Source organism: Paenibacillus sp. Y916 (assembly GCF_056786435.1).
In genome coordinates this window covers 1-57,671 of the sequence record NZ_JBXCJA010000002.1, presented here as the reverse complement: position 1 = coordinate 57,671, position 57,671 = coordinate 1, and the positions used below count along the sequence as shown (strand labels likewise).

Here is a 57,671-nt window from a genome sequence, read left to right as displayed (position 1 = left end):
CAAGGGCTTTTTGAACAGGCTCTTTTATAGGGATTCCCAATATTAAAAAGGTACCTGTTCACAGTAGCCTGAGTCATTTTAGATCCAAGGTCACTGCGGAACTCTTTTATGAGATTCTATTCGATCTCATTGCACAAGCCTTGGAATTGAAGGACTTTTTGTTACCAATGCTAAGCGGCATCGATTCCAGACCCGTATGGGCCAATGTGAATGGCCGTTGAGTAAGGTCAACCTCTATTTTGTAACCCTTACATTTCCAACTTTGGAATACCTAATTGCGAATTGTATTGTCTCGCGTGAGCTATATTTATACTATTTGAACAGGCTCTTTAAGATTCGATCGGAAATTAGAAACCTATTTTAATAACTATGACGGAACAATTAACGAACAAACTCACCTTGATCCTATTGTTTCTCCAATTGTTGCAAAAAGTGAGGGGATTACGATTAAATCGCTTGGGTTGAATGCCTTCGGATAGGCGCTGGCTCCATTGTGCTCTGCGCTGCGCTGAGCGCAAGTCTCATAGTTCACCATTCTCAGACGGGCGTTGACGTATTTTTGATGAAGCGCATCGTTCACGAGTACAATTATTTCTATGTTTCGAATGATGTGGCTGTTCCAATACGAAGACCCGTGATCCGGCGATGACAAGCCTTTATTCGGTAGAAAAGCTGTTCCAGATCGTTACGATTTATCGAGCTGCATCATTGCTGTCGAAGAATTCAAGAAGAGCATCTGCCATCTTCTCGGGTGCCTCCATTGCTGCGTAGTGGCCGACGCCATCGAGGGAGACCGACCGGACTTGGCCTGACGCAACCTGGCTCATCGTTGCGAAGGTAAACTCACCGCCTCCGGCTCCGATCGCCAACACAGGCATGCTCAGTTTGTGGGCGGCGACGAGAGCTGCAATGTCTTCGCCCTCCTGAAGCATAGACTGGTAGAGGCCAATCGCTCCGCGCCAGCCGTCGGGACGGGAGTAGGTGCGTACGAACTCTTCGATGTCTGCTTCGGTGATTGCTCCTGGTGTCGTGCTCATGGTTGGGAATACAAATTGTCCAAGGAACTCACGCTCGCGGCCGGTGAGCAGCATCTCGGGGATGTTCGGAGCGGCAAGAACGCCGATGTACCAGGTGCCCCCGTGTGTGACGTCGGCCAGCATCTCTAGGCCGAACCCAGGCAGACCCATCTCGATCGCGGTGAAGCTGAGCATGTCCTCCGGGTGGGTAGCCGCGAGGCGGAGGACGATTGCCCCGCTTATGTCTTGGCCTGTGAGGTGAACTGGGCCAACATTGAGCTCTTCGATGAGAAGGTGCAGGTCTTCGGCAGAGGTCTTGCTGTCGTAAGTACCAGGCCCATTGTCTGAGTCACCGAAACCACGAAGGTCTACAGCGAAGACACGGTGATTCTCGGCTAGAAGTGGAATTAGTTTTCGAAAAGTCCACCAAGTTTCAGGAAAGCCATGGACCAGTAGGACTGGAGAGCCAGTAGTCCCTGCTGATACGTAGTGAAGCTTTGTTCCGTTAACTTTTGCGTGGTGATGCGAGATACCGGTCAGTGTAGCACCTATTTTATTTATTGTCATTCAAAAATCCTCCTCCATTTTAATTCGACAACCCAGTTGTCTACATACACGATAGACAACCGGGTTGTCTTTGTCAAGCGCGATACTGAACACTCAGCTTCAAAACTTCTGGTTAAGGAATAGAGCTTCAACGATAAATGCTAACTTGATTAGAGAACTGATAGACGACAATACACTGAAACGATATATCAGGAATTCCATGAAGGAACAAGCCTCGTATTAACAGATAGCGAAAGAATTTGAGCGAGGTGATTTGGAATTTTGGAATATGGTATTTTTGACGATCTTCGTTAGCTATGTTATTATAATTTTACTATGACTAATACAGGCGCTACTCTCACAATGCTTTTAATTGGCGGCTTTCGTTCACTGGTGGAAGCCGCGCAAGTTGACCTTGCTGCTCGTGGCTACGAGGATGTTCGTCCCGTTCACGACTTAGCAATTCGGGCCATTGCCTCGGGTGCCGACAGCGCTTCAGAGCTAGGCCGGCGCCTAGCGGTCTCAAAACAAGCAGCGGCGAAAACCATTGGGGTACTTCAAAAACGCGGATACGTTGTGCGTGAAGTAGATCCAGTAGACGCTCGCCGCAAACGCCTTCGTGTCACCACACGCGGGTTAGACATGCTGCGAGAAGCTGAAGAGATCTTTGATGAGTTACGTAATAAATGGGCTCGGCAGATTGGAATCACCAAACTCGAGGAAATAGAGAAACACCTAGCGGAGTTGATTGGCACTGATCCCAATCGCCTCGATAACTCAGGATGGCTTGCACGAGACCTCGGCGAGTAGGTATAGCGTGTTAAACTTTTTACTCAGGACTTAGACTGGGAGTGGAAAGCTCGAACTAATTTATAAGAATTTCGTCGTCTTCCAAGAGGACTTAAGGGTCATTGCCCTATACGACACACGTTGAGTGCTATGTGTCGGTAGTGAGAAAGTATTGATATAACGCCACATTTACCCAACGTTTAAACGGACAAGGCTCAAGCGGAGATACCGCTTGGGCTTTTCATTTTCTTGGATTGAAATACTTGCAGAAACCTTCCACGGAAGTTATCATAGCAACACTTGATGACTGGGAGGCGTTTACAAATGAAAAGCAAAGACTCATTAATCGGTTTGGAAGTGGATGACGCTACATCGGAGCAGCTTCTGACGATTGCCCGATCTCACTGGAAATTGAGCCCTGAACACAGCCATTCGGCAACGTCAACAAGTCGACGTGCTGATATCAGGGCAGAAATTGAGACCTTACGAACTGTACGGCATGTTTTTATCGAACAATTGAAGGTAACCTCGAAATGTAAGCAAGTTTCGTAAGACTAAAGTTGTAACTAAAACAGGTATTGAATAAGCTTCTCTTCTACGGTAAGATCAACGAACCTTTACCTTAGGAGGGAACACCTTATTGGGACAACAACAACTGCCTGAATGGGCTAAGTCATCGTTTGATGGACGCTTTAATGAGTTGGCAACTCTCGCTGGGAAACAACAAGAAATTGAACCGTTGCGCCTGAAGCAGGTTGAACTAGAGGATCAGTTAAAGCAGGAAGTAGTTCCACGATTATACCAACTTCTACTCGAATGGGAGGCGACGTTAAACCGTCGGAATGCCTTAGAAAAGGAATTTATGTTTCTGGCTGGGATCTAATTAAGGAAGTCCATATGGAAGCTGACAGAAAAAGTATTAAGAATATCGTCTTCTGGTTTACAGAAGACGATTATTTTATAAAATCTGCTATACCAGTGAGCGAGTTACGGGGAACCGTATCGTAAATAAGGTAAAGCTCATTCCGCTAACGGGACACGTTAGTTTAATAAGCTAATAATTAGAAATAGAACTTCCAACCTTTTCATAAACGTTGTTGCAGCTCGACTCGATTATTTATCATTACGATAAAATATGTCCAATTCCCTGATCGGAGAGTTCTTGATTGGAATGGAGCGGATACCTGGGAAGTTGAGACTTTCAATCAATTGACTTGGTTGAATTGTAGCTCCAACGCCTTCTTTGACCAATTGAAGCGATGAAGTAGCAGATCCCGTCTCCATGATGGTATGGATAGTTATTTCGTGTTCCTTGCACCAATCATCAATTAAATCACGTCCATAAAAGCCTTTAGGGTACATAACTAGAGGAATCTTAGTTAAATCTTCAGTAAAAAAGGGGATGTAGTTCAGTCGGGGATCAGCTTGAATTGCTAAACCCACTCCAATATCAACTTCGTTGTCCAACACTTTATTCAAGATATCGATCGATGAGTAAGAATGTTAATCGATAATCCAGATCCGATGGTAATACAGCTACACGTAAGTGACCGGAGTCCAAATTTGCAAGATCAGCAATAGCATTTGAGCACGAACAAAGTCTGTTGGTGTATTCACAGGTATATCTAGGAAATATTCCAATTGCCATTTTTGAGTCTTTTGAGCCTGACGACTCGTAGGATTGTATATGATAAAATACAAGTAACGCATGCTAGATCAAATTAGGAGATGTTGCATATGAGTATAAGTGTTAGGCAAGAAGGATTAGAAGACTATAAACTGACAGAAAAAGTCGTAAAGAGTGCATTTGTTAATATGGAGCTTAGCGATCAAACAGAACATGAATTGGTGTCTCGAATTAGAAAAGACGACGTATTTATCCCCGAATTATCTCTAGTAGCCATTAGTAATGATACTAAAGAAATCGTTGGACATATTCTTGTATCTAAAATAAAAATTGTTGATGATGATCAAAGTGTAGAATCACTTGCTCTTGCCCCAGTTGCAGTCTTACCTAACTACCAAAATAAAGGTATAGGAAAGATGTTGATTCTTGAAGCATTACGAAGAGCAAAAGAACTTGGATATCCATCTATTGTTGTACTGGGACATGCAGATTATTATCCGAAGTTTGGCTTCAAAAAGGCTTCATTATGGGGAATAAAAGCACCTTTTGAAGTGCCAGAAGAAGCATTTATGGCATTAGAGTTGCAAGAGAATACACTCGCTCATGTTTCAGGAGTTGTTGAATATCCAAGCGTTTTCTCTGAATAAGTTCTTATAATAGATTAAACCCTCCAATCTCGTGAAAACCTAGATTTTATAGGCTGATTAGGAGGGTTTCGCTTATTCACGCTCTTTCAAAATAATGTTCGGTGTGTGTCTAGCATCTAATGTCATTTTTGAATTTTTGTCATTCTGATCATATGTTATAAGAGCCTTCTACAATGCCCAACCACGCGCCCGATTCCAAGTTCCTTCATCTTGTGAATGAGTAGAACCACATGGCTGTAATTTGAAATAGGGAAATGATATACTTTTCGATGTAAACTATGAAATGAATAAGGTTGCCCTAGTGGTAGCCTTTTATTACGCTAATATATTGGAGGAATCTTAATGAGTCAACGTTATCGAATTACAAGAGAGTTTCAGGAGAATGGTGCTTCGGCGCAAACGATATCTTTGGAGGAGTGCAAACAGTATTTCACGTCCAAACCTGATTTTACTTATTCACCCGTATTTACTGTCATAGGCGCTACTAGCATGTCCATCAATGGAGATTTCTTCATGTGGAGCTACAACGATACTCAGATCCCATTCAGGCATTATGATGGAGATATATACGTATCCGGCACCAATAAAGCAGTCATCCCCATGGTGAGTGAAGTTGCGAGTGAATTAGGCGCAGATGTGCTGGAAGAGTGACAATGACAGATATAATAAGTCTGTCGGCAGTCGCAGGTTATCCGAGTATAACTGTTCCAACAGGTACGTTATTTACTTTGGGCAATGGACTAGAAGTTCTGTGTCATAAAGACAATAGGAGGAATACTTATGTTTTCTAATGAAAATATAGGGGTTGGAATAGAGTTCGTTTACGATTATAAAGATAACAAAGTTTACAGAGATCGTTTTAATCAACTAGCAACGTTAGTTTTCGGTATCCATTTTGAAGATTGGTATGAGAAAGGATTCTGGGATGATCGTTATATTTGCTATTCGTTCTTTAAAGATGACGCAATCATTGCCAATGTGTCTGTTAGCCAAATGGATGTAGTGATCCATGGGTTGAACAAAAAGGCGATTCAAATCGGAACAGTGATGACCCATCCAGATTTCAGAGGGAAAGGGCTTTCTGCAGCATTAATGAGGCATGTTCTAGATATTTACGAGCAAGATTGTGATATCTTCTTCTTGTTCGCTAATAGCACTGCGATTGACTTTTATCCAAGGTTTGGATTTGAATCTTTTGGTGAATCACAATTCAATCTTAAGGTTCATCCCACTCCAAATGCGAGTACCACCTTACGTAAGTTGAATTGTTCCAATGAAGAGGACTTGGCATTGATCAAACGAATGGTGTTGTCCCGCAGGCCGATATCAGAACAATTTGGTGTGAGTAATAACCAAGGACTCTTTATGTTCTACGCCATAAAAGTATTTCCTGAATCCATATATTACTCGCAAGAGGACAAAGCCATTATCGTATATCAACAAGAAGGTCAGACGCTACATCTATATGATGTAGTTAGTGAAGGTGACGTTAATTTAGATAGACTACTTTCTCGTATCGCTGATGAGCAAACAGCCAATATTCAATTTCATTTCACACCAGACCAATTCACTGAGAAAGCGCAGTATGAGCCGATGGACACGAATAACGATATGCTTTTTATTAAAGCGAACTTTGATTTAGACAAGAATACAAAATTCTGTGTGCCTGTATTAGCACATGCGTAGCGTTTGATCCAAAATAAATGAAAGCCTAACCAACCAGTGGCAGGATGGAGAGATCAAGGGCAGGGAAGAGAATGAACTTGACGGCATCATTTTAGCAGCGGTAACTAAACTCCAAGAAGAATGTAAGGATGGGTTTGTCAAGACGGGTAGTGTAGTGGAGAAAGTATTCGAGAATGCACGTCAGTTTGTTGGAGCCTCATTTATAGAGTATAGGATTTGGACTTTAATTAGTGATGGTATTCTGACATTCAAAGGGCTTCCGGGCGCAATGCATCAGTATTCAGTTCGGATACAAGGTAGATTAGACGCCTAGCGAATATACTATTGAGAATCCTAAATATAACTCTGAGAATTCTCGGAATTTTCCTTGTATTTCCACCCCATTATCCATTATAGTTAATGAAACTTTCAATTGAGGTGAAATGGGATGGTTCTCCACTGTGTTCGAAGTAACTAGTTCTCGGGCTGGGTAAAACGCGTACCAGCTGTTAAGGGGGAAGTCTGTCCTTTTGACCTATGAGAACGATTACTTTAGATGAAGTGTCAGGCACATCTTTTTTGTAAGCCAGGACACAGGGACCTAAAGTCTCTATCGATCCTGGCTTTTTCATTTTAACTATTTGAAAGGTGGATATTAGATATGAGCAAATTTGATTATAAGAAATTCTACGATGAAGTCGGACCATTAAACGGTTGGGATTTCAGTAAAGTAAAGGTTGCAGCCGAAGGAGTTCAGTGGGATTTCTATAATGAAGTAACCCAAAGATGTAAACAGCCTGATCAATTGCTCGATATAGGTACAGGTGGAGGGGAAACGCTATTATCCATAGCTCATACGGTGTCACATATAGTGGGAATTGATCTCTCTTTAGGAATGATCCAAACTGCCAATCAACATTTAGAAAGTTCCAATAAAACAAATGTACGATTTGTACAAATGGATGCTGAGAACCTCGATTTTCCTCAGAACTTTTTCAATGTGGTATCGTGTAGACACGCACCATTTCATGCTAAAGAAGTAGCAAAAGTGTTAATGACAGACGGAATATTCCTTACTCAACAAGTAAGTGAAAATGATAAGCTGAATATTGCACAAGCATTCGGAAGAGGACAGCATACCAATTTGGATGGAACATTACAAAATAGATATATTGAGGAATTGAAAGTAGCCGGATTTACTGATATTCAGTCTTTTGAATATGATGCAACAGAATATTTTGAAACATATGAAGATTTAGTCTTCTTGCTGAAACACACACCGATTATTCCGAACTTTGGGAAGTATAATGATGATTTTGAAACACTCCAACAATTTATAGCTGATAATCAAACTGAAAAAGGGATTAAGACAAATTCAAAACGATTTATGATTATTTCAAAAAAGAGCAGAGATTAAACTGGATTTTCTCAACAATAAAAAAATTCAAATTTTAATTACACTCCTGTATCCTGTTATCATTTTCTGGATGTTAAGCATAAGTCAAACGTTAGATTCATGGCTTATCCCTATCATTGTTACGATTTTATTCTGTTTACTGTGGGGTAATCTACGCTATTTATTTATCTCTACCATTTTAATGTGGATCTTAGCGGTACCGACGTGGTGGTTATTAATAGAGCGTACCAAGGAAGGTCAGGGGGCCGCAATCTTCATTTCATCATGGCCGTTTATTATACTGGCATTCATAGGCGTGGTTCTGATACCCGAAATTCTAATGGTTACTATCAAAAATTTCATTATAAAGAAAAATCAGAAGAAATCTTAGCGAAAGGAGTATATAACGATGGAAAACTTGCATTACAGATTAAATTTTGGAGAGTTATGTGCAAAATTCAATCTAGGGCAGTTAACGACTGAACCAGAACAAGTATTTGGCGGTTTCCTTCATAGAATGTATCATTTGAATACAGACAAGGATCAGTATGCAGTGAAAGCATTAAATCCACAAATTATGCAACGTGAAACGGCCATGAACAACTATATTTTTTCTGAAAAGGTTGCAAACATGGCGTACGAAAATGGCATTAACGCACTTCCGGCAATGGTGTCGAATGGAAGCTGTATGCATGAAGTGGATGGTCAATATTATTTGTTGTTCCCATGGGTTCAAGGGAAGACATTACCCTCTGGGAGTATTGATATGGATTGCTGTAAAATGATGGGGGAAATCCTTGCAAAGATGCACAAAATTGATTTCTCTCAACTTATGCTGGATAAGCAAGATGAAAAATTGGATACATTAACAGTCGATTGGAATGATTATGCTCACAAAGGAAAACATGATAGCTTGGAGTGGTCATCCTTGCTATTAGATAACCTGGATAAGTTCTATCATTGGGAGGGTCTAGCTAATTCCTCTGGGGAATCATTGATGAACAATAGTGTTATTAGCCATAGGGATTTAGACCAAAAGAATGTGTTATGGGACGAGAATCAACTCCCCATTATTATTGACTGGGAAGCAGCAGGAACTACCAATCCAACACAAGAACTGATTGATGTGGCATTGAATTGGTCAGGATTTGAAGAGGGTAGTGTAAGTAAAGATGCTTTCTGTACTCTAATTCGTTCCTATAGGAATCATGGGGGTGAGATTCCAGATCAATTACATGATGTGCTGAACTATGGTTTTAGTGGAAAACTAGCATGGTTAGCTTATAATATCAGACGCTCTCTTAGACTGGAATGTACGGATGATACGGAACAAGAACTTGGAACGAGTGAAGTAATTAAAACAATACATGCTATTCATAACTATGCTGATTTCATTCCTGTTTGTATAGATTGGTTATCAGAAATTGATGCAGATGAAGCAGCGAGTCAATGATGAGTGAGAGATAGAAGAAGATAGCAAATATCAAAAGAAGTATATGTCTGTATGGAAATGATAGTTATATAATAATACAGCGGCAGTCCAGGACTTATTGTTACGTCCAGGCTGCCGCTGTATTATTGCATATAACCACGTTAAAAGCACGTATGTCATGAGTGCTGCGAACAGTTGATTAAATGCGGCATTCTTTGTCGTGCCAAAAAGAACAGGAATATTTAAGTTTTGCTTAATCCATCTAAAAAACACTTCGATGCCCCAATGTGCCTTGTACATGTCAGCGATTTGTTCAGGATACATGCATGAGATTGGTGACAACACGAATCTCATTTTGATTGTTATCTTGGAACATCACCACACGGTGACGAAGTTCTGACTGACACTGCGATGATCCTAAGTAGCAAGTGATATCTTTCGTTACATTCGAGTCTTTAACGGATTGGTGTTATAACGAATGAGGCTTTGCAAGCATGACATTTTCTTTGATACGAGTAACAAAATACTGTTGTTCTCTAGCATACCTGGATGGAACTTTTAAAAATAGATATATTGAGGAATTGAACGTAGCTGGGTTTACTGATATCCAGTCTTTTGAGTATGATGCTCAAAACGATTTATGATTATTTCAAAAAAGAGCAGAGGTCAATTGACATGACACCTTTTGGTGTCCTATAATTTAAAGACAATAAAAGATGTATTATTACGTAATTATGATTGATAAACGATGACATCTCAGGAAATATTAATGAAAAGGTGGAGGGGTGATTTTGAACGAAAAGAATCAGGTGAGAGATGTTTATGACGCTGTTGCCGATCCAACAAGGCGACAATTACTTCAAATATTGGCAGATGTTGAAGAATTACCTCTACATGAGATAACGGCTCATTTTCAGATAGGTCGTACAGCAGTTTCTAAGCATTTGGCTATTCTTAAAGATGCTGATCTCGTCATTGCTCGAATTGTTGGTAGAGAAACGAAGTATCGATTGAATGCCACTCCGCTACAAGAAATTCAAGATTGGGTATCTATTTACGAAGGATTCTGGAAAGAAAGGTTAGCATAACTGTAAACGTGATTTCTTCATACTCTAGAAATTGATAATAAAAGATAATAATGAGGTAGGATAAAATGATTGCAAAAACAGAAGAAGATTTTATTGGTTTGAAGGAAATTGGCAAAATTGTCGCTTCTATTAGGGACGAATTGGTACAAAGAACAACTCCTGGCATAACTACCAAAGAACTTGATGAAATAGCTGGAGAGATGTTAGAGAAAGCAGGGGCAGTCTCAGCTCCAAAAGGTGAATATGATTTTCCTGGCTATACTTGCATTAGTGTTAATGAAGAAGTGGCACATGGTATTCCGAGTCAACGGGTTGTTCATGAAGGGGATCTAGTAAATATAGATGTTTCTGGCTCCAAGAACGGTTATTTCGCAGATACAGGAATCTCGTTTGTAGTAGGCGAAGGAGAAGAAATATTAACGAAAATATGCGACGTTGCTAAACTGGCATTTGAAGCAGGTCTTCAGAAAGCAAAACCCGGTTCCAAAAAAAGTAGAATCGGAAAAGTAGTATTCCAAACAGCGAGACAGCATGGATTAACTGTTATCAAAAACCTTACAGGACATGGCGTTGGACGTGCAATACACGAAGCACCTGACCATATTTATAACTATAATGATACATCGGATGATGAATTATTAAAGGAAGGCATGGTTATCGCATTCGAACCATTTATCTCAACCTTGGAAGAAGAAGTATTCCAAAAAGAAGACGGCTGGACCTATGCTACAAAAAAAAGCTATGTAGCTCAATTGGAACATACGATTATCCTTACTAAAGATGGTCCGATTATTGTCACACTTTAATTCAAACATATTCGTGAGTTAAATAAACAAGAATTGATGGCAATATACCAATTCTTTGAGGACAGTAATTAAATTTGAATGATTGAAACAAGCGATATTTTAATACAGAGCTAGATGGCAGTTAGTGAAGAAAACTCATTTGCAATAATAAATTGCAGATGAGTTTTTTTTGTAGAGTATCGTAAAAAGAGAGGAGTGAAGACTTATCAGCATCTTTAGAGCTTTCTTGTTCGGTCCGAGCAAATTTGGCATTTCAGTTAGACGTGGTGTTGTGAGAGGCGTTCTGAATAGCCGTGATCTGGTCGGTCCTCTACAAGGTAAAACTCTCTCTGATTTAATCCGGGAGATCAGAACTGGGAACACTTATGTTAACGTGCATAACGTAGAGCATCCAGACGGTGAAATTCGAGGACAAATCAACAAGTAATTGAAAGTATCGACATAAAAAAGAACATAAACTGAGCCGAGTCCTTGCCTATGCTGAATAAAGTAATCGGCAAGCAGGGAGCATGAGCATGTATAAAAGTTAGCGTATGGAACAGCATATACATAATAAGCAAATTGATAGATAGGTTGGTGAACTTTATTCATGCGAAAAAAAATGAGTTTGTTTCTGCTGCTGATCTCTATTTTGATGGTAGCTTCTGGATGTCAAAAGTCGAATTTAGCACAGAAAGAACAAGATTTAGTCCGAGTAAAATCCATAGACAGTGTAAATACAAAGAAAGTTATCCTATTGGTGGTCGATTCTTTAATGGCTCAAGCTATTGATAAAGGCATAGCACAAAACGAACTTCCTACCTTACAATTATTGGTGAGTCATGGCCAATATTATAAGGATGTAGTCAGTTCTTTTCCCACCATGTCTGTGACGATTGATAGTTCTTTGGTTACAGGAACATATCCAGATGGTCATCGTGTACCTGGTTTGACATGGTATTCGACGAAAGAAAAGAAACTCATTAATTATGGAACCGGACCGATGGAGATTATCAAACATGGAGTTGACCCGGTATTAGTTGATGCGTTAGTTAACTTGAATGGTAGCCACTTAAACCGACAACTACCTACTATTTACGAAGACTTAAGCAGACTTGGGATGAAATCTGGTAGTATTAACGGGTTGATCTACAGGGGCACCGTTGATCATACGTTATCCATTCCTCCCTGGATTCAAGGTCCAACATCTTTACCACAATCAATTCCTGTAAAAGGACCGGATTATTTAGCGTTGGGTGCATTGTCTGATCCACTTAAAGGGATTGAAAAACTGCCTGATGGGTTAACCCATCGCATGGGATTAAATAACCAATATGCCATTGAAACTGCCAATTATTTAATAAAGGAAAATAAATTACCTGATTTTTTATATGTTTATTTACCTGATTTAGATCAAAAGATTCATAAGAATGGCCCTTCGGAGCTTGACGGAGTAAAGGAAGTCGATAGACAGCTTCAATCTTTATTGCAAAGCTTTGGTTCACTGGAAGAAGCTTTGAACAAAGCAATTTTTGTTATCGTTGGAGATAGTGGAATGACCCCAATATTGTCTGCCGAAGATAACCCGGTTATCGAATTGCCTTCCATTTTAAAAGACTATAACGTGTTGCGTCAGGGTGAATCAGTAACGGACGAAACAGAAATCGTGCTTGCCGTTAATGAAACCATGGCTTATGTCTATCATCTTAAAGCGGACAAGCTTAGAGACATTGCCTATTTATTAAAAGCTGATCCACGCATCGATATCATTTCATGGAAAGAAAAGGAGTGGATTTACGCTATTCAAGGTGAAACCTCCAAAGAGCTCAGATTTAAAGCCAATGGAAAGTTGATAGATCCTTATCAACAAAATTGGGTGGTCGAACAAGATGTAGAGGTGTTGGATTTGAAAATAAACGCTCAGCATCATACATTGAACTATGGTCAATATCCGGATGCACTGCAACGGTTATCAGGAGCTTTACATTCTCACCCTGGACAATTTTTGGTAGTTACCGCAAAGGCTGGTTATGAATTAGCAGACAGAAGCTCACCAACGCACAAAGGCGGTGGAGGTCATGGAGCTCTTGGTCAAATGGAATCCCTGGTTCCACTTATCGTGAGTGGGACTGATCAAAAGCCGCAATATTTGCGAATCATTGATTTGAAATCATTTCTGCTTAAGCTTCTAACAACGGAACAATAAATGGCTATCTATCGCTAGAATGAATTAAAGTTTACACTTCTCGTCTTTCATTCATTCTATGTAGATAGCCGACTTTTGAACAATTGTGATTGATTTATTATAGATCAGTAGGGTGTACACAACGTCTAGTATAAATATTAGAATATACATCATCGTTAATAAAAGAGAATGCGGATAGAACGAATAGCAGAGGATCGAAGCGCATAAGGTGCCTATCATTTTGAAGTAAGCGATAGATAGAGATTGACCTTGCAGATCCTTAGTAAATAGCATTCGTATGAATAAGATGGACATCAGTAGATTGATGCCAAAAGCCGAATACAGTCCCATTGCATCATGAAATTCAACGGTCATGCCATACTGCAATAGAAGAGCTATGACCATTAAAGAGAAGACAGAAACGTAAAGTGTACGTTTTGGATAAGTCTTTTTAGAATAATAGAGAAATTGGAGTAGAATGATACAGTCTAATAGGAACCACACCAAGGTTACGATTTGCTGAAGCGGGTGAAACGGTATAATAAAGGTTAATAGAAACTCCCAAGTCATGTTTGCGCATATAGCGGCTAGTGGCATTCCGCAGGATTGATCCTTGAACCCTCTATAAATAATGAGAACATAGGCAATAGACCAGAATAGAGCTATTCCAAACATAAGAAGATATTCTATTTTCAGCGGTAATAGATGAGTCATATGAGGTAATCGCATCCTTTTCATAAAAAAAGTTTTCAGCCATTTAGAATATGTATATTGGCTTGTCTATTTATATGAAACATACAATCTATGTAGAACATCATGAGGAGCATGTTACAATTAGAATAAACGAGAAGTTATTATAAATGGAGGAAGGCATAAATGGACGCAATCAGACAAAAAAAATATAAGGGTATTGAGATTGGGATTTACACGCTAGGAGATATCGTGCCCGATCCACGAAGTGGCAAAACCATTAGTGCCCAACAACGACTACAAGAGATTCTGAAAGCGTCCAAGCTGGCTGATGAGGCAGGGCTAGATGTATTGGGAATCGGAGAACATCATCGTTTAGATTATGCGGTGTCAGCGACATCAGTGGTCTTGGCTGCTATTGCCCAAATAACGAAGAGAATTAGACTCACGAGCGCTACAACCGTGTTAAGCACGGTAGATCCTGTAAGATTGTTCGAGGAGTATGCAACGTTGGATTTGCTATCGAATGGACGAGCTGAGATTATCGCTGGACGTGGGGCTTTCTTGGAATCCTTTCCTCTCTTCGGGTATAGTTTAAGTGACTATAATGAACTATTTAATGAGAATTTTGAGTTATTTCAACAATTAAATAATAATGAGACAATATCTTGGCAGGGTCAATTCCGATCCACACTAAGTGAAGTTGAAATCGCACCTCGACCACTCCAAGCGAAAATACCGATCTGGATTGGTGTGGGTGGCACACTTGAAAGTGCTGAACGAGCAGGAAGAATGGGAACTGGCATGGCTTTGGCCATCCTTGGAGGCGACTCGATCCGATTTAAATCGCTTGTGGATACTTATCGTTCAGCCGGAATAGAAAGTGGCCACGATATAATGAATCTAAAGGTGGGTATTACAGGGCATGGCTACATATCTACAACTACTCAGCAAGCTAAAGAGGAGTACTACCCTTATTATTCAAATTATCGTAAATATGTGGATGATCAACTTGGTAAAGCTGCGTTAAAGATGTCTCGTGCTGAGTTCGAGCAAATGGCTAGTCCGGATACTGCTTTATTTGTGGGTAGCCCACAACAAATTATTGAGAAAATTCTACACCAGTATGAGTTGTTTGGACATCAACGCTTTATGATGCAACTTGATATTGGAGGTATTCCTTTCGACAAAGTTGCTAAGAGCATAGAATTATTGGCAACGGAGGTTGCACCAGTTGTTCGGAGGGAAACAAGCCACTAATCTAAATAGGATGAATATTTACTTATCCATTGAGTTTTATCTTAATCATGCTTATAATATAACGAGAAAAATATATGAAAAAGGTGTCTATTCATGAGTATATTAAATGTTGAAGGATTAAGTCATGGCTTTGGAGATCGTGCAATCTTCAAAGATGTTTCTTTCCGCCTGCTAAAAGGCGAGCACATCGGATTAATCGGTGCGAATGGCGAAGGTAAATCCACTTTCATGAACATTGTTACAGATAAGCTGCAACCGGATGAAGGCAAGGTAGAATGGTCCAAAAGAGTGCGAGTCGGCTACCTCGATCAGCATGCTGATCTGACCAAAGGGTCTACGATTCAAGATGTATTACGAGGTGCATTCCAATACTTATTCGATCTTGAGCAAGAGATGAACGATATGTATGGCAGAATGGGCGATGTTACACCAGAAGAGCTGGAGAAGCTGCTTGAAGAAGTAGGTACAATCCAAGATACATTAACAAGCCAAGATTTCTATATGATTGATGCGAAGGTACAGGAGACGGCACGAGGTTTAGGAATCACAGATATTGGACTCGATCGTGATGTGAATGATCTTAGCGGTGGTCAACGTACGAAAATTTTGCTTGCTAAGCTATTGCTAGAAAAGCCAGATATTCTACTCCTCGATGAGCCTACGAACTATCTGGATGAGCAGCATATTGAATGGCTGAGACGCTATCTTCAAGAGTATGAGAATGCTTTTATTCTAATCTCACATGATTTGCCCTTCTTGAACAGTGTTATTAACCTAATCTACCATATGGAAAATCAAAAACTAACTCGTTATGTTGGCGATTATGATCAATTCCAACAAGTGTATGAGATGCGGAAACAGCAACTTGAATCCGCTTATACTCGGCAACAGCAAGAGATTTCAGAACTGAAAGACTTTGTTGCTCGCAATAAGGCTAGTGTAGCTACTCGCAATATGGCGATGTCTAGACAAAAGAAGCTCGACAAGATGGATGTCATCGAACTTTCGAAGGACAAACCGAAGCCGCAATTTAACTTCAAAGATGGAAAAACGGCCGGGAAAACTATATTTGAAGCAAAAGGACTTGTCATTGGTTATGATAGTCCATTATCTCGACCGCTGGATTTGCTGATGGAGCGGGGACAAAAAATAGCTCTTGTCGGTGCGAATGGAATCGGGAAAACGACGTTGTTACGCAGTATTTTAGGTGAAATCCCCGCATTGTCTGGCTCAATAGAGCTTGGTTATAACCAGGAAGTTGGTTATTTCGAGCAAGAGATGAAGGAAGGCAACTATAATACATGTATCGAGGAAATATGGGAGACGTTCCCATCCCTGTCACAATACGAAGTGCGTGCTGCACTTGCGAAATGCGGACTAACGACGAAGCATATTGAGAGTAAGATCACTGTTCTGAGCGGTGGGGAAAAAGCAAAAGTACGCCTGTGTAAGCTCATTAATCGTGAATCGAATATACTCGTACTAGATGAGCCAACGAACCACCTGGATGTGGATGCGAAAGAAGAACTCAAGCGTGCTTTGAAAGCATACAAAGGAAGTATTCTACTAATTTCTCACGAACCCGAATTCTACCAAGACGTCGCAACAGACATATGGAATTGCGAATCGTGGACGACGAAAGTATTTTAAATGTAAAAGCCTATGGAATGCTAACGCAATACGTTACGCATCCATGGGCTTTTATTTGTTGCGTGAATATCTAAGCTAGTAACACTTCACATACAAGATCTCAAACAACCAAAATTTACAACTATATCCATCTGTAAGATATTTACTGCTTACAAAGCCAGTCAGATGGTATAATATGGAGTGATCATGAATAGCTTCGTCTATCACTCTGTGGAGGGTGGATAAGCGAACTCGTATATACAGCTGTATAAGAGGGATAAACGAGTTCGTGGATTAGTAGTTAGGTGAAATCCTGCTAAAGACATATTATTAAAGGAGAACTCAAAGATGGATAAAACAAATGTAAAAGTCGAATTTAGTATATTCGGAGATGAGTTTGATCCAGATATAATAACGGATACTCTATTAATTACTCCAACTAGGACTTGGTTCAAGGGCGATAATATTAGAGGGAATTTATTTCGTAAGGAAACGTGTTGGGAGCTTGCCACAGGGTATGAAGAATCATTAGATATAAATGATCAAATAGATAAGATTAAGGAACTTATTAAGAATCAAAAAGACGAAATAGTAAAATTAATTAGACAGAATAAACTAGAATGTAAATTTGATGTTGTTATTAATATTGAGAATAATGAAAAACCAGCAATATATTTAAACAAAGAAACCATAAATTTTCTCCATGATCTTGGGGCAGAAATTGATATTGATCTATACATATATAGCTAAGAACAAAGTATTTGTTAGAAAATTCGCAGAAGAGCAGGACATCACCTAACATCACATTCCTACTGCGGGGCATTCGCCCCTTGGTCGCTAGAGGCGTTTCAGGGGAGAGGATTCAGGCGACACATTGATTTCCCTAAGATAAGAGCTATCTAAGGGAAATCAACGTCAGGAATGTACATACGTTAGACGAAATCACCTGAGGTATGAAAGGATGAAGAAAATTGATCTTAAATTTAATAACGGTACCGTCGTTTTGGAATACGGATTTAAAACAAAAACATTATAAAATTAAAGAGGGAAATTCAAAGTTAGTTGTTCTTTTTCCCGGAAAAAACTATCCGTGTGAGAAGCCTAGTTTACATTATGCAGGAACTTCTGCGATTCAAAGTGGGTTTGACTTACTGGTTTTAGAATATGGCTATCAAGCTGCAAGAACTGATTTGGATAATAAAGACTTACCTAGAGTATTAGAAGAAAGCGAAGAATCAATAAATGGTATAGTAAATAATTATGAACAAGTTGTTTTTATTAGTAAGAGCTTAGGAACCATAGTTGCTGGAGAAGTTCATAGAAGACTTGGGATTCCTATTAAACATATATATTTGACCCCGATCAAAGACACAGTTGATTATATTAACTCAACTGAAGGTATTGTAATTTATGGAACAAAGGATGTTTCGTTTAACGAAGAAATGGCAAAAAAAATTATAATATCCAATCATAGAAGAATAGTTAAAATTCCTAATGCAAATCATTCTTTAGAGACCAATAATGTTGATGAAAGCATATTAATTCTAAGATCACTTGCAAATATTTATATGGAAGTTCTAAACACTTAATGATTTTGAGAGTATTTCAAGGTGACTCCGTCTAACACTGTATTCTCGCTGCGGGTCATACGGCCCTTGATCTGCCAGAAGTATTTTCGAGGAAGAGAATTCAGGCAGATACATCCATTCCCCTAAGATAAGAGCTATCTAAGGGGAATGGACGTCGCGAATACCCAAACGTTATACGCAACTCCTTTGAGAATGTTAAAACATGAAACCAAGTAACAATCAATAATAAATGAAAGTGAAAGGAACAATTAAATAAGGGATAATTGAAGGAAGAGAAAAAGCATAAATGAATGGAATGAATAAGGATTCATTTACAAAGTAGCAGTTGAGAACCAAGTCACACGGAATAGTAGAAGGGGTACCTTTCCTGTGCGGAAACGGATTTGATAGAACCAAAAGATAGAACACATCAAGACATATCAAATACATAAAACGCACAAGACATATATGGATGTGGAATCGAAGAAGAAGGGGCAGCGTATAACAATGCATTTTTGCTTCGTCGCTGACGCTCCTTGGTCGCCAATAAGTATTACGGAGAAGTGGAATCAGGCGACACATCCAACCGGCTAAGTGGCAGAGCCACCCGGACCTGCGGTCCTTAAGCCGTTCGGAAGTCAGAAATGCGCAACGTTATACGCAACCCCTTTGAGAATGTTAAAACATGAAACCAATTAACAATCAATAATAAATGAAGGTGAAAGGAACAATTAAATAAAGGATAATTAAGGGAATATAAAAAGCATAAATGAATGAAATGAATAAGGATGGATTTACGAAGAAGCAGTTGAAAACCGACAAAGAAGAAATAGGGAAGGGGGAACCTTTCCTTTGCGGAAACGGATTTGATAGGACCAAAAGATAGAATTAAAAAAAAACACGTAAAGTCATATCAAATACATAAAACACACAAGACATATATGGAAGAGGAATCGAAGAAGAAGGGGCAGCGTATAACAATGCATTTTTGCTTCGTCACTGACGCTCCTTGGTCGCCAAGAGGGATTATCTGAGAAGTGGAATCAGGCGACACATCCAACCGGCTAAGTGGCAGAGCCACCCGGACCTACGGTCCTTAAGCCGATTGGACGTCAGAAATACGCAACGTTATCTGAAATGCACAATACTTATGAAATTGAGGGATATTAAGATGACAAGTACAATGAAAAAACTGAATGAAGCTAAGTTTTTCTTAGATTTATTAGAAGTGAATTATTTGAAAGACCCTGATTTTGATTATTTTTTAAGTTCATATATTAGTTCTTCTCGTTCAATATTGTGGATTATGAGAGCCGAGTTTATTGAACTAGATGGCTGGGAGAAGTGGTATAAGTCTCTAAATCCACCGCAGGAAGAGAAGCTATTTTTGAAAAGAATTAACGAAGCAAGGGTAAGAACTGAGAAGATAGAGCCTCTTTCAACGAAACATTTAATGCATGTTGAAGTAGATAATAATGATTTTAAAAAAGAGATTGAGGATCAACTTGAAAGATTCAAAGGAAAAGAAGTTAAATTTACTATTGAAACAATCGATCATGAAACTGTAGATACAGAAAATGAAAAATACGGTTTACTAGAGGACGGTACTGTAAGACTCAAAGGTAAAGTAGACAGTGTTTTTAGAACTATTAAAGAGTTTCCTGACAAAAATATACTAGATGTGTGTAAGGAATATTATTTTAAGTTAGAAACTATAGTGAGTGAATGTCATTTGAAATTCTCGGATAAGTTAGTAAGTAAAAACAACGGGAAGTTAGTAGTGAAGCTAAACAAAATTGAAAGTTGAACCAAAGAAGGGTGCACTTCAGATAACAAAACATTCCTACGTCGTCGCGTACGCTCCTCGGTCGCCAAGAAGTATATCGTAGAAGTGAATTCAGGCGACACATCCAACCGGCTAAGTCTAACGACCCGTTCCCTTCTGTCACTTAAGCCGCTTGAACGTCAGGAATGCGCAACGTTAGCCGAAACTTCCTAGGTCAAGAACATATGGGTAAACCCTCAAAGCCAGAAGCATCTAAGGTCAAGATCGGATAATGGCATATGAAGGTCAAGATCGGATAATGGCATATGAAGGTCCGAAGTTGAGAAGTCAGGTAGCAGATTCAACCGGACACATCCTACTCCGTCGGACGTCGAGAATGCAAGAACGTTAGACGACACTTCTTCTAAAGTGATTAAATCATAAAAACTATCAATAAACAGATTTAATTTGCAGACTAAGAATCAAATATCTCAATGAAATTAGAAAGGAAAGATCATTTGAAGACTGATGAGTTTGTATCAAGAATTATAACTGAGTGGGATCCGGTTGGCTTATTAGCTGATGGTGCTCCAAACAATGAATATGATATAGAGATTAAAGACATATGTGAAAAGATCAAATTAACAACTAATGAAACTGAATTATCGAAGATAATATTTGACTCCTTTAAGAAAAAAATGGGAATCAGATTAAATCCATTAAGTTGCCTAAAGTATTCTTTTAAAATCGTCGAAGAGATAAAAAAAATTGAACAAACATAAAGAACGATTGTAAGAGGATTCGAAGAAGGCAGAAGCATCGTCTAACATAGCATTCCTGTGTCGTCGCTGACGCTCCTAAGTCGCCAAGATGGATCTCAAGGAAGTGGATGCAGGCGACACATCCAACCGACTAAGTGGCAGAGCCACCCGGACCGACGGTCCTTAAGCCGCTTGAACGTCAGGAATGCCGAACGTTATAGGAAATCATCGCACTTCATAAAAAATCAAATTCATAATAATATTTCATAGAAGTGTAGCTACCTTGGTCGATTGAATAGATAAGTTTAAGGGGATGAATTAATATTAGCAGAATTAATATATGGAAGTCTTTTTATTTGATTTCGGCAGTAGTGGTTGGAATTGGCTGCTTTTGGACATTTGTATTTTTTATATTAAATATTAGTGATGGCTTTATGAGTAGGGATAATAAACCAGTTTCCTTTACAGTTGCTATGTTAGCGTTATTTGGGACTACAGGGTTTTTACTTATGGGTAAGTTTCTATATAAATCATTCAAGCATATCCCCATGACTCTCGGGATTATCATCTGTTCTTCTATTTTATATTTACCAATAATCCAGATGGTAAACGACATTAAGAAGTTCTTCAGGTAGTACTATGAAATCTCTTATGAAAAGCTAAGTTAATAAAAATGAATGGCGAGAGAATTACAACTGAAGATATTGAGAAAGTAATCGCTCTATTGTTTGATGCAAAGAAAGATATCAGAATATTAATATATTACGAGAGCTTTAAAGAATCTGAGTTTTGAGAATACTTTTTCAATTTTGTAATCAATAAAGATAAAGCACCAACAACCTATTACTACGTGAACGATTATGATCATTTTGATATGTGCGACAAATAATTAAGTCACACTTAGTTGCAACGATGACAGGGAAATAACTTGAAGATGATTGGAAGTGTAGGAATTTCAAAGAAGGCAATGACATCCTATAACAATGCATTCTTGCTTCGTCGCGTTCGCTCCTTGGTCGCCAAGGGGAATATCGGAGAAGTGAATTCAGGCGACACATTCAATCGGCTAAGTGGCGGAGCCACCCGAACCTTCGGTCCTTAAGCCGCTTGAACGTCAGGAATGCGCAACGTTATAGGAAATCAGCGAAAAACTATAAAATGCAGGAGTGATTACAATCAAATTCATTTTAATATTTGGACCCCAGGCCGTTGGAAAGATGACAGTTGGTCATGAACTAACGAAGATTACTGATTTGAAATTGTTTCATAATCACATGTCGATTGAGTTATTTCATCCTTATTTTGGTTTCGGAAGTGAAACATGGAGGTTAGCTAATCTCTTACGAAGAGAGTTTTTTGAATCATTTTCTAATAGCAATCAATATGGTCTTATATTTACCTATGTATGGGGATTTGATCTTCAGGGAGATTGGGATTTTGTAAGACAAACCTGTGATATTTTTGAATCAAAAGGTGCAGAGATATATTTTGTTGAACTTGAGGCAGATATTGAAGAAAGATTAGAACGGAACACAACTCCTTTTAGACTTGAACAAAAGCCAACAAAAAGAAATATTGAACAATCTGAAAAAGATTTATTAAAAACCATGGAAAACCACAGGCTGAACTCTAGCCAAGGGGAAATTTTAAGAGAAAACTATCTGAGGATTAATAATACAAATTTAAGTGCAGAAGAAGTGGCAAAATCGATTAAAGAAAAATTAAATTTATAATGTGATCTATGAAAGTTAATCGAAGAAGACGCTGACATCCTATAACAATGCATTTCTACATCGTCGCTGTCGCTCCTTGGTCGCCAAGAGGAATTTCGTGGAAGCCAATTCAGGCGACACATTCAACCAGCTAAGTCTGACGACCCGTTCCCTACGGTCACTTAAGCTGCTTGAACGTCAGGAATGCCAAACGTTATGCGAAACTTCCGAAAGTGTGAAGAACATATTAAAGATTCTCATAAATGCATGAAATCAATTACTTTCGAAGTACCATTAACAATATATTTTTACACAAGGAGTGGTAATTATGATAATAGGTTTATATGAAGCACATTTACCTGTTAAAAACCTGAGGATCTCAATAGATTTCTATAATAAATTAGGATTGAAATTAGCATGGAGTGATGAAGAAACGGCTTTTTTTTGGATTGAAGAAGGCAGAAGTTGGTTGGGGTTGTGGGAAGGAGAGGAATATAAAACACCGTACCATCCTTCCTTAAGACACATAGCTTTTAGAGTATCTTTTGAAGATCTTAAAAAGAGCCTAGAATGGTTATCTTCAATTAATATAAAGCCTGTTCCTTTTGGAACTAGGAAAAGTATAGAACCCTTTATTCGCCCATATCAAGAAAATGCGTCGGTATATTTTAATGATCCAGACGGAAATAGCTTAGAATTAATGTGTTTTGTTAATGCACCTGAAGAACTGAAAGGTGTGACCGAAAAATTATCATTAGAAGAGTGGGGAAATTAATAGGTTAAGAACTAGTCATAATTAAAGTTGAGTATTATGAACGGTAATAAGATATGAAAAAAACTTTTTAAAGCACAAATTTAAGAACGTATAAAGCTATTGTAAGCATATCAAGAAGTCGGAAGGATCGCATAACACCGCATTCCTACTGCGGGCATTCGCCCTTGATCGCCAAGAAGGATTTTCAGGGAGATTATTCAGGCGATACATTCAACCAGCTAATTCTGACGACCCGGACCTACGGTCCTTAAGCTGCTTGAACGTCAGGAATGCCAAACGTTAGGTGAAATTAATGCAGATATGGGCTTAGATAAGAAGAATCAAAGGAGATAACAAAAATGAATCATATTGAGGCAGCTGAAGAATTCATTAGAAACCATTTTAAAGATTCTATTTTTGTATTAGTTGCTGGAAGTGTGATAAGAGGTGAGGCAACTAGTACATCAGATTTGGATATTTTTATTATTAGAAATGATATACATAAGGCATATAGAGAATCGTTTTTTGAAAGTGGATGGCCAATAGAAGTATTTATTCATACCTTAGATAGTTACAAGGATTATTTTATGGGTGATATTAAACGGAGACGTCCATCGTTACCTCAAATGTGTTCCGAAGGGATTGTAATAAGAGATACTATTGGTTTGACGAGCGAAATTAAAGATTTGGCTAATGGTTTATTAATGAATGGTCCAATCCCATTTAGTAGTGAGGAGTTAATAAGTCAACGATATGTAATTACAGATATGCTGGACGATTTAATTGGCGCAGATAAATTTGATGAACAATTATTTATTATCCATGAGCTTTCTGAGAAGTTATGCAATTTTATATTAATTAATCGTGGAGAATGGATGGGAAGAGGAAAGTGGATACCACGTTTAATAAGAAATCTTGATGAAAGACTGTACAAAGATTTGATGAATTCATTAGAACGTTTTTATAAATATGATGATAAGGAATTGTTTATTGAAGTTGTACTTGGTGAATTAAATAAGTATGGCGGTAGATTATTTGAAGGATATTCATTAGGAAAGACAAATTGATTTGTTTGTAATTCAAAGAAGGCATTAACATCACCTAACAAAGCATCTGCGCTGCGGGGCATTCGCCCCTTGGTTGTCAGGTGTATAATCTTAGGAGTAAGCTTAGACAATACACGACCCGGCCTAAGATAAGAGCTATCTAAGGCCGGGTCGCGTCGCAGATGCGGAAACGTTATGAGAAATCAATGTAAATACGGATTTAGATCGGAGGTCAGCTAATGAATAATAAGCATTTTATTATTACAGGAACATCAAAGGGAATCGGAGAGCAACTAGCAATGATGCTCCTAGAGAAGGGTAGTTATGTATTCGGAATCTCAAGAAGTATTTCTGATAAGTTAGCAAAGTTCTCGAAGTACATTCACTTCAATTTTGACTTGAGTAATATATTAGAAATTGAGCAGTTGCTTAATGGAGTTCTCGATCAAATCGACATAAATACTTCCGAAATGATATGCCTGATTAACAATGCTGCGATGCTCGAACCTTTGAAATCAATAGATCAATGTAGCGCTGAAGAAATTAATAAGAACTTACAAACCAGTCTTGTTGCGCCAATGATTTTAACATCAAGCTTTATTAAAGCAACGGATAACATTTCAATAAGACGAAAGATTATTAATATATCTTCAGGGTCAGGGAGCAATCCAGCCCCTGGAATGAGTGTATATTGTACAGCTAAAGCTGGAATAAATATGTTTACTCAATGTATTGGATCAGAGCAATCGAAACGGAAATATCCTATTGAAATAGTAGCTGTTGACCCAGGAATGGTCGATACAGAAATGCAGGAAATCGCCAGAAGTAAGAATGATCAAGATTTTGAAATGGTAAAATTCTTTAAAGAAGCACATCAAACAGGAAAAATACATTCTACAGAACTACTTGGAAAGCATCTATTAAAAATTATTGATAAGAAGTTTGAACATGGAAAGCTAGTAAAGTACTTTGAAGGTTAGTTCGGAGAAGACATTGACATCACCTAACAAAGTATTCGAGCGGCGGCTACGCCTTGGTCACTTTGATGCTTTTGACAGTGAAGTAAATTCATGTGACAACTTCCTGCAGAAGTTCGTGAATACCTGAACGTTAGGCGAAACACTTAGCACATTTATTTTAAAGAAAAAGGAAGATCATATGATCAAGTTCTATAAGGATAGTATTGAATTTACTGAATATCCATTTTCGGCAGCATCAATTTTTACCCATGGAACAATTAGAATTGAAGAGATTCGTGAGGTTCTATTAAACCAAATACCTCCTGAGATTCGAACTAATGAAGGTGAAGTGATATTTGTTGAAGCAAATTATAAAGAAAGATTAAAACAATTTGCCCAAGATAATAACATTTCTATGGTGAGTAGGATAGATACATGGGGATTAATATTAGATGAATTTTTGGATACGGAATTCAGTGAAGAAATGAAGGTCAGAGTATTTAATATACTAGAAACATGTGGATTTAGCAGGGAAAAAGTAGTAATGATAAGACACTCTGTTCAAGATGTGATGATGGTATATAATTTCACATCAATGTTATGGGAATGGGTCCATCTGGGATTATATGATTTACTCAATGCTCACTCTGGTATTTTAACAGGGGACAAATATAAGTTAAATAAAGAAGATTTTAAAGAAGTATATAAGAATGCTATGAGCATAGCGAATAAAGGGATCTTGAGAGATTAGCATGACGTGCATCGCCTAACACCGCATTCCTACTGTGGGCATTCGCCCTTGATCGCCAAGGGGGATTTCAGAGAAGTTAATTCAGGCGATACATTCAACCAGCTAAGTCTGACGACCCGTTCCCTTCGGTCACTTGAGCTGCTTGAACGTCAGGAATGCACAACGTTATACGCAATAATGCCAAACCACATATAAATAATAGTTTGTTCGAGGAGGATAAATTTGAACCATATTGGACAGGGTAGGACGGCTGACATTTTCGAATACAAAGAAGATAAAATCATAAAACTTTATAAGAAGGATTTTCCCGAGGATGCTATAAATCAGGAATTTCTTATCAGTAACTTCGCTTATTCTCTTGGTATTAATACTCCCCAACCGTTCGAATTAACTTACCTAAACGATAGGCATGGTATTGTATTTCAACGTATATCAGGATTTTCTTTACTCAAAATTATGACTAAAAGGCCTTGGTCAATCAATAAACATTCAAGGACATTAGCGACATTACATTCTGAATTGCATACTCATGATGTGGTCGGAGTACTTAGAAAACAGAAGATAGTACTAAGTGGAAACATAAAGGTTACTCCACTCCTTACAGAAGAAGAGAAAGAAAAAATAATTAATTACTTAGAAAATCTACCTGACGATAATAAGCTGTGTCACGGTGATTTTCATCCAGATAATGTGCTACTTGACGGTGATAATTGGATTGTTGATTGGATGACGGGAATGTCAGGTAATCCCGCTGGTGGTGTTGCTAGGTCAGTTATTCTATTCAGTCTTGGTACGATGCCTGATGGTAATCCCAATATAATTAAAACCATTGTTAATATTCTAAGGAATAGGATGAAGACAGAATATATAAAGGAATACCTGAGTATTACGGGAAAAGATTACTCCGAAATTGATAAATGGGTTTTACCTGTGGCTGCAGCAAGATTAGTAGAGTGGATACCTAAAGATGAACAAGACAAATTAGTACTATTAATAAAGGATCGATTGATGGCGATTTCATAGAAGGGCAATACTGCGTATAACAATGTCTTTCAGCATCGTCGCTGACGCTCCTTGGGTCGCCAGAGGAATTTTCTGAGAAGTGGAATCAGGCGACACATCCAACCGGCTAAGTGGCAAAGCCACCCGGACCTTTGGTCCTTAAGCCGTTTGGACGTCAGAAATACGCAACGTTATGCGAAATATGGCTGAAGATTAAGGAGTACATGAAAAGTGAACATAGAACAATTAAAAGACTGGATTAAGAAAAACAATATAAAGGAACAAGTAACTGAGTGTTTTTGGGAGAATTTCAATAACTATATAGAAGAAGAATCGATAGAATTTCAAGAATATTTTAAGGACTATAATAAAGAACATATAGAACTAACGTGCAGTAAGATGAGTATGTGTATTAGATATTGGGATGAATTACAGCTTGAATACAATGAAAACCATGAGTATATAGAAGCAATAATGGATGTTAGGTATAGCAAGGAGTATAAAGGATATTACAAGTTAATATACAATTTTAAGGGCGAAATCATAGATGATTATTTAGTATGGAATGAATAGGATTTTTAAGATGATTCAAAGAAGAACCATAAATCGCCTAACAAACCATTCCTACATCGTCGCATTCGCTCCTCGGTCGCCAAGAGGGTTTTCAGAGAAGTGTATTCAGGCGACACATTCAACCGGCTAAGTCTGATGACCCGTTCCCTGTGGTCACTTAAGCTGCTTGAACGTCAGGAATGGCAAACGTTAGCAGAAATTAATGTAACATAATATAAGTGAGAGTGAATCGACGATGCATACCATATTTAAGAACCTTACAAAACATATTGAGTTTTCAAGTGATTTGAAGAGAAATATTCATCTATTTTTAACGTCTAATAAATGTCCAAAAACAGCAGATCATTGTATTGACGTTGGTACGGAAGCAAGGAGAATAGCATTAATGTTTGAAGCTAACCATGAAGCAGCTGAAATTGCAGGTTGGTTGCATGATATCAGTGCTGTTTTTTCAAGTATTGAGCGTATTGATGTATCAAGACAATTACAAATTGATGTTTTACCTGAAGAAGAGCTATTTCCAATGATCATTCACCAGAAGATATCAAAGGTAATGGCTAGAGATATCTTTGGAATTACAGATCAAGAAATATTAGACGCCGTTGGCTGTCATACGACATTGCGGGCAAATGCTACTTTACTTGATCAAGTATTATTTGTTGCTGATAAGATTGCATGGGATCAGTCTGGGGAGCCTCCGTATATTAAAGAATTGAATAGAAATTTAAAGAAATCATTAACACATGGAGCATTTGCATATATCAATTACTTATGGGAACGGAAAGAAACCTTGAAAGTTGTTCATCCCTGGTTGAAAGAAGCCTATGAAGAACTTGAGGATAAAGTGTATAAAATGCAGATAATTCGAAGAAGACATTAACTTCTGCTAACAAAATATTCGCACATCGGGCCGTTTGGCCCTTGGTCTGCCAGAGGAATTATCGGGGGAGATATTTCAAGCAGACACATCGATTCCCAAACGTTATAAGAAATTCCCGCTAAACATGTTAAGTTCCTTAAGAGAGGAGAGATCACCATATCCTTAGAATTCTCTGAGATCTGTCTCCAAATTGACCAACTCATAATAAATAATGACATTGAAACATTAAATAATATTTTCATGACGTTGGTTACCTCAGATCAATTACAGCTCAATAGTCAACTTCACTTTGAATCATTAAAGTTTATTTTAGAACATAGAGATCTACTGAATTTACCAGATGATGCAATCGAACATATTATTTGGTCTCATTATTCCAGTCAGGAATGGACTAATGAACTGTTATTAAGAATCATTGAAGAATACAAAAATAAACCGATGATAACACTTGAAAGTCTAATTATTAGTGCATTGAAACACGATAAGATCACAACTAATCAATACGATACAATTGATAAATTCTTTTCTGCTAAAGAGATAAAACGACAATTATTTTTTTGGATATTAGGTAGGAAGCTTTATCAAGAAGAAGAGCTAACAAAGAATGAAGTTGAGAAAACGTTAAAATTACGAGGATATAAATATTTGGAGGAAGCATTTGAGAAAGGATTAATTAATGAGTCGTTAAAAGTGCTATTCTCAGCTCCAATACCTGGAGAAGACGATAAAAGGCACAAGGAATATCTTTATAAAATAGCAAACAACTTAAAATAGAATTAATAAATTTGTTTGGATTGCATCGAAGGGGGAACATCTTATAACACAACATTCCTACTGCGGGCATTGCCCTTGATCGCCAAGAGGGATATCAGAGAAGCAGATTCAGGCGATACATTCAACCAGCTAAGTCTGACGACCCGTTCCCTTTGGTCACATAAGCTGCCTGAACGTCAGGAATGCCAAACGTTAGGTGAAATCCCCTAAAGGCTTAAAAAGTGGATACTAAAGGAGATTCTATGAAGCGAACAATAATGATTAGCGATATTCATGGGTGTATCGATCAATTAAATCAGTTATTGCATATTATCAAATACAATTCGAAATATGATCAGTTAGTTTTGCTTGGTGATTATGTAGATAGAGGGCCTAACAGTAAAGAAGTAGTTGATAAAGTAATCGAATTAGTAAGTAAGCATAATGCTATTGCATTACGAGGCAATCATGACCAACGTTTAGTTGACTTAATAAATAATGATAGCAAATTGATTAGATCAAAATTTATAGAACATGGGGGAATACAAACCCTTCAAAGTTATTGCAATATTAATAATGAAATCTCTGATGAAATCATGAACCTGGCGAAAGATACAATTAATACATTTTTTAGTCATCATATTGACTTTTTAAGTAAATTGCCTTTATATCACGAAGACCATGATCACATTTATGTTCATGCAGGATTGAATCCCAATTTTGTTGATTGGAAGAACCAGCCAGAACACGATTTTATGTATATTAAGGATGAATTCATTCGATACATTTTTAAGAATCTAAATAAAAGAGTCATTTTTGGACATACAAGAACAATAGATATCCACGGTACATCGAATATTTGGTTTAGTGAAGACAAGATAGGTATTGATGGCGGATGCGCATATGGAATGCAGTTAAATTGTTTAATTTTCCAAGATGGATCCTATATAACGGAACAAATATTGAACTGTTGAAGTGATTCAAGGAAGTGGGGGACATCACCTAACAGAACATTCCAGCTTCGTCGCTGATGCTCCTCGGTCGCCAAGAGGGTTTTCGGAGAAGTAGATTCAGGCGACACATTCAACCGGCTAAGTCTGACGACCCGGACCTATGGTCCTTAAGCTGCTTGAACGTCAGGAATGCCAAACGTTAGGCGAAACTAAGCTAAGGGGGAAGATTTATTTATGCAGCTAATACATAGAAGAGGATGGGGAATATTCGAGGATGAAGATGAGGTCTATTTTTACATAATAGGCGAAAAAGGTGAAGATCTGGGTTATGCTACGTGGTCCAATACACAAGTAAATACTATTTCTAAACAAGAATATTTTTATCACAAGTACGGTCCGTACTATGTTGAAATTATGAATTACTTTCAGGACAATATTACGGACACATGCAGGACATTAGATGGCTCCGTCTATGTGTCTCACTATCAACAATCAGACATCCATAAGTTTGATAGTAACGGGATTCTAGAATTTATCCATCAAGATATGTTTGATACAGTCTATGGATTTGCTGTTTCTGAAGATCTTATATGGGTTACGTACCCAACAAGGAATACTATAAAGTGTTATGACCTTAAAACATATAAAGAGCTATATTCTATAGGAGACATTGAAGGATCCTTATTTGACTTACCGGAGAGTATTTATTATTGTGATGAACTTCTTTACGTCTGTGATATGGGAAATCAACGAATATGTACTATAGATCCAAAGAGTAAATTAATAAGTACTTATAAAGTATTTGAAGAACCTGTATGGGAATATATAAGATGTAATAACTATGAGATTGTAAGACTGCAGTCAGGAATTTTTCGGGTATAACTGTCCGCATCGCCTAACATTACATTTCTACGTCGTCGCTAACGCTCCTTGGTCACCAAGAGGCATTCCAGTGTAGTGAAATCAGGCGACACATTCAACCAGCTAAGTCTGACGACCCGGACCTACGGTCCTTAAGCTGCTTGAACGTCAGGAATGCCAAACGTTAGAGGAAATTAATGCAGGTCATTGTAAACATCTTGAATTATTATAAAAGGGGTTGTAGTATGGAAACAGAAATAAGAGAAGATATTCTAAACTTAATAGAGAAAATTTCTCCACAAGGAAGGAATTTTGTGAACGAAGCACTTAATGATAACATGGTGACAGTATTCTATTACAATAAATCGATTGATGATCATGGTGTGTTTTGTATAGCTGAGAATAATGATTGTAATATAGCCTATTTTTCATTCTTAGATGAACCAAATAATGTGAAATACAAAGATTTAATTATGTTAAAGATGAAGCCTTTCATTGATGGAGTGAATGAAAAAGAACTATGCTTCAATGTGTATGGAAAAAATATCGAGGTTATAGAATTCCTACAAAACCTTGGGTTTAAAGTGGATATGGAAGGATATCATCTATTTTATAATAGACAAGAAGCACCAGTAATATCACAATCAGAATTAATTGAAAAACAATTTGAAGATAGCATGTTGGATCATTTAGTCGAATTATTTGACAAAGGGTATTTTCAATTAAATAAAGACAATGGATGGCAAACAGATTGGTACTATGCGAATACAAAAGTATTCCAAGCAGGTCTTCAGGAAAAAGTACGAGATGATGAATTTCGTTCGTTTTGGATAGGGAACCAATTGATAGGTGCATACATAATAGATGAGAACTATATTCGGGATATAGTAGTCTCCCCAGAATATCAGAATCGTGGATATGGAAGTACAATCTTAGCGAATTGTATTAGACACATGATAGAAAATAAAAATGTGAAAAAAGTTTGTTTGCGTATTACAAAGTCTAATTTAAGGGCTAAAAAACTATACGAAAGGAATCATTTTGAGGAATTAGCTTGTTTCGCCGAACATACCTTTATATCAAAGATTAATACTTAAAATGAAAGAGAAATATATTAATTGCGATTCAACACAGTACGGGGGGATTTCAAAGGAGGCATTAATATCCTCTAACATTGCATTACCACAGCGGTCGCTACGCTCCCTTGGTCACCAGGAGGAAGTTTCGTGGAAGATAATTCAGGTGACACATCCAACCAGCTAAGTGGCAGAGCCACCCGGACCTTCGGTCCTTAAGCCGTTTGGACGTCGGTAATGCGCGAACGTTATAGGAAATCACAGCAAATTCATATAAGTCCACAAATTCAATCTTTATGAGGTGAATATTGATGAATAAACAGATTTCTCTTTTGTACGAATACAATACTTGGGCAAATACAAGATTGCTTAATCATCTCAAATCATTGCCAGACGAGATATTTAAAAAAGAAGTAGATTTAGGTTTCAATTCATTAGCGGAAGTCATTGGACACATTGTCTCAGCTGATGAAATTTGGTTTGCGCGGATGAAAGAAGAAAGTCCCTCATTATTCGAATCAAAACAATTCAATAATCTTGAAGAAGCCAGTAATTACTTTTACGAATTACAAACACAAATTCATGAGTATCTAGTATCGATTAATGATATTGAGAAGAGAGTGACCTTTAGGAACAGAATGGGGCATGAATTTCAATTTTCAATTTCAGAAATAATTCAACATCTTGTGAATCATGGAACCTATCATAGAGGCAATATCTCGACAATACTTAACTACTTAGGTTACAAGGGTATAAAAACCGATTATATTGCCTTTTTAGGAATGTGACTTCGAAAGTGATTCAGAGAAGGTTGTGACATCCTATAACAATGTGTTCACGCATCGGGGGACAAGCCCCCTCGGTCCCGGAAGAATAGTCGAAGAAGTTGATGCCGGGACACATCCGCACCGACTAACTGCGCAAGCGCAGCCGCCATACGAGCTTAAGTCGGTGGGACGTCGTGAACACGGACCCGTTAGGCGAAATTATTGGATAATGCGTCTAAATGAAAGAAGGATGCAGATTGGATAATAATCTTGAAATAATTAAAAAAGTCATTCACAAAAACGAGCAAACCAGAGATATCCTATCCGAAGATAATTATAAGATTCAGATAAGAAAGAAAGATGCAATTTATATAGCTGATAATAAACAAAAAGAATTTGTTTGTGTTTACTTGAAAAAGGGTTTGTTTGGATGGGAAGTTAGAATGAAATTTACATTTGAGTTAATAGATTTTGAGTCACAGCATGAACCTCTAACAATAGAGGTGTTAAATTTAGATCGTAGTTCACTAATAATTTGTCGGTACCATATGGATGTTTATTTTAAGGTTAATGTTAATGGTCAAGAACTAATGAAATTTGAATATGACGAAATAAATAAATCTATGGGCTTCTACTTAGAGGATAACAATAAGAAAAAAGTAATTGAGGGAATAAATAGGACTGGAATTAAAATATATGAAGAAGAGATTACAAGGTCAGGAATTTCTTTGGGTTGATACTACGAAGTCAATAACTTCGCCTAACAAAGTATCTGCACTGCGGGCTGACACCCTTGGTCTGCAAGAGGGATTTCGAGGGAGTGTAATCAGCAGACAACCTTCACTGCCTAACCGCATCGCGGCCGGGACATTCGTCCCTTAAGGCAGTGAAAGTTCGCAGATATCCAAACGTTATGTGAAATACTCGAAATTGGTTTAATATCCTTAAATGATTATATTTTTAATAATAGGAGTAATAGTATGACAACTGATAATTTCGATTACTATACTAATGATCAATTTGAATGGACTGGAATATTAAATTACTATCAGGCCCCTAATTTTATACATAAGAAGGGGACTGTTTTTAGTGTTGAAGTAATTGTAAATAAAGAAATAGATGAATCTGATAGTAACTTGATACCTGGGTTTAGTAAGGGGTGGACTTGGGGAGAAGACAGAAGAATTAAAGCATTTAAAATGGAAGATCCAATGATTGTTGGAGATCGTATATTTTTGAAATTTCTTACCATTCGAAAAAGTAAAAGATATGATGAAATAAAGTATTTTCTTTTTGATTTAGGGGCTTTTTTAGATTTGAGTGACTATAAAATCATTGAAATAAATGTTAATGAGATATTGTAAGTAGATGCTACGAGCTCGAGTACATCACATAACATTACCACAGCGGTCGCTAAGCTCCCTAGGTCACGAAAAGGTAGATTCGTGGAAGTTAATTCAGGTGACACATCCAACCAGCTAAGTGGCAGAGCCACCCGGACCTACGGTCCTTAAGCCGATTGGACGTCGGTAATGCGCGATCGTTATATGAAAGATGTGTGGTTCAAATAGTTAATAGTTCTACAAAAACCAATTAAAAATTAAGGAGATTGCTATGAGATTGAGGGGGAGTATTACAGAACTTGAGTTTAGAGAAAGACTGTTAGCGGGCTCAATAGCTTTATTCAAGAATAAAAAAGAGACAAGATTACTAGATACTTTAACACAAAAATATAAAATAATTGAATCAGCATATTTCTTAGAGCATATTCCTGATCAAGGTGAAGATACATATATTCTTCTTATCAATAATGAAATCATCTCAAGAGTGGAATTAGACCATGACTTAAATATAGATCCGGTGATTGACACTTTTCAGATTAAAGAATATTTAAAGGGACTCAGTAAGATAAATCAAATTAGATTTGCAGTTGCCAGAGATTTAGGATCACGAAAGATAATTGAGTGATTATTTAGCATATCGAAGAAGACACATCCTTCATATAACAATGTTTTTCAGCATCGTCGCTAGCGCTCCTTGGTCGCCAAGTGGTATTTTCTGAGAAGTGGAATCAGGCAACACATCCAACCGACTAAGTGGCAGAGCCACCCGGACCTACGGTCCTTAAGCCGGTTGGACGTCAGAAACACGCAACGTTATGTGAAATTCGACAATACAAACACTGGGGGATATTTCATGGAGGAAGAAGCACCGAAAAAACTAGTTGAAATATTTGATTATAATTGGAAAATTAAAGCATCGGAATATACTAATATTTTTCATTATACTAATGCGAATGCCTTTCATAGTATTCTTGAAACTAAACAATTATGGGCATCAAAAAGTAATTTTTTAAATGATTATACAGAGACTGAATACATTAAAGATATTTTCTCAAGAGTTTATAATTTTGTGAAGGATAAATACAATAGTGATATCGTTGGATTTTTTGATTTAATTAAAAACAATATTGAGGACTATTATAACAAGAAGCTAGCTGGTGAGGATAATAATGCAATCTTTATTATTTCTCTGTCGGAGAATCATGATTCACTAGCTCTTTGGTCAAATTACACTAGCACTGATGGTTACAATATAGGTTTTAATATTGAACAATTAAAAGAGTCGCTTGCTAGATTAAGCAACTCTGATGATAAACCTTTTGATCATTATCTCGTGGGCAAAACAAATTATGATGAAACTGAACAAACTCAGATACTGTTTGAAGAGTTAATGAGAATATACGATTTGTTTAGATCTAGTGGCAATATTACAATTGAAAGCATTCATGAAGCAATTGTACTCTGTCAAATTGCAATAGAAACGTATTCAATGTTTTTTAAGAAACCTGGATTTTCACAAGAACAAGAATATCGAATTGCATTTGTAATTTATAGTAAAGAGTTATTGGAGAAGACTGTACACTATAAAACTAACAATGGAGTGCTTGTCCCTTTTATCAAAATTCCATTCAATAATGAATTACCGCTTGCTAATATAACTATCGGGCCAAAGAATAACATGGATACAGTGTTGTATGGATTAAAGCACTTTTTAGAGCATAGAGGTTATAAGCATTTGAAGCATCAAATTTTCAAGTCGTCAATACCATTAAGATTTTAGTAAGTATTTCAATGTAGGTCGAACTTCACATAACACAATATTCGCGCTGCGGGCCTTTCGGCCCTTGATCTGTCAGAAGTATATTCGAGGAAGAAGATTCAGACAGATACATCCATTCCCCTAAGATAAGAGCTATCTAAGGTGAATAGACGTCGTGAATACCTAAACGTTATGTGAAATTGGGGCGAATTATTATTTTGGAGGGGTTCAAGATGAGTATTTCTGTTTTTCTTAGCTATCCGAAACCATATTTAAAAAGACAAGAAGAATTTGTAGAGCAATTAAGTAAATATTTGAGAGATAGAGGATTTTTACCAAGAACTTTAAGGGTAACTGATTACGACATGGATGCTCCGCTTACAGCAATTCGAAGATTAATGTTAGAATCTAATGGTCTTATAACTATTGCATTTAGAAGGGCATTAATTGAGAAAGGGACAGGAAAACCCAATAGTGATTTAGGGCAAGATGCTTATGACATTTCAAATAAATGGATAACAAGTCCTTATTCTCAAATAGAACCTGCAATGGCATTTCAAATTGGATTACCAATTCTAATTTTTAGAGAAAGTGGAGTAATTGCTGATGGCATACTTGAACATGGTGTAACAGGCTTGTATATGCTAGAATTTAACCTTGATAACCAATCAAGTTATTTTGATACACAAGAATGGATACAAGTTATAGGGAAATGGGAAGGACATGTACGCGCTGTGGTTCAAAATAAGGGTTGTCCTCCGAAGTTATATTAATAACTATTCTAGATATTTCAAAGAAGGCCCAACTACACATAACACCATGTTCCCGCTTCGGGGCAAAAGCCCCTTGGCCTGCCAGAAGCATTTCGAAGAAGCAATGTCAGGCAGACACATCCATCCCCCTAAGATAAGAGCTATCTAAGGGGGATGGATGTCGGGAACACACAGACGTTATATGCAATTGGGCAACTTATTAATGAGGGGGAAATCGAAGATGGGGAATTATGTAGTTCCAAACCTTCGGAATGCAGCCGTCTTAACGATCGATGTTCAGAACGATTTTAGTTTGCCGGGCGCTACCGCTGAAATTTATGGAACATATGAAGTTCTTCCTAACTTGGTCAAGGTGTTAGAAGCATGTAGAAAGAATCGGCTACCCATACTTCATGTCATTCGACTATACAAGTCTGACGGTTCTAATGTGGATATCTGTAGGAGAGAATTAATCGAATCAGGAAAAAGAATTGTAACTCCAGATTCGGATGGCCCAGATCTTGTAGATTTAATAAAACCAAAAGACTCTCAAGAACTTCTATATGATCATTTATTGGAAGGGAATATCCAATCAATTGGATCCAATGAATGGGCTGTGTATAAGCCTCGCTGGGGGGCATTCTATCAGACAATATTGGATGAATTTTTAAGGGGACAGGGAATCGACACTTTGATTTTCACTGGATGTAACTTTCCAAATTGCCCTCGCACCAGTATTTATGAAGCGAGTGAACGCGATTATAGAATCATTATGGTCGAGGATGCAGTATCTGGCGTATATGATAGAGGAATTAAAGAAATCACTAATATCGGAGTAAGTGTATATAAAACAAATGAATTGATAAATGAAATAGATAGTATATTCGAGGATGGCCCCAACAGCATATAAACAATGTATTCACGCATCGGCGGACAAGCCGCCTCGGTCCCGGAGGAAAATTCGAGGAAGCTTATGCCAGGACACATCCATTCACCTAACCGCATCGCGGCCAGCCGATCGAACTAGTCGTTCGCTCTAGCAATTTAAGGTGAATGGACGTCGTGAACACGGAAACGTTAGATGAAATCGCCAAAAGAAAGGGAGGTATCAAGTATGAGTATATTACTTGGAAACAAGATTGGTGAAGGTGGTTGCTCCGAAGTTTTTGAGTGGGAGGACAGCGGTAAAATAATCAAATTAGCAAAGGCTAATACAGACTTTGAAGCTATGCGAAGAGAATTTCATAATAATCTAATTGCATGGGATAATAGGCTTCCTGTAGCTCGACCATATGAGTTGTTGGAGATTGATGGTCGACCTGGTATTGTATTTGAAAGGATTTATGGAGAAACAATAATGGAGCGATTTTTTAAACAAGCACTAACTCCCAATACAAGCACAATAGATACTGATGGAGTGGACATCCGTATAACTGCTCGAATACTAAATGAAATACATAATAAATCTGATGTCAGTTTACCATCATGTCAAAGAAATAATATAGAGCACTCAATACGTAATGTTGGATATTTATCTTTAGCGGAGAAAGAGGCAGTTATCTCCATCCTAGATACCTTACCTTCCAAACAATTATTATGTCATGGGGATCCAAATCCAGGGAATATACTAATAAAAAACGATGGCAAGGCTGTAGTTATTGATTGGATGGATGCTTCAATAGGGAATCCTGAAGCAGACTTAGCTGAATATATTATTATGATAAGATATGCGATATTACCATCGTATCTCCCAAATAGTATTTCGGAATTCTTTGATTTAATAAGAGAGCCTATAATCAATATTTTTATGGATGAATATACTAAATTAACTGGTATTACCTATGATGAAGTTCTTCCGTGGATCACACCTGTTGCAGCGCGAAAATTATCAGCTGATGCAATTTCAGATAGTGAAAAGAACCTATTAGTTCAAGAAATAAGAAGAAACCTGAATGAAAAACAATAAGCTTAAGTATCTCAGAATGAGGCGACATCAGCTAACAAAACACTCCTACATCGTCGCCTTCGCTCCTCGGTCGCCAAGTTGAATTTCGGTGAAGTTAATTCAGGCGACACATTCAACCGGCTAAGTCTGACGACCCGGACCTATGCTCCTTAAGCTGCTTGAACGTCAGGAATGCCAAACGTTAGCTGAAATTATTGGAAATAAAATGAGATAACAAGTCACTATATGAATTTGGCGACTAATTATACTTTAAAGGAAAATACTTAAATCTAGCAGAAACCTTCAAAGACTGTATATTTCAAGAAATCGAGATCCATTAGGAACGATTTTAACAACTTCTGCTGCCGGAGGGGATTGGAAGATTCGACTATAACATTGTATAGAGGGAAGTGATTCAATGAAAGTAGATAAAGGTACTGTCGCTATAATTTCTATTATTATTCTTGCGATCGGAATTATTGGCGGTACGTTTATTGTAAAGTTTTCTGAGGACAAGGATTCGGTAATTTCAGCAACACCAGTAGGTAACGAAATCTCGAGATCAACAGCAACTTCTGCAAACGGGAATCGTTTGATCAGTGAATACAATTCTGGAGATATAGTAGATATCGCTAAAGCGAAATTAGCACATTCAGTAGTTACGGTCGCAGATAGTTTTATGGACGCGGATGGTCATAGCTATGAAATCTATAATCAACAGGATGATACAGCAAACAGCATTGTTATTCATTTAAATAAGGAACTTTCTAAACTGAAATACTCTGTATATAATAAGGCGATTGTAACGGGCAGTGGTTCAGAAGGTACAAGCATTATAAGTGAATCCACGAAAGACGGAGAGCCGATTGGCAATCCGATCCTATCAACAACTGTGCCAGTAGATGAAATTTACCCTAAAAATATCGCAGTGGATGTAACAGGTTTAGATTATGTAGTAATAGTTGATTTAAAGCAAAATCTACAAGCATATAATTTTAATGCGATTGCCAAGTGATGTTTAAGTAGTTCAGGAAGCCAATAACTCCAGCTAATACCATATTCACACTTCGGGGCATTCGCCCCTCGGTCCGGACCGATGTGGAAGAGACGAGGGTGAATTCAACCGGACACATCCATCTCCCTAAGATAAGAGCTATCTAAGGGGGATGGACGTCGTGAATACAAGCACGTTAGCCGAAAGAAGTTCTTACATGTTTAGGAGGAGTCTATATGATATTAGAAAAAGTTATAAATAGAATTGTAATACAAAGTGAATATAAGGATTTTGTTGATAAGTATATAGATAATATACTTACCGAATTTAAAGGTAAGATTCATAGCATTTATATGTGTGGCTCGATTCCAAAAGGAACTGCTAAACCTTTTAAGTCAGATGCAGACTTTACTATTGTATGTGTAAATCCCAAAGATATTGATTACGAAAGATTGTCAAATATTAAAGACAGGCTTTTGGAAGAATATCCAGTAGTAACTAAGATTGATACGATAATTTGCTCGATTGACGATGTATTAAGTAAACCGAATGAGTGGGGTTTTTGGGTTAAGATAATTTGTGTTTGCATATATGGTCATGACGTTGGTGAAAAAGTACCACCGATAATTATTTCTCCAGAGTTCATTTTAGACTTAAATACAGAGACCAAGCAGGAAGTAGATCGTATACATAGTTTACTTTCTAATGCTAGTGATAACACAATGAAAACTAGATATATTAAAGGTTATTCTAAGAGATTAATTCGTGCATTATACTCTTTGGTTTTAGAAGATACAGGTGTATGGCAAGATGACATTATTAAGATGAAAAATTCCATATTAAACCAATGCGAGATTGACTCCGCTTTAGTTGATTATCTGTATGCTTGTTACTTGGATAGTAATGTACTTGTTGAAGAGTTTCTGGGAATTGCAGATGAAGTATATAGCTTTTTTGAGAACGCCTTAAATACAATGGCTGCTTCCAGAACTTCCTTAGGCTAACACCATATTGACGCTCCGGGTCACTCTGAGAAGCGAGTGACCACATCCAGCCCCCTAAGCCCGTCGAGACGTCACTGCATTAGGTGTTCGGCAAGCCTCACAACTATAAGCATCGTCTAACATAGCATTCCTGTGTCGTCGCTGACGCTCCTAAGTCGCCAAGATGGATCTCAAGGAAGTGGATGCAGGCGACACATCCAACCGACTAAGTGGCAGAGCCACCCGGACCTACGGTCCTTAAGCCGCTTGAACGTCAGGAATGCCGAACGTTATATGAAACCGCCGAATACAAATTGGAGAGATATCAAGAATCATGAATATATTTGCAGGGGAGTGGAAGTGCAATTGAAATGGGACGGACATACTCATACCCAATATTGTTACCATGGGAGTAGTGAACGACAAGAAATGTATATAGATCGGGCGATAGATTTGGGATTTGAAAGATATACACTTAGCGAGCATTCACCATTGCCTATAGGATTGATTGAAGACACTGATTTATTTAAGAGACTAGCTATGCCAATTGAAGAATTACCATTATATATCCAGTATGCGAAGAAGATGAAGTTATTATATGCAAACAAGTTGGATATTACTGTTGGTCTCGAACTGGATTATTTGCCCGCTCACTTGTCATTTACTGAGCGTATCGTAAATGACTGGTATGGAGACTTGGAGGATGTTATTTATTCAGTACACTATTTACCAGGTGTTGGAGGTATTCATTGTGTAGATCATACAGTAGAAAATTTTAGAGAAGATATCTTGGCTTTTTACGGTTCAATGGAGAATGTTGTGAACGAATACTATGATCACATGGAAGCAGCCATTACTTGGGTAGCTCAACTTCCTATTAGAAAACGAATTGGACATATTAATTTAATAGAGAAATTTTCTCATCAATTGCCTCCAATTGATGAGAAACAGGTTAAAAATCGCCTTGAAAGAATTATTCCACTTTTGATTAAATCAAATGTAGGAATTGATGTGAACACAGCAGGGCTTCGAGTCAAATCATGTGGAAAGCCCTATGTTCCTGAATGGTTTTTAGCTGAATGTATGAAACAAGGAATTGAATGTGTCTATGGCTCAGATGCTCATAAACCTGAGCACGTAGGTACAGGCTGGGATTGGTTTGCGAAACATATTTAATATTTTATTGCAAACTTTTTTATATGCAAGTTAATTGATAGATTAGAGTAGAGCATTGAGGGATTATTCTAAGAAGCGTCGGCATCATATAACAATGTTTTTCAGCATCGTCGCTACCGCTCCTTGGTCGCCAAGAGGGATTTTCGAAGAAGTGGAATCAGGCGACACATCCAACCGGCTAAGTGGCAAAGCCACCCGGACCTTTGGTCCTTAAGCCGTTTTGACTTCAGAAATACGCAACGTTATATGAAAGGGACGTAATAACTATATTGAGAGGTGTATTATGGCTGAAAAAATTATTTTCCCCGATCCATCAACACACCCTGATTGGGTTACTCCACATAGTTCTGAATGGTATTCATTATTAAATGACTCCTTAGGAGAATATAGATATCCATGGAAGTCTATATTTAAAGAACCAACCGCAGAGAGAGTTCTCGCTAAAAAGATAAGTACATTTGTTTCTGAAAAATCCAAAATATTAGACGTTGGTTGTGGACATGGAGAATTCACAATACAGTGGGCTGAAAAAGTAAAAGAAGCAATTGGTATTGATAATAGGGATAACTTTATTAAAAAAGCTAAATCCTTTGAAAAGGATATAACTACTAACATTAGATTTTTAGTAATTAACGCTGATGAAAAATTACCATTTGAAGATAATTATTTTGATTTAATTTACACTAAAAAAGGTCCATGGCTATATCATGAAGCATCTCGTATCCTAAAGCCAGGAGGGATCATTATTGGATTATATCATAGTGGAACGGATGGAGGTTTAAGAAGTTATTTTCCTGGCTTATTTAATCCTTTGAACGAGGATCCATATAATCTTGAGCAAATAGAAGCAAAACATCAATTTAAGAAAAGTATTGGAATAACTGACTTTAAGATAGAAGTAATAGAAGAAATTGAATACTTAGAAACTGCAGAAGATATATTAATTAAAAAATGTTATGGACAGAAAGAATCAGTAAAAAACTTTGTGTGGAAGCAATGTCTAAAAGATGTAGAAATAATATTTAATAAATATTCTACAGATAAGGGGTTAAAAGTCATTAACTATCATCATATCGTGATTGCTACGAAATCTTGATAAATTTGTAAAAGTAATTCTTGAAGACATCCCCATCATATAATACTTTGGATTGGTTGCGCAGTTGCCCGAGAAAAGGACCTTCATAAGCACTGCATGAAGGGATTCAAAATCGTGATCATATGAGCAGCAAAGTGATGTGGCAATTGCGCAAATCCATGTTGAACGATGCCGCGAATATTTGCTAGCCTATGGGTTTTGTTATTTACTTCCTTCTCTTAATGTAGCACAATATAAGAGACTTCACTTTCAAACTTCTAAGGTCAGCCCGTTCATTCACGGATGAAAACATACCTCCCTCCTCCCCAGATCAGGCATCGTAGTGAAAAGTATGCTATTCATCGCGCTTACCCACCGCCAGGAGTCAACGTCAGTATTTGACACCAAGTTCCTCCACAGGAGGGGCAAAGCGAAATATCCACACCGGTTAATTTGAAGTAGTTGATCGCCACATCCATGTGGCTTGAAGCAAAAAATATTAAAAGGGGATTAACCATGAAAAGTTTAACGTTTTGGAGTAGTGATATTGATGATGAAACTTTATTAAATGAGGTTATGGCAGGTTTGAAAACAGCTACTTGCACACCAATAATATGGTACTATAACAATCCAGAAGAAGAGTCGACTGAAGTTGGTGACTATGTAGCTGTATTTAATAATCATGGAATTCATAGATGTACAATACAGATAACTGAAAACTATGAAGTCCCTTATGGAATGATTGATATTAGGGTTGCTAAGGGAGAGAATTATACCTCACTTGAAGAATTCATTGATGATCATAATAAAAGTTGGAAATATGATTTTTTAAATGCGGGAATGGCATTAACAGAGGATACTGTAATCGTGGTAGAGCATTTTAAACTAATTGAAGTAATATAAACCCTTGAATGAAACCTAAAAAAACGACAAGAGTTTGTTTATTTGAATATGGTCGATGTCCTGTCTTAATTCGAAGAAGCGAGCGATTCATCATATAACAAAATATTATTGCTGGGGGCCATCCGGCCCTTGATCTACCAAAAGTATCTTCGAGGAAGTGAATCAGGTAGACACATCAATTCCCCTAAGATAAGAGCTATCTAAGGGGAATCGACGTCACTAATACGCAACGTTATACAACATAAAGGCTCGGAATCCAGAACCCAAGAAACTTCGCAAATCGGAGATTCACAAAATTTCTTGGCCGGCATGCCAAAGGCAGCCGCCATTTTGTTAGATGATATAGAATCATAAAAAAGAGAAAATAAAAATACAAAAATGAAAAGAAAAAAGCAAGAACTCTATAAATAAGGGACAGGGGGAGAAAATTCATTTTTGTATCGAGTCCCTTATATATAGAGTAAACGAACTAGGAAGGCGAACGCAAGTTCAGTATTTGGGCATTTACAATGACAAATAGGTGTTTTCATTCGACATTTACATATTTTAGGTTTTCTCATAGAATTAGAAATAAATCTAAAAACAAAAGGAATAACAAAAGAGATGTTAAAAATAGAGATAAACCGAGAAGACTATTGGAACTTTAACAAATTTGTGTTACTTCAACGGTATAAAGTAACCGTTTATTCGTTTATTGTAGGATTGCCTATTATGATGGTACTAATTTTCCTTGGGATGAAACTACCTTTTTGGTACAGTGTAAGTGTGGGAATTATTGGTGGAGTATTCATTAATTATTTTGCATATAAACGCATTAAACAAAGAATTAAGAAATTATTGGAAGACAACAAAGGAATATTAGGAGTACATGAAATAGAGATAACAAATGAGGAATTAAAATGGAGAAATTCAGTAACAGAAGGAAGTACGAAATGGGAAGGGATTAATAGCATTGAAGAAGATAAAGATTATTTCTATATTTTTATAGATAAGATCATGGCACATATCATACCTAAGAGAACATTTACAACACAAGTCGATATGAATCGTTTTTTTGATCAAATTAAAACATGTCTTAAGACAAATAAATGATGTGTCAGCTATTCGAAGAAGGCCCCAACGACATATAACATTGCATTATCACAGCAGTCGCTACGGTCCTTATACCGTTTGGACGTCGGTAATGCGCATACGTTATCGGAAATAACATGAGTATAATATATAAATTAGGGCGGAGAACTTCAAATGAAATTTGATATAATACAAGCAAACAAAGAACACAAGGAAGTGTTAGCTAATTTAATGCAGTTTTATATTTATGATTTTTCCGAATTTATAAAATGCGATGTAGAAGAAGACGGACTATATGGAGCGTATCCATTAGAAGATTACTGGAAAGAAGAGAATCATAGATTTGCGTATATAATTAAACAAGATGATAAGTATGTAGGATTTGTATTGGTAAGGTTAATTGAAACAGTTGAACGTGATTACTATTCAATTGCTGAATTTTTTATATTAAAGAAATATAGACGAGAAGGAATTGGGAAAGCTGTAGCTGCTCGTATTTTTAATTTACATAAAGGACAATGGGAAGTCTATCAGATCGAAGGAAACAAATCGGCCCAGATATTTTGGAACAAAGCCATTGATGAATATACAAAAGGGCAATTTAAAGAGCGGATAGAGAATGGTAGAAGAATACAAGATTTTGTTAGTTGATTCAAGGGGTCATGTTACATCCGATAACATTGCATTACCACAGCGGTCACTACGCTCCCTTGGTCACCAGAGGGGAATTTCGATGAAGTTAATTCAGGTGACACATCCAACCGGCTAAGTGGCAGAGCCACCCGGACCTACGGTCCTTAAGCCGCTTGAACGTCAGGAATGCGCGAACGTTATCAGAAATTACCGAGAAAAATAATTAAAAGAAAGGACAAACAAAAAATGATCTATAGAAGAAAAACATATTTAGTTGAACCATCGTTCACTGAAGAGTTTAATCAATTATTTAATGAGATATTATTACCGTCTCAGTTGAAGTATGGCGCTAGATTAATTGGGCGATGGATGATCGAGAAGGATGAGAATAATACTGAGATATTTGCTATGTGGGAATATGACAGTTATGAAGATTATCAAATGATAGAAAGTCAAATAAAATCAGATAAAGAACATGTAATAAAGGTGCAAAATCGTTTTGATCGAATTGGTAGAGATCGATTGAAACAGGTACTTAAGGAAGACATTAAACAGGAGTTTGTAAAAAGCACAGTACCAAGAGAAAAAACAATATTGGATTAATTTATTATTTGATTATTCTACGAATTCGGTAACATCCGATAACATCGTATCTATGCTGCGGGCTTTGCCCTTGGTTCGCTAGAAGAGGTAAGCTAGGATGTGAAACCCTGCGAGGCTAAGTCCGATGGACCCGGTCGCATTCGCTCCCTTAAGCCTCTCGGGTTCGTAGATACCCAAACGTTATCGGAAATTACTGTACTGATAGAAAGGAATAAGAAATGAACACAAAACAATTATTAGAATGGTCCGATAAATATACCATCCAGGAAAGGACGATTTTAGGATTTTGGAATTATCTAGATAATTGGAAGAAAGAAGACAAATCGGAATTTTACGACACATTTAGAGGGAAGCTTGACCCAAGATCAATACGAGTAGAGATATATTCAATTCAATTAACACATATCTGATTTTCCTCTTGCGGGGACAGGTCAGAAAAAGTCACTTCGCGTATCTGCTGACGCTTCGTGTCCTTGTGGGCGTTGATAGGTTCATTCATGCTATTCACCTCCTTTCGCAACCGCGAAAACGGGTGATTTCCCCTTTCACAAACCCTCAACAAACAGAATTTGAAAACTGCCAAAGATTGAAGTGCATTTTTGAAAAAAAGTTTGAAAAGAACGCAAAAATGCCCGACTGAAAAAATCCAGTCGGGCATAGAGAATATATTTCCTATGGTATAGTACGTGTAGATGCATTGGGGGCAGGATATACCGCTATAAAATGCAGACTTTTTAAATAGTTTATCTAACGGCGGTGATACATAACAAATAATGGACATAGTGATATCTCCTCGGATGCCGCCGTGTCCTAAAAAAGGGCGCACTTAATACGCCCGCCGCGCTATGCGGTTAATATGGATAGATCTTAAATTAATAGGTCATTCAAACAAATAATTTTACTACCTTTACTTTCATAATAACGTAGCATTTCGTCAATTTTCCTTTTATCATAACTAGTAACGCAATCTGATAGGACATTAACGCCATAATTTGCTTTGCGTAAGTTGTAACAGGTTGATTTAACACAAGCAACAGCATCTGCTCCTGCTATGTAGAAATCACATATTTCATTTTTACTAATAAAGTCTGTAAATTCTTCACAGCTTAATGCGTTTCCTTTGTATTTTGTAAAAACATTTTTTGATACTATTTTCAAGTCTGAAGCTAATTCAGACCCATATGTACTGGGTTTAAGAGTCCTCGTGCCGGCTGATAAATTTTCATGCCTTATATAAATAACATGAATATTATTATTGACTGCCCAATCAATAGCTTTATTGATATTGCCAATAACATCCTTGTAATTCTTTGTTATGTCATTTTGAATATCGATTATTACTAAGGCTTTTTTCTGCATAGTGTTTCCTCCTGATAGGTAGATTGATTTGTTTACTTTTTAATTATACCTTGTAATTGTTGACAACAGTATGGCAACAATCTAATGATAACAAGAAATTGTGGAAGGCGGCTATCCAGATGAAAGTTGACAGGCTTATTAGCATTATTATGATACTCCTTGATAAAAAGCGTATAGGCGCACAGGAGTTAGCAGATATGTTTGAAGTTTCACCCCGCACAATCTACCGCGACATAGACACTATCAACATGGCGGGTATTCCTGTTCGCTCAACATCGGGAGTGGGCGGCGGCTTTGAAATCATGCAGAAATACAAGATTGATAGAAAGGTTTTTTCGACTGCCGACCTTTCCGCTATCTTGATGGGGCTATCCAGTCTTTCCAACATGATACGAGGTGATGAACTGGTAAACGCCCTTGCGAAAGTCAAGAGTTTTATCCCCGCCGACAGAGCGAAAGACATTGAATTAAAAGCAAATCAAATATATATAGATTTAAGTCCGTGGATGAGTAACAAGAACATACAACCATATTTAGAAATTATCAAAACAGCTTTACAGGAAAGCAAGCTACTTTCGTTTGAATATGCAGACCGCTACGGAAATAAAACCGCACGAACAGCCGAGGCATATCAGCTTGTATTGAAAAGTAGTCATTGGTATTGGCAAGGGTATTGCCATAAAAGAAATGATTTTCGCTTATTTAAACTATCCCGCACATCAAACCTACAAATACAAGAGGAATTTTTTACGCCACGAGATTATCAAAAACCGCAGTTAGATTTTACTGATATTTTGGCAACTATGCAAACAAGAATCAAAATTCGTATTCATAAATCTGTCATGGACAGGGTACTTGATTATTGCACTTATGAACACTTTTCGCCAGATGGTGATGAGCATTGCATTGTTAGTTTTCCTTTCATAGAGAACGAATACTACTACAATATTCTTTTCAGTTTTGGGGATAAATGCGAGTGTTTAGAGCCGTTACATATCCGCACAGAAATGAAGCGTAGAATACATGATATAGCTACCATATACGAAAGTTAATACATGGAGTAAGACGAAAAAGACAAACGAGTTGCCTTGCCCTTTTTATTCCGTTCTAACTATCAAGCCTATCAATGGACGGGTAGTTAAGGATTTACTTTTTTGGTGAATCGATTGGCATATATAGAATGGTATTTGATTTAGAAGGGAAAGTAGAGGGAGTGAATATACAAATATTATCAAAATTAATTGATACTAAGGAAGAAATAATCAAGCCATTTTTTGAGGGGGAAATCAAAGAAGACAGTAACTTCCGATAACACTTTGGATTGGTTGCGCAGTTGCCCGAGAAAAGGACCTTCATAAGCACTGCATGAAGGTCTTCAAAATCGTGATCATATGAGCAGCAAAGTGATGTGGCAATTGCGCAAATCCATGTTGAACGATGCCGCGAATATTTGCTAGCCTATGGGGTTTGTTATTTACTTCCTTCTCTTAATGTAGCACAATATAAGAGACTTCACTTTCAAATATCTAAGGTCAGCCCGTTCATTTACGGATGATAACATACCTCCCCCCTCCCCAGATCAGGCATCGTAGTGAAAAGGTTGCTATTCATCGCGCTTACCCACCGCCAGGAGTCAACGTCAGTATTTGACACCAAGTTCCTCCACAGGATGGACAAAGCGAAATATCCACACCGGTTAATTTGAAAATGAGTTCCATCGCCATCAGCCGATTGTTATAAATCGCCGTTTTGTGTGTATATCGATTTAAATATTTGACGACGTGAAAGGAATTATTGAAAGGTTTTTTGCAATAGACGACCCAATCCGGTTCATAGAGTGCATCTATTAGCTCGAGAAAAGAGGATTCCTCTGCATACGCCTTTTTCAAAATATAAGGGAGTATAAGTTTCACTAGATACTCTAATCCTTATATTTCCGATGGAAAGTACATAGATGAATACTATATGGGAAAGACATTTGAATGATTGCAACCCAGGAAATAGCGGGTATACTTGGTTCTGGTAAATTAACACTTAGCAAATTCTTATAAAAAGGGTGAAATATATATGTTTACTAACTGTCTTCAAATTTTTCCAAGCTCTGATATGAATAAGACTGCAGAATTTTATGAACTTATTGGCTTCAGAGCAGTAAGTTATCTTGATTCTTTGGAACCACATATTTGTCTGTACAGGGATCGAATAGAGATCGTTGTAATAAAATCAAATCAAGAATATATAGTACCTAATCGAGAAATACATGGATATGGATATGATGCATATTTAATAACAGATAACCAAGAGGAAATGGAGAAAGGTTTTAGTGAATTAGGAGTTAGGATTGTACGACCTCTATCAACGACAGATTACAACAATAAAGAATTTGTTTTTGAAGATATAGATAGAAGATGGATTGCGGTAGGTAAGAAACAGTGAACGAATAGAAACATTAAGGACGAGTGATAGAAATTTAAACCCCTACAATGTGAAACGTTATAGGGAATCAGCATAAATCGTAATAACCATATCCTAGATCGTAAGGTGGGAGATTGATGGAGAAACAGAAGTTAATAAGTGTTTTTGATAGGCAAGCAACCCAATATGATAGAAAAAGAGAAGACCCGAAACAAAAGAGTTGGCGTCAGAATCTTTTAAGTCATGCTAAGGGCGAGGTGCTTGAACTTGCAGTAGGGACAGGTGCAAATTTTCCATTCTATCCACTGGACGTAAAAATTACCGCAACTGACTTTAGTGAGGCGATGATTGAGAAAGCACAACAGGCAGCAAGACACTATTGCCTTAATGCAGATTTTATGTGTTCTGATATTGAAGAAATGAACTTTCCTGATCAATCGTTTGATACTATTGTTTCAACGTTATCATTTTGCAGTTATAAGAATCCACTAATGGTGTTGGATAAAATCAACAGGTGGTGTAGACCAGACGGGAAAATCCTGTTCATGGAGCATGGAATTAGTTCTAACTTTATGGCTTCTGCTATCCAAAAAACTCTTAACCCACTTTTATATCGTGTTTATGGATGCCACCATACAAGGGACATTCTTGGACTGATCTCAGAGTCAGGTATCAAAATCGATAAAACGGAAAGCTACTGGCTTAATATGGTTAATCTTATTTGGGCGAAACCGAGACAGTAACTCGATGAAGCAGGACACATTAGGGAGGACAAAATGTACAAATATCAGAAAACGGAGAGCCCGTTGCACGTAATGTGAACCGATTTTGTAAAAATGGACAGTTTCCAGCATTAGCCATCGGGATAGTGAAGGACAACCAAATTTTCTTTGCTGGTGAATATGGAACAGCTAATTTATCGACTGGTGATCCTGTTGTTTGTAGCACTTTGCAATCGGTTGAGCGGTACTAACATATTACTATAAGGCAGCTTTTGAACCATACTTCTGGCAAGCCAGATGAAGACGATTATGCATGGGACCGGCCCGAATACGACGAGCAAAGTCTTGAAAGATACGTAAAAAGTATCCGTCATTACAAGCTTCGAGCAGTATATGAAAAAGCATATTCTTGAACGCCAGGAATGTACATAAGTTATAAGAAATTGATGCAAATAAATATTTAGGAGGGTAATTAATGGCAGTATTCAAAGTAATACCAGACCGATCTAATTTATACGGTTCTATATCTGCCGAGTTTGATCCTATATTAATAATCAATTCGGGAGATACCGTTCAATATTCATGTTTAGACGCTGGTTGGGGTACTCCCTCAGATGAGGGGAAGAGAACAAAACCCTTTGAGAATCGAAAAGAAACAGATTGGGGTCATGCACTACTTGGGCCTATACAAATAATAGAAGCAAAAAAAGGGATGACACTTGAAGTAAGAATAAATGAAGTTATCCCTGGTCCTTATGGATTTACATCTGCTGGTCAATATCCGAACTGGCAGAATCAGAAACTGGGTTTAACCGAAGAAAAGGAAATTAATCTTCAATGGGAATTGAACAATAGAAGCATGATCGGAAACACAGAAATAAATGGTCGAACATTTTCAGTGGCTTTGAAGCCTTTTATGGGAATATATGCAATGCCGCCAGAAGAGAAGGGGGTTCATATTACATGGCCACCTCGATTTTGTGGTGGTAATATTGACTGCAAGGAATTAACAAAAGGAAGTGTTTTATATCTCCCAATTCCAGTAGATGGTGCATATTTTTTTGTTGGAGATGGTCATGCTGCACAAGGCGACGGGGAAATCAGTTGTCAAGCGATCGAATGTTCAATGGAATCCGTAGAACTAACTTTTACAGTCAATAAAGACATGAAACTTGAGTTGCCGATTGCCAATACTCCTAGTGGGTGGATTAGTTTTGGATTTCATGAAGATTTGAATGAAGCAACTGTTCAAGCAATGGACGGGATGTTAAACCTAATGGGTAATCTTTTTGATTTAAATAGGGTTGAGGCTATTGCATTAGGAAGTGCGGTAGTTGATTTAAGAATTACTCAAGTAGTTAATGGAGTCAAAGGGGTTCATGCTGTACTTCCGCATGGGGCATTAAGATGATTAATAATTATTTGGTATAATCAGAGAAGGTACTCGGCAATTGCGCAAATCCATTTTCCAAATTCTAAGGTCAGCGTATTCATTTATGGATTAATACATACCTCCCCCCTCCCACATTAGGCATCGCAGAAAAAAAGTATGCTATTCATCGCGCTTACCCACCGCCAGGAGTCAACGTCAGTATTTGACCCCAAGTCCCTCCACAGGAGGGGCAAAGCGAAATATCCACACCGGTTAATTTGAAAATGAGTTCCTTTTCCATCATCTTTGTAGTCTCGGAAATGGAAGGTTACGGTCTGGTCGTCCATCGCCATCAATCTGTTGTTGTAAATCGCCGTCTTGTGCGTATATCGACTTAAATATTTGACGACGTGGAAAGAACTCTTGAAAGGTTTTTTGCAATAGACGACCCAATCGGGTTCATAGAGTGCATCTATTAGCGCGAGAAAAGAGGATTCCTCTGCGTAGGGCAGAGAGGATCCAGTAAATATCAGGGAGTATAAGTTTCACTAGATACTCTAATCCTTATATTTCCGCTGAAACGTGCGTCGTCCTTGAAAAAAGGGACGGCGAAACCGTTTCTACTTGAGAAACTTTGTCCCCATGTATGCAACACCAAAGTTACTCCGATTTGCGCACCTAGAAACTTAGGATCCAAGGCCAGCTTGGAAAGCGTTTGGGAAGCAGCTTTAAAAAGAATACTGTTCATCAGCTTGGGGTTTGCTAGAAATAAGGGATTCAATGTGTGAGGAACCGTGAAAACGGTGTGAAAATAAGGAACAGGTAGGAGTTCAGAAGTCCTATCAAGAACCCATTGCTCTTTTTTTAAATTGCCACATTGGGGACAATTGCGATTGCGACAGAAATTGTAGGACACTTTCAAATCTTCGCAAGAATTACATTGGTCAACATAACCGCCTAACGCTGCAGTACGACATGTTTGGATAGCATGAGTTGCCTCGATGCCTGGATGGGATGCAAGAAAAGGTTCAGCGAAGCATACAATGAGTCTTTAAAAACAGACTGAATAGTTCGTACCGAAATGGGCTTCGTATCCGGGAAACCTGGAAAGAGCCAAAGCTCAGGGCGATAGGCCTTCCAGTATTGACGAAGTAGCAGAAGATTATGGTCGGATAGAATGGAATAACGATCTTTACCCCATTTGGCTTGGCGAACTAAGAGTCGCATCGAGGATGTGGCATACTTCCTGAAAGGTCAGTATCGTGGGAAGAAAAGCACGAACTTCATCTTATCCAACGGATACAGGCGACTTACCACAAAACGAATAGAAGCGTTTCATGTGCGCTAAATGATTAACAATACAATGTATTGTAATTCGTTTATTAAAAGAATCTAGATATTTAAATTTAATAGTTTTGAATTTTAGTTTGTTGAACACAAAATTTTGAATTTATATATGGAGATGATAACTATGGAACAATATCATTGGAATAATAAGGTCGAATATTTGAAGTCGTCTAGAAAATCATTGTGGAATGATGACTACTTAGAATTTTTAGTCGAAAAAGTATGGGAAATAAATAAGCCAGTAAATATAGTGGATTTTGGGTGTGGAATTGGCTTTTTAGGTGCTATGTTATTACCGATTCTTCCAAAGGGAAGTACATATACAGGTATTGATAAGGGATCAAAGTTAATTGAGGAAGCAAAATCAATATTTTCTGATTCTGAGTATCAGACCTTTTTTATTGAAGCAGACTTAAATCATTATGTACCTGAAGAAAAGTATGATATCGCTATTTGTCAATGTGTGCTACAACATATACCAAATGAAATTAATATTTTAGATAAAATGAAAGCATCAGTAATCCCAAACGGTAAGGTTATTTGCATTGAACTGAGCAGAGATATTGATAGTGCTGGGTTATATTTTGACGGTCTAGATTACAATAAACTAAATGTTTTAGGTGTTGTGCAGAAGTTGAGACGACAAGATCTTGAAAGAAGTGGTAAGGACTTTTCTGTTGGGATTAAGTTACCACACTATATGCAAAAAATTGGACTTAAAGATATCGGTGTGAGGGTGAATGATTATGTTAATTTTGTTAATCCTTTAGGGAACCAGGTAGAACATCAAGTGAATTTGGAGTCTTTTTTATCAGCCTATGATACGGTGATGGGAATAAATGAAGAGAACAGAGATTCTATTGTACAAGCTTTAATCAATCGTGGACTTACTGAACAAGAGGCGATCTGTGCCTTTGAGTGCGAACTTCAAATTTCCAAATACATGAAAATCAATAAAGAGAATACATTCGTTGTAGATGCAAGTTGTATGTTGATTTCATATGGTACAAAAAGTTAATTATTTAAAGTAGAGAAACTCATAGTGAAAAATTAAATTTTGAATATTTCTAATCAGGGATATGTAGAACTCTTAGATTAAGAGATAGTTTTAGAAAAATCATAATAGAGAAGAATATGTGTGGGTATATTCAACAGGGCATCCGATAACAAAAGATTCAAGCTATCTAGGGGATATCAATGCAAAAACACATTTGAACTAACTGGCAGTAAACTGCAATATAAAAAGCAAAGGATGAAGCCTAGTGACTCAGGAAGAAGTGTTAAAAGGTGGTAATGTTAATCACATTGTCCGCATGGCGAATACTGTTCGCCGCCCCACAGGTTATTGGAGTCCATGTGTTCATGAACTACTCAAACATTTGGAGAAAGAAGGCTTTGAGGGAGCACCAAGATTTCTTGGAATCGATGACTCTGATCGCGAAATATTGACATTTATTTCTGGAGAAGTGCCAGGAAATGATTACCCTGAACTTGAACCGTACATGTGGTCGGACGAGACGCTTGTGGGTTTGGCACGCCTTTTGCGCCGTTTTCATGATGTGACTAAAGAGTTCACTCTCGTGACGGAGGGCAGATGGCAGCTTAGCTACGCCGACGATACCAAGCACGAAGTGATCTGTCATAATGACGCTGCGTTGTATAATGTGGTCTTTCAAAAGGGGGCACCTGTAGCGTTGATTGATTTTGACATGGCAGGACCTGGTCCGCGTATGTGGGATATTGCGTACTCCCTTTACACATCGGTTCCGCTTTCGAGTTTCGCACCTGACTATTCTTCAGGATCTACGGTAGCATACCAATCAGATTTACATGCCGTAGAGCGCCGTCGGCGAATTCATTTGTTTTTTGAATCGTATGGAATTCCCGTTTCTAATGATCTGCGACAGTGGATTATTCAACGGTTGACTGCACTGTGTGATACGTTGAGTAATGGTGCTGCCGACGGAAATCCTGCCTTTCAAAAAATGGTTGATGAGGGACACTTGGTGCACTATGAGCGCGAGATTCGATTTGTAACAGATTATTTCGAAGATTGGATATAGAATTGAATATTACTCTATTGAGTACGATAGTTGATTCGAAGCAAACATTGACATCCGATAACACGATATTCACACTGCGGGGCATTCGCCCCTTGATCTACCCGAGGTGTTTTCGAAGATGAATAATCAGGCAGATATATCAATTCCCCTAAGATAAGAGCTATCTAAGGGGAATTGACGTCGTGAATACGACAACGTTAGCTGAAAGAAAAAGGCCAATATAATGCAACAAAACCAAAGTCTTTGAAAGGAAGAGGGGGATTCTGGGTTCAGGTTGGAGATAAAGAACTTCATATTGGGACGGAAGATTTTGATCGAAATAATACCAAAGCACATATCGCATACGAAGTAAGCGACTTATGTGAAATGGAAAAACTATTAAATGATATTGGGATCCAAAGATTAGAATCCATAGCAATACCAGGTTATGAAAGATTTGAATTCAGAGATCCATTTGGAAATCGAGTGGAATTCATTAAGCATGTGGTAGATCAAGGTTCCATCATCTAACATTACATTTCTACGAAGTCGCTGGCGCTCCTTAGTCACCGAGAGGGATATCGGAGAGGCATATTCAGGCGACACATTCAACCGGCTAAGTCTGACGACCCGTTCCTTGAGGTCACTTAAGCCGCTTGAACGTCAGGAATGCCAAACGTTATATGAAATCAATGAAAAAAATCAAAACCAATAAGGAGAAAATGATGCTTAATCCTACTATAGAAGCGATAAATAGACTATTTTATTCTCAAAAGATTAATGATGAAATTGTGGATATTGAAAGAATGAAAGGAACGACAGATGGTCTTATTTTTAGATTGGAATCTTATAAAAACAAAAAGTATATTTTAAAATATGATTCCCCTAACAATATTCAATTAGTTGAACAGTTATTGAATACTTACAATGAAAGTTTACTACCTAAAATTCTATATGTTCATTCTGATAAATCATATTATATTTATTCTTATATTGATGGGAGAACACACTTTGATCGTGGTAAGAAAAAAGAATGGTTAACCGTCCTTATCCAGGGATTATTTAATAAATATATTAAATATCAAGCCTCGAACAACTGGGGGAGGATAGAATATCCTTGTGACTCTTGGAAAGAATTTAATGATATAAGTATTGAGGAAGCAAAAGATAATATAAGAAATAATCTAGCTGAGGAAGATTACTTATTTGTAAAATCACTCAGTAATACATTATTTGAGAAAGATAAAGAACAAGATAATAGATTTTTATTACATGGTGATACTGGCGTCCATAATTTTGTATATAATCAATCGAAATTGGTTGGTGTTATTGATCCCTCTCCGATGGTAGGGCCGTTAATTTATGATTTTATATATGCTTTTTGTTCATCACCCGATGATCTTAATGTGGAAACTTTATACACTGCATATGATCAACTTGAACAAGGATTGATTGACAGAAAAAGATTAATAGATGAAGTAACCATTCAACTCTATTGTCGTATAGGTCTGAGTGTAAAGCACCATCCAGATGATTTAACTGAGTACTTAAAAGCATGGAAACAGTGGAAAGAACTTAGTTAGTAATTCGAAGAGGTCATTTGCATCATCAACACAGCATTCCTACTGCGGGCATTCGTCCTTGATCGCTAAGAAGGATTCCCACGAAGTATATCCAAGCGATACATTCAACCAGCTAAGTCTGACGACCCGAACCTACGGTCCTTAAGGTGTTTGGACGCCGGTAATACCGAAACGTTATCTGAAACAACATGAATCATAATTAAAACCATGAATCATTCCGATTGGAGTCTAATATCAATGACTGAGAGAAAACCAATATTCTTAATTACAGGTGCAAGCGGATCAGGAAAAACTACTATTATCCCCGAACTTCTTAAACAGTGTGCTGAATACATAATACTGGATTTGGACGCAATATATGGTCCAATAAATGAATGGACGTTAATTAAAAATGTTTGGATTCATCTTGCCAAACAAATAAGCTTGAATGGTCGGACTACAATTTTATCATTTTCCGAAAGAAGACTTCCACCTCAATGAATGTGAAGGGCGAAGCTCAATGAGTAGGTGGGAGATGAATTTCGGTTGGCGATAGCCAAATACTTCCTTTGTATGATATAATAGAACAAACGTTCTCGATATGATGGAGGTATGACTCATGTTAGTACATAAAGCATACAAATTTCGTATCTATCCAAACAGAAAACAAGCAGAACTC

Annotated in this window: 67 protein-coding genes and 2 pseudogenes; 61 read left to right on the top strand and 8 right to left on the bottom strand. The window is 37.6% G+C overall.

Translation table 11 applies throughout. The features are described from left to right. Positions 1 to 692 precede the first annotated feature (692 nt). Entirely contained in the window at positions 693 to 1,583 is an 891-nt protein-coding gene (locus AC1TO9_RS04320; protein ID WP_482058467.1) for an alpha/beta fold hydrolase, read from the bottom strand. A 315-nt stretch (positions 1,584 to 1,898) separates the two neighbouring features. Here AC1TO9_RS04320 and AC1TO9_RS04315 point away from each other — a divergent pair, with 315 nt between their 5' ends. From AC1TO9_RS04315 to AC1TO9_RS04305, 3 genes are all read left to right on the top strand, one after another. After that, positions 1,899 to 2,372, top strand: coding sequence for a MarR family winged helix-turn-helix transcriptional regulator (locus AC1TO9_RS04315; RefSeq protein WP_482058466.1), 474 nt, complete (start codon positions 1,899 to 1,901; stop codon positions 2,370 to 2,372). Between the two features lie 303 nt (positions 2,373 to 2,675). Next, complete coding sequence (locus tag AC1TO9_RS04310; RefSeq protein ID WP_482058465.1) at positions 2,676 to 2,903, top strand: hypothetical protein; 228 nt, start codon at positions 2,676 to 2,678, stop codon at positions 2,901 to 2,903. Positions 2,904 to 2,991: 88 nt separating this feature from the next. Then, the gene (locus AC1TO9_RS04305) at positions 2,992 to 3,234 is read left to right on the top strand and encodes a hypothetical protein (protein ID WP_482058464.1); all 243 of its coding nucleotides are present in this window, start codon (positions 2,992 to 2,994) and stop codon (positions 3,232 to 3,234) included. 230 nt (positions 3,235 to 3,464) lie between these two features. Here AC1TO9_RS04305 and AC1TO9_RS04300 read toward each other — a convergent pair whose 3' ends face one another. Then, positions 3,465 to 3,821: a LysR family transcriptional regulator substrate-binding protein gene (locus tag AC1TO9_RS04300; RefSeq protein WP_482058817.1), complete on the bottom strand. Its 357-nt coding sequence runs from the start codon at positions 3,819 to 3,821 to the stop codon at positions 3,465 to 3,467. Between the two features lie 267 nt (positions 3,822 to 4,088). Here AC1TO9_RS04300 and AC1TO9_RS04295 point away from each other — a divergent pair, with 267 nt between their 5' ends. The 7 genes from AC1TO9_RS04295 to AC1TO9_RS04265 all read left to right on the top strand — a co-directional run bounded on the left by AC1TO9_RS04295 (position 4,089) and on the right by AC1TO9_RS04265 (position 9,139). Further along, positions 4,089 to 4,625 carry a GNAT family N-acetyltransferase gene (locus AC1TO9_RS04295; protein ID WP_482058463.1) on the top strand — a complete coding sequence of 179 codons (537 nt, stop codon included), beginning with the start codon at positions 4,089 to 4,091 and terminating at the stop codon, positions 4,623 to 4,625. 342 nt (positions 4,626 to 4,967) lie between these two features. Further along, on the top strand, positions 4,968 to 5,276 hold the full coding sequence (locus AC1TO9_RS04290) for a hypothetical protein (protein WP_482058462.1): 309 nt from the start codon (positions 4,968 to 4,970) through the stop codon (positions 5,274 to 5,276). A gap of 2 nt (positions 5,277 to 5,278) precedes the next feature. Continuing rightward, positions 5,279 to 5,416 (top strand): hypothetical protein, encoded by a 138-nt coding sequence (locus tag AC1TO9_RS04285; protein ID WP_482058461.1) that lies wholly within the window; start codon positions 5,279 to 5,281, stop codon positions 5,414 to 5,416. Continuing rightward, positions 5,406 to 6,311 (top strand): GNAT family N-acetyltransferase, encoded by a 906-nt coding sequence (locus tag AC1TO9_RS04280; RefSeq protein WP_482058460.1) that lies wholly within the window; start codon positions 5,406 to 5,408, stop codon positions 6,309 to 6,311. Before AC1TO9_RS04285 ends, AC1TO9_RS04280 begins: the two co-directional genes overlap by 11 nt. A gap of 13 nt (positions 6,312 to 6,324) precedes the next feature. After that, positions 6,325 to 6,624: a DUF3658 domain-containing protein gene (locus AC1TO9_RS04275; protein ID WP_482058816.1), complete on the top strand. Its 300-nt coding sequence runs from the start codon at positions 6,325 to 6,327 to the stop codon at positions 6,622 to 6,624. A 327-nt stretch (positions 6,625 to 6,951) separates the two neighbouring features. Then, positions 6,952 to 7,707 (top strand): class I SAM-dependent methyltransferase, encoded by a 756-nt coding sequence (locus AC1TO9_RS04270; protein ID WP_482053598.1) that lies wholly within the window; start codon positions 6,952 to 6,954, stop codon positions 7,705 to 7,707. A gap of 388 nt (positions 7,708 to 8,095) precedes the next feature. Continuing rightward, complete coding sequence (locus AC1TO9_RS04265) at positions 8,096 to 9,139, top strand: phosphotransferase (RefSeq protein ID WP_482058459.1); 1,044 nt, start codon at positions 8,096 to 8,098, stop codon at positions 9,137 to 9,139. A gap of 30 nt (positions 9,140 to 9,169) precedes the next feature. Here AC1TO9_RS04265 and AC1TO9_RS04260 read toward each other — a convergent pair whose 3' ends face one another. After that, a complete protein-coding gene (locus AC1TO9_RS04260) occupies positions 9,170 to 9,472 on the bottom strand; it encodes a transposase (RefSeq protein ID WP_482058458.1) in 303 nt (100 codons plus the stop codon). Positions 9,473 to 9,909: 437 nt separating this feature from the next. Between AC1TO9_RS04260 and AC1TO9_RS04255 the strand changes: the two genes are divergently transcribed. The 4 genes from AC1TO9_RS04255 to AC1TO9_RS04240 all read left to right on the top strand — a co-directional run bounded on the left by AC1TO9_RS04255 (position 9,910) and on the right by AC1TO9_RS04240 (position 13,197). After that, the gene (locus AC1TO9_RS04255; RefSeq protein WP_482058457.1) at positions 9,910 to 10,206 is read left to right on the top strand and encodes an ArsR/SmtB family transcription factor; all 297 of its coding nucleotides are present in this window, start codon (positions 9,910 to 9,912) and stop codon (positions 10,204 to 10,206) included. A gap of 65 nt (positions 10,207 to 10,271) precedes the next feature. Next, the gene (gene map, locus AC1TO9_RS04250; RefSeq protein ID WP_482058456.1) at positions 10,272 to 11,012 is read left to right on the top strand and encodes a type I methionyl aminopeptidase; all 741 of its coding nucleotides are present in this window, start codon (positions 10,272 to 10,274) and stop codon (positions 11,010 to 11,012) included. Positions 11,013 to 11,238: 226 nt separating this feature from the next. Continuing rightward, positions 11,239 to 11,439, top strand: coding sequence for a CHRD domain-containing protein (locus AC1TO9_RS04245; RefSeq protein ID WP_482053593.1), 201 nt, complete (start codon positions 11,239 to 11,241; stop codon positions 11,437 to 11,439). A gap of 162 nt (positions 11,440 to 11,601) precedes the next feature. Beyond that, positions 11,602 to 13,197: an alkaline phosphatase family protein gene (locus AC1TO9_RS04240; protein WP_482058455.1), complete on the top strand. Its 1,596-nt coding sequence runs from the start codon at positions 11,602 to 11,604 to the stop codon at positions 13,195 to 13,197. A gap of 51 nt (positions 13,198 to 13,248) precedes the next feature. Here AC1TO9_RS04240 and AC1TO9_RS04235 read toward each other — a convergent pair whose 3' ends face one another. Then, entirely contained in the window at positions 13,249 to 13,890 is a 642-nt protein-coding gene (locus tag AC1TO9_RS04235) for a transmembrane-type terpene cyclase (RefSeq protein ID WP_482058454.1), read from the bottom strand. A 162-nt stretch (positions 13,891 to 14,052) separates the two neighbouring features. Here AC1TO9_RS04235 and AC1TO9_RS04230 point away from each other — a divergent pair, with 162 nt between their 5' ends. The 37 genes from AC1TO9_RS04230 to AC1TO9_RS04050 all read left to right on the top strand — a co-directional run bounded on the left by AC1TO9_RS04230 (position 14,053) and on the right by AC1TO9_RS04050 (position 46,173). Continuing rightward, complete coding sequence (locus AC1TO9_RS04230) at positions 14,053 to 15,126, top strand: LLM class flavin-dependent oxidoreductase (RefSeq protein WP_482058453.1); 1,074 nt, start codon at positions 14,053 to 14,055, stop codon at positions 15,124 to 15,126. 93 nt (positions 15,127 to 15,219) lie between these two features. Then, positions 15,220 to 16,776 (top strand): ABC-F family ATP-binding cassette domain-containing protein, encoded by a 1,557-nt coding sequence (locus AC1TO9_RS04225; RefSeq protein ID WP_482058452.1) that lies wholly within the window; start codon positions 15,220 to 15,222, stop codon positions 16,774 to 16,776. Positions 16,777 to 17,103: 327 nt separating this feature from the next. Next, a complete protein-coding gene (locus AC1TO9_RS04220; RefSeq protein WP_482058451.1) occupies positions 17,104 to 17,505 on the top strand; it encodes a DUF4279 domain-containing protein in 402 nt (133 codons plus the stop codon). 221 nt (positions 17,506 to 17,726) lie between these two features. Further along, the gene (locus AC1TO9_RS04215; RefSeq protein ID WP_482058450.1) at positions 17,727 to 18,344 is read left to right on the top strand and encodes an alpha/beta hydrolase; all 618 of its coding nucleotides are present in this window, start codon (positions 17,727 to 17,729) and stop codon (positions 18,342 to 18,344) included. 1,162 nt (positions 18,345 to 19,506) lie between these two features. Next, positions 19,507 to 20,130 carry a hypothetical protein gene (locus AC1TO9_RS04210; RefSeq protein ID WP_482058449.1) on the top strand — a complete coding sequence of 208 codons (624 nt, stop codon included), beginning with the start codon at positions 19,507 to 19,509 and terminating at the stop codon, positions 20,128 to 20,130. 476 nt (positions 20,131 to 20,606) lie between these two features. Next, entirely contained in the window at positions 20,607 to 20,870 is a 264-nt protein-coding gene (locus AC1TO9_RS04205) for a hypothetical protein (protein WP_482058448.1), read from the top strand. A 913-nt stretch (positions 20,871 to 21,783) separates the two neighbouring features. Next, positions 21,784 to 21,951: a hypothetical protein gene (locus tag AC1TO9_RS04200; RefSeq protein ID WP_482058046.1), complete on the top strand. Its 168-nt coding sequence runs from the start codon at positions 21,784 to 21,786 to the stop codon at positions 21,949 to 21,951. Between the two features lie 73 nt (positions 21,952 to 22,024). Next, positions 22,025 to 22,582, top strand: coding sequence for a DEAD/DEAH box helicase family protein (locus AC1TO9_RS04195; protein ID WP_482058815.1), 558 nt, complete (start codon positions 22,025 to 22,027; stop codon positions 22,580 to 22,582). 307 nt (positions 22,583 to 22,889) lie between these two features. After that, positions 22,890 to 23,336 (top strand): VOC family protein, encoded by a 447-nt coding sequence (locus AC1TO9_RS04190; RefSeq protein WP_482058066.1) that lies wholly within the window; start codon positions 22,890 to 22,892, stop codon positions 23,334 to 23,336. Positions 23,337 to 23,674: 338 nt separating this feature from the next. Next, positions 23,675 to 24,382 (top strand): nucleotidyltransferase domain-containing protein, encoded by a 708-nt coding sequence (locus AC1TO9_RS04185; protein WP_482058053.1) that lies wholly within the window; start codon positions 23,675 to 23,677, stop codon positions 24,380 to 24,382. 218 nt (positions 24,383 to 24,600) lie between these two features. Next, on the top strand, positions 24,601 to 25,341 hold the full coding sequence (locus AC1TO9_RS04180; protein ID WP_482058054.1) for a (S)-benzoin forming benzil reductase: 741 nt from the start codon (positions 24,601 to 24,603) through the stop codon (positions 25,339 to 25,341). Positions 25,342 to 25,519: 178 nt separating this feature from the next. Further along, complete coding sequence (locus AC1TO9_RS04175) at positions 25,520 to 26,071, top strand: hypothetical protein (protein ID WP_482058447.1); 552 nt, start codon at positions 25,520 to 25,522, stop codon at positions 26,069 to 26,071. Between the two features lie 222 nt (positions 26,072 to 26,293). Beyond that, positions 26,294 to 27,094, top strand: a complete 801-nt coding sequence (locus AC1TO9_RS04170) for a phosphotransferase (RefSeq protein WP_482058446.1) — start codon at positions 26,294 to 26,296, stop codon at positions 27,092 to 27,094. 110 nt (positions 27,095 to 27,204) lie between these two features. Then, positions 27,205 to 27,336 (top strand): hypothetical protein, encoded by a 132-nt coding sequence (locus AC1TO9_RS04165; RefSeq protein ID WP_482058445.1) that lies wholly within the window; start codon positions 27,205 to 27,207, stop codon positions 27,334 to 27,336. After that, positions 27,305 to 27,646 carry a hypothetical protein gene (locus tag AC1TO9_RS04160; protein WP_482058444.1) on the top strand — a complete coding sequence of 114 codons (342 nt, stop codon included), beginning with the start codon at positions 27,305 to 27,307 and terminating at the stop codon, positions 27,644 to 27,646. Before AC1TO9_RS04165 ends, AC1TO9_RS04160 begins: the two co-directional genes overlap by 32 nt. A gap of 235 nt (positions 27,647 to 27,881) precedes the next feature. Continuing rightward, entirely contained in the window at positions 27,882 to 28,526 is a 645-nt protein-coding gene (locus tag AC1TO9_RS04155) for an HD domain-containing protein (protein ID WP_482058443.1), read from the top strand. Positions 28,527 to 28,766: 240 nt separating this feature from the next. Continuing rightward, entirely contained in the window at positions 28,767 to 29,300 is a 534-nt protein-coding gene (locus AC1TO9_RS04150; protein ID WP_482058442.1) for a hypothetical protein, read from the top strand. Between the two features lie 242 nt (positions 29,301 to 29,542). After that, the gene (locus AC1TO9_RS04145) at positions 29,543 to 30,253 is read left to right on the top strand and encodes a metallophosphoesterase family protein (protein ID WP_482058441.1); all 711 of its coding nucleotides are present in this window, start codon (positions 29,543 to 29,545) and stop codon (positions 30,251 to 30,253) included. 213 nt (positions 30,254 to 30,466) lie between these two features. Continuing rightward, positions 30,467 to 31,114: an NHL repeat-containing protein gene (locus AC1TO9_RS04140; protein WP_482058440.1), complete on the top strand. Its 648-nt coding sequence runs from the start codon at positions 30,467 to 30,469 to the stop codon at positions 31,112 to 31,114. Positions 31,115 to 31,338: 224 nt separating this feature from the next. Beyond that, positions 31,339 to 32,190, top strand: coding sequence for a GNAT family N-acetyltransferase (locus AC1TO9_RS04135; RefSeq protein WP_482058035.1), 852 nt, complete (start codon positions 31,339 to 31,341; stop codon positions 32,188 to 32,190). Positions 32,191 to 32,480: 290 nt separating this feature from the next. Next, the gene (locus AC1TO9_RS04130; protein ID WP_482058439.1) at positions 32,481 to 32,957 is read left to right on the top strand and encodes a DinB family protein; all 477 of its coding nucleotides are present in this window, start codon (positions 32,481 to 32,483) and stop codon (positions 32,955 to 32,957) included. Positions 32,958 to 33,175: 218 nt separating this feature from the next. Next, on the top strand, positions 33,176 to 33,673 hold the full coding sequence (locus AC1TO9_RS04125) for a hypothetical protein (RefSeq protein WP_482058438.1): 498 nt from the start codon (positions 33,176 to 33,178) through the stop codon (positions 33,671 to 33,673). After that, complete coding sequence (locus tag AC1TO9_RS04120; protein ID WP_482058437.1) at positions 33,633 to 33,818, top strand: hypothetical protein; 186 nt, start codon at positions 33,633 to 33,635, stop codon at positions 33,816 to 33,818. Before AC1TO9_RS04125 ends, AC1TO9_RS04120 begins: the two co-directional genes overlap by 41 nt. Before the next feature lie 98 nt (positions 33,819 to 33,916). Next, entirely contained in the window at positions 33,917 to 34,300 is a 384-nt protein-coding gene (locus tag AC1TO9_RS04115) for a hypothetical protein (protein ID WP_482055209.1), read from the top strand. 250 nt (positions 34,301 to 34,550) lie between these two features. Beyond that, positions 34,551 to 34,904, top strand: a complete 354-nt coding sequence (locus tag AC1TO9_RS04110) for a hypothetical protein (RefSeq protein WP_482058436.1) — start codon at positions 34,551 to 34,553, stop codon at positions 34,902 to 34,904. Between the two features lie 228 nt (positions 34,905 to 35,132). Continuing rightward, positions 35,133 to 36,059 carry a DUF2971 domain-containing protein gene (locus tag AC1TO9_RS04105; protein ID WP_482058435.1) on the top strand — a complete coding sequence of 309 codons (927 nt, stop codon included), beginning with the start codon at positions 35,133 to 35,135 and terminating at the stop codon, positions 36,057 to 36,059. A gap of 212 nt (positions 36,060 to 36,271) precedes the next feature. Beyond that, positions 36,272 to 36,811 (top strand): hypothetical protein, encoded by a 540-nt coding sequence (locus AC1TO9_RS04100; RefSeq protein ID WP_482058434.1) that lies wholly within the window; start codon positions 36,272 to 36,274, stop codon positions 36,809 to 36,811. A 220-nt stretch (positions 36,812 to 37,031) separates the two neighbouring features. Further along, positions 37,032 to 37,700, top strand: a complete 669-nt coding sequence (locus AC1TO9_RS04095; protein ID WP_482058433.1) for a cysteine hydrolase family protein — start codon at positions 37,032 to 37,034, stop codon at positions 37,698 to 37,700. Positions 37,701 to 37,904: 204 nt separating this feature from the next. After that, the gene (locus AC1TO9_RS04090) at positions 37,905 to 38,756 is read left to right on the top strand and encodes a phosphotransferase family protein (RefSeq protein ID WP_482058432.1); all 852 of its coding nucleotides are present in this window, start codon (positions 37,905 to 37,907) and stop codon (positions 38,754 to 38,756) included. 397 nt (positions 38,757 to 39,153) lie between these two features. After that, the gene (locus AC1TO9_RS04085) at positions 39,154 to 39,750 is read left to right on the top strand and encodes a hypothetical protein (protein ID WP_482058431.1); all 597 of its coding nucleotides are present in this window, start codon (positions 39,154 to 39,156) and stop codon (positions 39,748 to 39,750) included. A gap of 215 nt (positions 39,751 to 39,965) precedes the next feature. Then, positions 39,966 to 40,733, top strand: a complete 768-nt coding sequence (locus AC1TO9_RS04080) for a nucleotidyltransferase domain-containing protein (protein WP_482058430.1) — start codon at positions 39,966 to 39,968, stop codon at positions 40,731 to 40,733. 339 nt (positions 40,734 to 41,072) lie between these two features. Next, positions 41,073 to 41,888, top strand: coding sequence for a histidinol-phosphatase HisJ (gene hisJ, locus AC1TO9_RS04075; RefSeq protein ID WP_482058429.1), 816 nt, complete (start codon positions 41,073 to 41,075; stop codon positions 41,886 to 41,888). Between the two features lie 283 nt (positions 41,889 to 42,171). Continuing rightward, positions 42,172 to 42,984, top strand: a complete 813-nt coding sequence (locus tag AC1TO9_RS04070; protein WP_482058428.1) for a class I SAM-dependent methyltransferase — start codon at positions 42,172 to 42,174, stop codon at positions 42,982 to 42,984. Between the two features lie 456 nt (positions 42,985 to 43,440). Continuing rightward, positions 43,441 to 43,866, top strand: coding sequence for an ASCH domain-containing protein (locus tag AC1TO9_RS04065; protein ID WP_482058427.1), 426 nt, complete (start codon positions 43,441 to 43,443; stop codon positions 43,864 to 43,866). 711 nt (positions 43,867 to 44,577) lie between these two features. Then, the gene (locus AC1TO9_RS04060) at positions 44,578 to 44,958 is read left to right on the top strand and encodes a YcxB family protein (protein ID WP_482058426.1); all 381 of its coding nucleotides are present in this window, start codon (positions 44,578 to 44,580) and stop codon (positions 44,956 to 44,958) included. A gap of 153 nt (positions 44,959 to 45,111) precedes the next feature. Continuing rightward, positions 45,112 to 45,588: a GNAT family N-acetyltransferase gene (locus tag AC1TO9_RS04055; RefSeq protein WP_482058425.1), complete on the top strand. Its 477-nt coding sequence runs from the start codon at positions 45,112 to 45,114 to the stop codon at positions 45,586 to 45,588. Positions 45,589 to 45,756: 168 nt separating this feature from the next. Next, positions 45,757 to 46,173, top strand: a complete 417-nt coding sequence (locus AC1TO9_RS04050; RefSeq protein WP_482058424.1) for an NIPSNAP family protein — start codon at positions 45,757 to 45,759, stop codon at positions 46,171 to 46,173. 867 nt (positions 46,174 to 47,040) lie between these two features. On the opposite strand, the gene AC1TO9_RS04045 is transcribed toward AC1TO9_RS04050, so the two are convergent. Further along, on the bottom strand, positions 47,041 to 47,532 hold the full coding sequence (locus tag AC1TO9_RS04045; RefSeq protein WP_482058423.1) for a cysteine hydrolase family protein: 492 nt from the start codon (positions 47,530 to 47,532) through the stop codon (positions 47,041 to 47,043). 119 nt (positions 47,533 to 47,651) lie between these two features. On the opposite strand from AC1TO9_RS04045, the gene AC1TO9_RS04040 reads away from it, so the two are divergent. After that, a complete protein-coding gene (locus AC1TO9_RS04040) occupies positions 47,652 to 48,584 on the top strand; it encodes a helix-turn-helix transcriptional regulator (RefSeq protein ID WP_482057991.1) in 933 nt (310 codons plus the stop codon). Between the two features lie 564 nt (positions 48,585 to 49,148). On the opposite strand, the pseudogene AC1TO9_RS04035 reads toward AC1TO9_RS04040, so the two are convergent. After that, positions 49,149 to 49,409: pseudogene (locus tag AC1TO9_RS04035) on the bottom strand (transposase); the annotation flags it as partial. 190 nt (positions 49,410 to 49,599) lie between these two features. Here AC1TO9_RS04035 and AC1TO9_RS04030 point away from each other — a divergent pair. The 3 genes from AC1TO9_RS04030 (at position 49,600) to AC1TO9_RS04020 (ending at position 52,080) form a co-directional block, all read left to right on the top strand. Beyond that, a complete protein-coding gene (locus AC1TO9_RS04030) occupies positions 49,600 to 49,968 on the top strand; it encodes a VOC family protein (RefSeq protein WP_482057990.1) in 369 nt (122 codons plus the stop codon). A 116-nt stretch (positions 49,969 to 50,084) separates the two neighbouring features. After that, positions 50,085 to 50,690: a class I SAM-dependent methyltransferase gene (locus tag AC1TO9_RS04025; RefSeq protein WP_482058422.1), complete on the top strand. Its 606-nt coding sequence runs from the start codon at positions 50,085 to 50,087 to the stop codon at positions 50,688 to 50,690. 454 nt (positions 50,691 to 51,144) lie between these two features. Next, positions 51,145 to 52,080 carry an acetamidase/formamidase family protein gene (locus AC1TO9_RS04020; protein WP_482058421.1) on the top strand — a complete coding sequence of 312 codons (936 nt, stop codon included), beginning with the start codon at positions 51,145 to 51,147 and terminating at the stop codon, positions 52,078 to 52,080. Positions 52,081 to 52,234: 154 nt separating this feature from the next. Here the strand turns inward: AC1TO9_RS04020 and AC1TO9_RS04015 are convergent. Both AC1TO9_RS04015 and AC1TO9_RS04010 read right to left on the bottom strand, forming a co-directional pair. Then, a pseudogene (locus AC1TO9_RS04015) lies at positions 52,235 to 53,086 on the bottom strand (IS91 family transposase). After that, a complete protein-coding gene (locus AC1TO9_RS04010) occupies positions 52,999 to 53,268 on the bottom strand; it encodes a site-specific integrase (protein WP_482058420.1) in 270 nt (89 codons plus the stop codon). Before AC1TO9_RS04010 ends, AC1TO9_RS04015 begins: the two are co-directional and overlap by 88 nt. Positions 53,269 to 53,512: 244 nt before the next feature. Here AC1TO9_RS04010 and AC1TO9_RS04005 point away from each other — a divergent pair, with 244 nt between their 5' ends. From AC1TO9_RS04005 to AC1TO9_RS03980, 6 genes are all read left to right on the top strand, one after another. Continuing rightward, positions 53,513 to 54,406, top strand: a complete 894-nt coding sequence (locus tag AC1TO9_RS04005) for a class I SAM-dependent methyltransferase (protein ID WP_482058419.1) — start codon at positions 53,513 to 53,515, stop codon at positions 54,404 to 54,406. Between the two features lie 244 nt (positions 54,407 to 54,650). After that, entirely contained in the window at positions 54,651 to 55,451 is an 801-nt protein-coding gene (locus AC1TO9_RS04000) for a phosphotransferase (RefSeq protein WP_482058418.1), read from the top strand. A 243-nt stretch (positions 55,452 to 55,694) separates the two neighbouring features. Further along, positions 55,695 to 55,961, top strand: coding sequence for a VOC family protein (locus AC1TO9_RS03995; RefSeq protein WP_482058417.1), 267 nt, complete (start codon positions 55,695 to 55,697; stop codon positions 55,959 to 55,961). Between the two features lie 152 nt (positions 55,962 to 56,113). Then, positions 56,114 to 57,013 carry a protein kinase family protein gene (locus AC1TO9_RS03990; RefSeq protein ID WP_482058416.1) on the top strand — a complete coding sequence of 300 codons (900 nt, stop codon included), beginning with the start codon at positions 56,114 to 56,116 and terminating at the stop codon, positions 57,011 to 57,013. Positions 57,014 to 57,250: 237 nt separating this feature from the next. After that, a complete protein-coding gene (locus AC1TO9_RS03985) occupies positions 57,251 to 57,493 on the top strand; it encodes an ATP-binding protein (protein WP_482058415.1) in 243 nt (80 codons plus the stop codon). A gap of 118 nt (positions 57,494 to 57,611) precedes the next feature. Next, positions 57,612 to 57,671: helix-turn-helix domain-containing protein (locus AC1TO9_RS03980; protein WP_482058814.1), on the top strand; the 60-nt coding region annotated here is incomplete at its 3' end.

Coding starts and splice junctions, on each gene's coding strand:
- map (WP_482058456.1), top strand. CDS start 10,272: ATGATTGCAAAAACAGAAGAAGATTTTATTGGTTTGAAGGAAATTGGC.
- AC1TO9_RS04095 (WP_482058433.1), top strand. CDS start 37,032: ATGGGGAATTATGTAGTTCCAAACCTTCGGAATGCAGCCGTCTTAACG.
- AC1TO9_RS04020 (WP_482058421.1), top strand. CDS start 51,145: ATGGCAGTATTCAAAGTAATACCAGACCGATCTAATTTATACGGTTCT.
- AC1TO9_RS04065 (WP_482058427.1), top strand. CDS start 43,441: ATGTGGCTTGAAGCAAAAAATATTAAAAGGGGATTAACCATGAAAAGT.
- AC1TO9_RS03990 (WP_482058416.1), top strand. CDS start 56,114: ATGAAATCAATGAAAAAAATCAAAACCAATAAGGAGAAAATGATGCTT.
- AC1TO9_RS04225 (WP_482058452.1), top strand. CDS start 15,220: ATGAGTATATTAAATGTTGAAGGATTAAGTCATGGCTTTGGAGATCGT.
- AC1TO9_RS04080 (WP_482058430.1), top strand. CDS start 39,966: ATGATATTAGAAAAAGTTATAAATAGAATTGTAATACAAAGTGAATAT.
- AC1TO9_RS04010 (WP_482058420.1), bottom strand. CDS start 53,268: ATGCGACTCTTAGTTCGCCAAGCCAAATGGGGTAAAGATCGTTATTCC.
- AC1TO9_RS04145 (WP_482058441.1), top strand. CDS start 29,543: ATGAAGCGAACAATAATGATTAGCGATATTCATGGGTGTATCGATCAA.
- AC1TO9_RS04180 (WP_482058054.1), top strand. CDS start 24,601: ATGAATAATAAGCATTTTATTATTACAGGAACATCAAAGGGAATCGGA.
- AC1TO9_RS04070 (WP_482058428.1), top strand. CDS start 42,172: ATGGCTGAAAAAATTATTTTCCCCGATCCATCAACACACCCTGATTGG.
- AC1TO9_RS04115 (WP_482055209.1), top strand. CDS start 33,917: ATGACAACTGATAATTTCGATTACTATACTAATGATCAATTTGAATGG.
- AC1TO9_RS04120 (WP_482058437.1), top strand. CDS start 33,633: ATGAAGAAGAGATTACAAGGTCAGGAATTTCTTTGGGTTGATACTACG.
- AC1TO9_RS04220 (WP_482058451.1), top strand. CDS start 17,104: ATGGATAAAACAAATGTAAAAGTCGAATTTAGTATATTCGGAGATGAG.
- AC1TO9_RS04185 (WP_482058053.1), top strand. CDS start 23,675: ATGAATCATATTGAGGCAGCTGAAGAATTCATTAGAAACCATTTTAAA.
- AC1TO9_RS04320 (WP_482058467.1), bottom strand. CDS start 1,583: ATGACAATAAATAAAATAGGTGCTACACTGACCGGTATCTCGCATCAC.
- AC1TO9_RS04030 (WP_482057990.1), top strand. CDS start 49,600: ATGTTTACTAACTGTCTTCAAATTTTTCCAAGCTCTGATATGAATAAG.
- AC1TO9_RS04060 (WP_482058426.1), top strand. CDS start 44,578: ATGATGGTACTAATTTTCCTTGGGATGAAACTACCTTTTTGGTACAGT.
- AC1TO9_RS04190 (WP_482058066.1), top strand. CDS start 22,890: ATGATAATAGGTTTATATGAAGCACATTTACCTGTTAAAAACCTGAGG.
- AC1TO9_RS04125 (WP_482058438.1), top strand. CDS start 33,176: ATGAAAGAAGGATGCAGATTGGATAATAATCTTGAAATAATTAAAAAA.
- AC1TO9_RS04265 (WP_482058459.1), top strand. CDS start 8,096: ATGGAAAACTTGCATTACAGATTAAATTTTGGAGAGTTATGTGCAAAA.
- AC1TO9_RS04235 (WP_482058454.1), bottom strand. CDS start 13,890: ATGACTCATCTATTACCGCTGAAAATAGAATATCTTCTTATGTTTGGA.
- AC1TO9_RS04230 (WP_482058453.1), top strand. CDS start 14,053: ATGGACGCAATCAGACAAAAAAAATATAAGGGTATTGAGATTGGGATT.
- AC1TO9_RS04285 (WP_482058461.1), top strand. CDS start 5,279: ATGACAGATATAATAAGTCTGTCGGCAGTCGCAGGTTATCCGAGTATA.
- AC1TO9_RS04155 (WP_482058443.1), top strand. CDS start 27,882: ATGCATACCATATTTAAGAACCTTACAAAACATATTGAGTTTTCAAGT.
- AC1TO9_RS04240 (WP_482058455.1), top strand. CDS start 11,602: ATGCGAAAAAAAATGAGTTTGTTTCTGCTGCTGATCTCTATTTTGATG.
- AC1TO9_RS04055 (WP_482058425.1), top strand. CDS start 45,112: ATGAAATTTGATATAATACAAGCAAACAAAGAACACAAGGAAGTGTTA.
- AC1TO9_RS04050 (WP_482058424.1), top strand. CDS start 45,757: ATGCGCGAACGTTATCAGAAATTACCGAGAAAAATAATTAAAAGAAAG.
- AC1TO9_RS04175 (WP_482058447.1), top strand. CDS start 25,520: ATGATCAAGTTCTATAAGGATAGTATTGAATTTACTGAATATCCATTT.
- AC1TO9_RS04140 (WP_482058440.1), top strand. CDS start 30,467: ATGCAGCTAATACATAGAAGAGGATGGGGAATATTCGAGGATGAAGAT.
- AC1TO9_RS04270 (WP_482053598.1), top strand. CDS start 6,952: ATGAGCAAATTTGATTATAAGAAATTCTACGATGAAGTCGGACCATTA.
- AC1TO9_RS04315 (WP_482058466.1), top strand. CDS start 1,899: ATGACTAATACAGGCGCTACTCTCACAATGCTTTTAATTGGCGGCTTT.
- AC1TO9_RS04260 (WP_482058458.1), bottom strand. CDS start 9,472: ATGAGATTCGTGTTGTCACCAATCTCATGCATGTATCCTGAACAAATC.
- AC1TO9_RS04310 (WP_482058465.1), top strand. CDS start 2,676: ATGAAAAGCAAAGACTCATTAATCGGTTTGGAAGTGGATGACGCTACA.
- AC1TO9_RS04090 (WP_482058432.1), top strand. CDS start 37,905: ATGAGTATATTACTTGGAAACAAGATTGGTGAAGGTGGTTGCTCCGAA.
- AC1TO9_RS04040 (WP_482057991.1), top strand. CDS start 47,652: ATGAAAGTTGACAGGCTTATTAGCATTATTATGATACTCCTTGATAAA.
- AC1TO9_RS04085 (WP_482058431.1), top strand. CDS start 39,154: ATGAAAGTAGATAAAGGTACTGTCGCTATAATTTCTATTATTATTCTT.
- AC1TO9_RS04280 (WP_482058460.1), top strand. CDS start 5,406: ATGTTTTCTAATGAAAATATAGGGGTTGGAATAGAGTTCGTTTACGAT.
- AC1TO9_RS04200 (WP_482058046.1), top strand. CDS start 21,784: ATGATTGGAAGTGTAGGAATTTCAAAGAAGGCAATGACATCCTATAAC.
- AC1TO9_RS04105 (WP_482058435.1), top strand. CDS start 35,133: ATGGAGGAAGAAGCACCGAAAAAACTAGTTGAAATATTTGATTATAAT.
- AC1TO9_RS04135 (WP_482058035.1), top strand. CDS start 31,339: ATGGAAACAGAAATAAGAGAAGATATTCTAAACTTAATAGAGAAAATT.
- AC1TO9_RS04295 (WP_482058463.1), top strand. CDS start 4,089: ATGAGTATAAGTGTTAGGCAAGAAGGATTAGAAGACTATAAACTGACA.
- AC1TO9_RS03985 (WP_482058415.1), top strand. CDS start 57,251: ATGACTGAGAGAAAACCAATATTCTTAATTACAGGTGCAAGCGGATCA.
- AC1TO9_RS04005 (WP_482058419.1), top strand. CDS start 53,513: ATGGAACAATATCATTGGAATAATAAGGTCGAATATTTGAAGTCGTCT.
- AC1TO9_RS04130 (WP_482058439.1), top strand. CDS start 32,481: ATGAATAAACAGATTTCTCTTTTGTACGAATACAATACTTGGGCAAAT.
- AC1TO9_RS04210 (WP_482058449.1), top strand. CDS start 19,507: ATGAAAAAACTGAATGAAGCTAAGTTTTTCTTAGATTTATTAGAAGTG.
- AC1TO9_RS04110 (WP_482058436.1), top strand. CDS start 34,551: ATGAGATTGAGGGGGAGTATTACAGAACTTGAGTTTAGAGAAAGACTG.
- AC1TO9_RS04025 (WP_482058422.1), top strand. CDS start 50,085: ATGGAGAAACAGAAGTTAATAAGTGTTTTTGATAGGCAAGCAACCCAA.
- AC1TO9_RS04150 (WP_482058442.1), top strand. CDS start 28,767: ATGACGTTGGTTACCTCAGATCAATTACAGCTCAATAGTCAACTTCAC.
- AC1TO9_RS04045 (WP_482058423.1), bottom strand. CDS start 47,532: ATGCAGAAAAAAGCCTTAGTAATAATCGATATTCAAAATGACATAACA.
- AC1TO9_RS04290 (WP_482058462.1), top strand. CDS start 4,968: ATGAGTCAACGTTATCGAATTACAAGAGAGTTTCAGGAGAATGGTGCT.
- AC1TO9_RS04100 (WP_482058434.1), top strand. CDS start 36,272: ATGAGTATTTCTGTTTTTCTTAGCTATCCGAAACCATATTTAAAAAGA.